Origin of the sequence: Flavonifractor sp. An4 (assembly GCF_002161755.1) — a bacterium.
Taxonomy (GTDB): Bacteria; Bacillota; Clostridia; order Oscillospirales; family Oscillospiraceae; genus Flavonifractor; species Flavonifractor avicola.
In genome coordinates, this window is record NZ_NFIL01000012.1 from 1 (window position 1) to 55,773 (window position 55,773).

At 59.8% G+C, this 55,773-nt stretch carries 59 protein-coding genes, 1 riboswitch and 1 other annotated feature (1 of these 61 only partly in view); of the genes, 41 read left to right on the top strand and 18 right to left on the bottom strand.

Annotated features, from left to right (window positions below):
* Positions 1-100: 100 nt before the first annotated feature.
* Genes B5F94_RS07050 through B5F94_RS07060 form a run of 3 tightly spaced genes read right to left on the bottom strand, consistent with a single transcriptional unit; the run spans position 101 to position 2,594 of the window.
* Entirely contained in the window at positions 101-1,966 is a 1,866-nt protein-coding gene (locus B5F94_RS07050; RefSeq protein WP_087328968.1) for a heavy metal translocating P-type ATPase, read from the bottom strand.
* Positions 1,967-1,999: 33 nt separating this feature from the next.
* Positions 2,000-2,218 (bottom strand): cation transporter, encoded by a 219-nt coding sequence (locus B5F94_RS07055; RefSeq protein ID WP_087328970.1) that lies wholly within the window; start codon positions 2,216-2,218, stop codon positions 2,000-2,002.
* A gap of 13 nt (positions 2,219-2,231) precedes the next feature.
* Positions 2,232-2,594 (bottom strand): ArsR/SmtB family transcription factor, encoded by a 363-nt coding sequence (locus B5F94_RS07060; RefSeq protein ID WP_087266504.1) that lies wholly within the window; start codon positions 2,592-2,594, stop codon positions 2,232-2,234.
* A gap of 164 nt (positions 2,595-2,758) precedes the next feature.
* Between B5F94_RS07060 and B5F94_RS07065 the strand changes: the two genes are divergently transcribed.
* Positions 2,759-3,214 (top strand): pyridoxamine 5'-phosphate oxidase family protein, encoded by a 456-nt coding sequence (locus B5F94_RS07065; RefSeq protein WP_087266502.1) that lies wholly within the window; start codon positions 2,759-2,761, stop codon positions 3,212-3,214.
* 48 nt (positions 3,215-3,262) lie between these two features.
* Here the strand turns inward: B5F94_RS07065 and B5F94_RS07070 are convergent, their stop codons facing one another.
* From B5F94_RS07070 to pyrE, 7 genes are all read right to left on the bottom strand, one after another.
* Complete coding sequence (locus B5F94_RS07070) at positions 3,263-4,207, bottom strand: 3-hydroxyacyl-CoA dehydrogenase (RefSeq protein ID WP_087328972.1); 945 nt, start codon at positions 4,205-4,207, stop codon at positions 3,263-3,265.
* A 189-nt stretch (positions 4,208-4,396) separates the two neighbouring features.
* Positions 4,397-7,222 carry an excinuclease ABC subunit UvrA gene (gene uvrA / locus B5F94_RS07075; protein WP_087328974.1) on the bottom strand — a complete coding sequence of 942 codons (2,826 nt, stop codon included), beginning with the start codon at positions 7,220-7,222 and terminating at the stop codon, positions 4,397-4,399.
* A gap of 29 nt (positions 7,223-7,251) precedes the next feature.
* A complete protein-coding gene (locus B5F94_RS07080; RefSeq protein WP_087328976.1) occupies positions 7,252-8,265 on the bottom strand; it encodes an aldo/keto reductase in 1,014 nt (337 codons plus the stop codon).
* 30 nt (positions 8,266-8,295) lie between these two features.
* Positions 8,296-9,048, bottom strand: coding sequence for a hypothetical protein (locus tag B5F94_RS07085; protein ID WP_087328978.1), 753 nt, complete (start codon positions 9,046-9,048; stop codon positions 8,296-8,298).
* A 24-nt stretch (positions 9,049-9,072) separates the two neighbouring features.
* On the bottom strand, positions 9,073-11,034 hold the full coding sequence (gene uvrB, locus B5F94_RS07090) for an excinuclease ABC subunit UvrB (protein ID WP_087328980.1): 1,962 nt from the start codon (positions 11,032-11,034) through the stop codon (positions 9,073-9,075).
* 69 nt (positions 11,035-11,103) lie between these two features.
* Positions 11,104-11,778 (bottom strand): JAB domain-containing protein, encoded by a 675-nt coding sequence (radC, locus tag B5F94_RS07095; RefSeq protein ID WP_087188023.1) that lies wholly within the window; start codon positions 11,776-11,778, stop codon positions 11,104-11,106.
* 23 nt (positions 11,779-11,801) lie between these two features.
* The gene (gene pyrE, locus B5F94_RS07100; protein WP_087328982.1) at positions 11,802-12,476 is read right to left on the bottom strand and encodes an orotate phosphoribosyltransferase; all 675 of its coding nucleotides are present in this window, start codon (positions 12,474-12,476) and stop codon (positions 11,802-11,804) included.
* Positions 12,477-12,643: 167 nt separating this feature from the next.
* Between pyrE and B5F94_RS07105 the strand changes: the two genes are divergently transcribed.
* The 3 genes from B5F94_RS07105 (at position 12,644) to B5F94_RS07115 (ending at position 15,787) form a co-directional block, all read left to right on the top strand.
* A complete protein-coding gene (locus tag B5F94_RS07105) occupies positions 12,644-13,135 on the top strand; it encodes a COG2426 family protein (RefSeq protein ID WP_343212801.1) in 492 nt (163 codons plus the stop codon).
* A gap of 46 nt (positions 13,136-13,181) precedes the next feature.
* Positions 13,182-13,517 (top strand): hypothetical protein, encoded by a 336-nt coding sequence (locus B5F94_RS07110; RefSeq protein WP_087328985.1) that lies wholly within the window; start codon positions 13,182-13,184, stop codon positions 13,515-13,517.
* Between the two features lie 62 nt (positions 13,518-13,579).
* Positions 13,580-15,787 carry an SF1B family DNA helicase RecD2 gene (locus B5F94_RS07115; RefSeq protein WP_087328987.1) on the top strand — a complete coding sequence of 736 codons (2,208 nt, stop codon included), beginning with the start codon at positions 13,580-13,582 and terminating at the stop codon, positions 15,785-15,787.
* A gap of 50 nt (positions 15,788-15,837) precedes the next feature.
* Here the strand turns inward: B5F94_RS07115 and upp are convergent, their stop codons facing one another.
* Genes upp through tsaE form a run of 3 tightly spaced genes read right to left on the bottom strand, consistent with a single transcriptional unit; the run spans position 15,838 to position 17,613 of the window.
* Entirely contained in the window at positions 15,838-16,467 is a 630-nt protein-coding gene (gene upp / locus B5F94_RS07120; RefSeq protein WP_087329068.1) for a uracil phosphoribosyltransferase, read from the bottom strand.
* Between the two features lie 10 nt (positions 16,468-16,477).
* Positions 16,478-17,188, bottom strand: coding sequence for a tRNA (adenosine(37)-N6)-threonylcarbamoyltransferase complex dimerization subunit type 1 TsaB (gene tsaB, locus B5F94_RS07125; RefSeq protein ID WP_087328989.1), 711 nt, complete (start codon positions 17,186-17,188; stop codon positions 16,478-16,480).
* Positions 17,185-17,613, bottom strand: a complete 429-nt coding sequence (gene tsaE / locus B5F94_RS07130) for a tRNA (adenosine(37)-N6)-threonylcarbamoyltransferase complex ATPase subunit type 1 TsaE (RefSeq protein WP_087328991.1) — start codon at positions 17,611-17,613, stop codon at positions 17,185-17,187. Before tsaE ends, tsaB begins: the two co-directional genes overlap by 4 nt.
* Before the next feature lie 130 nt (positions 17,614-17,743).
* On the opposite strand from tsaE, the gene B5F94_RS07135 reads away from it, so the two are divergent.
* The 31 genes from B5F94_RS07135 to B5F94_RS07285 all read left to right on the top strand — a co-directional run bounded on the left by B5F94_RS07135 (position 17,744) and on the right by B5F94_RS07285 (position 45,994).
* Positions 17,744-18,934, top strand: a complete 1,191-nt coding sequence (locus B5F94_RS07135) for an FtsW/RodA/SpoVE family cell cycle protein (RefSeq protein WP_087328993.1) — start codon at positions 17,744-17,746, stop codon at positions 18,932-18,934.
* Between the two features lie 64 nt (positions 18,935-18,998).
* Positions 18,999-20,270, top strand: a complete 1,272-nt coding sequence (locus tag B5F94_RS07140) for an EF-P 5-aminopentanol modification-associated protein YfmF (RefSeq protein WP_087328995.1) — start codon at positions 18,999-19,001, stop codon at positions 20,268-20,270.
* A gap of 4 nt (positions 20,271-20,274) precedes the next feature.
* Positions 20,275-21,555 carry an EF-P 5-aminopentanol modification-associated protein YfmH gene (locus B5F94_RS07145; protein ID WP_087328997.1) on the top strand — a complete coding sequence of 427 codons (1,281 nt, stop codon included), beginning with the start codon at positions 20,275-20,277 and terminating at the stop codon, positions 21,553-21,555.
* Positions 21,555-22,622, top strand: coding sequence for a prolipoprotein diacylglyceryl transferase (gene lgt, locus B5F94_RS07150; RefSeq protein ID WP_087328998.1), 1,068 nt, complete (start codon positions 21,555-21,557; stop codon positions 22,620-22,622). The genes B5F94_RS07145 and lgt overlap by 1 nt, the downstream gene beginning before the upstream one ends.
* 111 nt (positions 22,623-22,733) lie before the next feature.
* On the top strand, positions 22,734-23,645 hold the full coding sequence (locus B5F94_RS07155) for a stage III sporulation protein AB (RefSeq protein WP_087329000.1): 912 nt from the start codon (positions 22,734-22,736) through the stop codon (positions 23,643-23,645).
* Positions 23,624-24,154 carry a stage III sporulation protein AB gene (locus tag B5F94_RS07160; RefSeq protein ID WP_242965620.1) on the top strand — a complete coding sequence of 177 codons (531 nt, stop codon included), beginning with the start codon at positions 23,624-23,626 and terminating at the stop codon, positions 24,152-24,154. The genes B5F94_RS07155 and B5F94_RS07160 overlap by 22 nt, the downstream gene beginning before the upstream one ends.
* 13 nt (positions 24,155-24,167) lie before the next feature.
* Positions 24,168-24,362: a stage III sporulation protein AC gene (gene spoIIIAC / locus B5F94_RS07165; RefSeq protein ID WP_087188035.1), complete on the top strand. Its 195-nt coding sequence runs from the start codon at positions 24,168-24,170 to the stop codon at positions 24,360-24,362.
* 2 nt (positions 24,363-24,364) lie between these two features.
* Entirely contained in the window at positions 24,365-24,751 is a 387-nt protein-coding gene (locus B5F94_RS07170; RefSeq protein ID WP_087329004.1) for a SpoIIIAC/SpoIIIAD family protein, read from the top strand.
* Positions 24,752-24,781: 30 nt separating this feature from the next.
* The gene (locus B5F94_RS07175) at positions 24,782-25,873 is read left to right on the top strand and encodes a stage III sporulation protein AE (RefSeq protein WP_087329006.1); all 1,092 of its coding nucleotides are present in this window, start codon (positions 24,782-24,784) and stop codon (positions 25,871-25,873) included.
* Between the two features lie 4 nt (positions 25,874-25,877).
* The gene (locus tag B5F94_RS07180; RefSeq protein WP_087266461.1) at positions 25,878-26,369 is read left to right on the top strand and encodes a stage III sporulation protein AF; all 492 of its coding nucleotides are present in this window, start codon (positions 25,878-25,880) and stop codon (positions 26,367-26,369) included.
* Entirely contained in the window at positions 26,366-26,911 is a 546-nt protein-coding gene (locus B5F94_RS07185) for a stage III sporulation protein AG (RefSeq protein WP_087329008.1), read from the top strand. The genes B5F94_RS07180 and B5F94_RS07185 overlap by 4 nt, the downstream gene beginning before the upstream one ends.
* Positions 26,912-26,923: 12 nt before the next feature.
* Positions 26,924-27,508: a SpoIIIAH-like family protein gene (locus B5F94_RS07190; protein ID WP_087329010.1), complete on the top strand. Its 585-nt coding sequence runs from the start codon at positions 26,924-26,926 to the stop codon at positions 27,506-27,508.
* 87 nt (positions 27,509-27,595) lie between these two features.
* Entirely contained in the window at positions 27,596-27,976 is a 381-nt protein-coding gene (locus B5F94_RS07195; protein WP_087188041.1) for an Asp23/Gls24 family envelope stress response protein, read from the top strand.
* A 197-nt stretch (positions 27,977-28,173) separates the two neighbouring features.
* Positions 28,174-28,662 (top strand): transcription antitermination factor NusB, encoded by a 489-nt coding sequence (gene nusB / locus B5F94_RS07200; RefSeq protein ID WP_087329012.1) that lies wholly within the window; start codon positions 28,174-28,176, stop codon positions 28,660-28,662.
* Positions 28,662-29,594, top strand: coding sequence for a DNA-binding protein (locus B5F94_RS07205; protein ID WP_087329014.1), 933 nt, complete (start codon positions 28,662-28,664; stop codon positions 29,592-29,594). The genes nusB and B5F94_RS07205 overlap by 1 nt, the downstream gene beginning before the upstream one ends.
* On the top strand, positions 29,591-30,778 hold the full coding sequence (xseA, locus tag B5F94_RS07210; RefSeq protein WP_087329016.1) for an exodeoxyribonuclease VII large subunit: 1,188 nt from the start codon (positions 29,591-29,593) through the stop codon (positions 30,776-30,778). Before B5F94_RS07205 ends, xseA begins: the two co-directional genes overlap by 4 nt.
* 30 nt (positions 30,779-30,808) lie before the next feature.
* Positions 30,809-31,045: an exodeoxyribonuclease VII small subunit gene (gene xseB, locus B5F94_RS07215; protein ID WP_087329018.1), complete on the top strand. Its 237-nt coding sequence runs from the start codon at positions 30,809-30,811 to the stop codon at positions 31,043-31,045.
* The gene (locus tag B5F94_RS07220; protein WP_087329020.1) at positions 31,042-31,923 is read left to right on the top strand and encodes a polyprenyl synthetase family protein; all 882 of its coding nucleotides are present in this window, start codon (positions 31,042-31,044) and stop codon (positions 31,921-31,923) included. Before xseB ends, B5F94_RS07220 begins: the two co-directional genes overlap by 4 nt.
* Positions 31,924-31,931: 8 nt before the next feature.
* On the top strand, positions 31,932-32,393 hold the full coding sequence (locus B5F94_RS07225) for a divergent PAP2 family protein (RefSeq protein WP_087329022.1): 462 nt from the start codon (positions 31,932-31,934) through the stop codon (positions 32,391-32,393).
* Between the two features lie 56 nt (positions 32,394-32,449).
* Positions 32,450-34,294, top strand: coding sequence for a 1-deoxy-D-xylulose-5-phosphate synthase (dxs, locus tag B5F94_RS07230; RefSeq protein WP_087329024.1), 1,845 nt, complete (start codon positions 32,450-32,452; stop codon positions 34,292-34,294).
* Positions 34,281-35,102, top strand: coding sequence for a TlyA family RNA methyltransferase (locus tag B5F94_RS07235; protein WP_087266448.1), 822 nt, complete (start codon positions 34,281-34,283; stop codon positions 35,100-35,102). Before dxs ends, B5F94_RS07235 begins: the two co-directional genes overlap by 14 nt.
* Positions 35,099-35,962 (top strand): NAD(+)/NADH kinase, encoded by an 864-nt coding sequence (locus B5F94_RS07240; protein WP_087329026.1) that lies wholly within the window; start codon positions 35,099-35,101, stop codon positions 35,960-35,962. Before B5F94_RS07235 ends, B5F94_RS07240 begins: the two co-directional genes overlap by 4 nt.
* Positions 35,963-35,965: 3 nt before the next feature.
* Entirely contained in the window at positions 35,966-36,418 is a 453-nt protein-coding gene (locus B5F94_RS07245) for an arginine repressor (protein ID WP_087188051.1), read from the top strand.
* Positions 36,419-36,434: 16 nt separating this feature from the next.
* The gene (recN, locus tag B5F94_RS07250; RefSeq protein ID WP_087329028.1) at positions 36,435-38,132 is read left to right on the top strand and encodes a DNA repair protein RecN; all 1,698 of its coding nucleotides are present in this window, start codon (positions 36,435-36,437) and stop codon (positions 38,130-38,132) included.
* Between the two features lie 66 nt (positions 38,133-38,198).
* Positions 38,199-38,441, top strand: a binding site (T-box leader).
* Positions 38,442-38,813: 372 nt separating this feature from the next.
* The gene (gene tyrS, locus B5F94_RS07255; RefSeq protein ID WP_087266440.1) at positions 38,814-40,043 is read left to right on the top strand and encodes a tyrosine--tRNA ligase; all 1,230 of its coding nucleotides are present in this window, start codon (positions 38,814-38,816) and stop codon (positions 40,041-40,043) included.
* Between the two features lie 149 nt (positions 40,044-40,192).
* Entirely contained in the window at positions 40,193-41,386 is a 1,194-nt protein-coding gene (locus B5F94_RS07260; RefSeq protein ID WP_242958856.1) for an AI-2E family transporter, read from the top strand.
* A gap of 172 nt (positions 41,387-41,558) precedes the next feature.
* Positions 41,559-41,804: a DUF6061 family protein gene (locus B5F94_RS07265; protein ID WP_087329030.1), complete on the top strand. Its 246-nt coding sequence runs from the start codon at positions 41,559-41,561 to the stop codon at positions 41,802-41,804.
* Between the two features lie 229 nt (positions 41,805-42,033).
* On the top strand, positions 42,034-43,140 hold the full coding sequence (locus B5F94_RS07270; protein WP_158100263.1) for an SAP domain-containing protein: 1,107 nt from the start codon (positions 42,034-42,036) through the stop codon (positions 43,138-43,140).
* A gap of 67 nt (positions 43,141-43,207) precedes the next feature.
* Entirely contained in the window at positions 43,208-43,564 is a 357-nt protein-coding gene (mobC, locus tag B5F94_RS07275; RefSeq protein ID WP_087329034.1) for a plasmid mobilization protein, read from the top strand.
* Positions 43,565-43,877: 313 nt separating this feature from the next.
* Complete coding sequence (locus tag B5F94_RS07280; RefSeq protein ID WP_087329036.1) at positions 43,878-44,258, top strand: hypothetical protein; 381 nt, start codon at positions 43,878-43,880, stop codon at positions 44,256-44,258.
* A complete protein-coding gene (locus tag B5F94_RS07285) occupies positions 44,255-45,994 on the top strand; it encodes a recombinase family protein (protein WP_087329038.1) in 1,740 nt (579 codons plus the stop codon). Before B5F94_RS07280 ends, B5F94_RS07285 begins: the two co-directional genes overlap by 4 nt.
* A gap of 78 nt (positions 45,995-46,072) precedes the next feature.
* Here the strand turns inward: B5F94_RS07285 and dapB are convergent, their stop codons facing one another.
* The 3 genes from dapB to asd are packed head-to-tail and all read right to left on the bottom strand — an operon-like array spanning position 46,073 to position 48,849.
* Positions 46,073-46,840 (bottom strand): 4-hydroxy-tetrahydrodipicolinate reductase, encoded by a 768-nt coding sequence (gene dapB, locus B5F94_RS07290; RefSeq protein WP_087188056.1) that lies wholly within the window; start codon positions 46,838-46,840, stop codon positions 46,073-46,075.
* A 23-nt stretch (positions 46,841-46,863) separates the two neighbouring features.
* Positions 46,864-47,757, bottom strand: coding sequence for a 4-hydroxy-tetrahydrodipicolinate synthase (gene dapA, locus B5F94_RS07295; RefSeq protein ID WP_087188057.1), 894 nt, complete (start codon positions 47,755-47,757; stop codon positions 46,864-46,866).
* Between the two features lie 6 nt (positions 47,758-47,763).
* Positions 47,764-48,849, bottom strand: coding sequence for an aspartate-semialdehyde dehydrogenase (gene asd, locus B5F94_RS07300; RefSeq protein WP_087329040.1), 1,086 nt, complete (start codon positions 48,847-48,849; stop codon positions 47,764-47,766).
* Between the two features lie 152 nt (positions 48,850-49,001).
* Positions 49,002-49,174: riboswitch (Lysine riboswitch) on the bottom strand.
* Positions 49,175-49,272: 98 nt separating this feature from the next.
* Between asd and B5F94_RS07305 the strand changes: the two genes are divergently transcribed.
* Positions 49,273-50,958, top strand: coding sequence for a SpoIID/LytB domain-containing protein (locus B5F94_RS07305; protein ID WP_087329070.1), 1,686 nt, complete (start codon positions 49,273-49,275; stop codon positions 50,956-50,958).
* Entirely contained in the window at positions 50,955-51,980 is a 1,026-nt protein-coding gene (gene queA / locus B5F94_RS07310) for a tRNA preQ1(34) S-adenosylmethionine ribosyltransferase-isomerase QueA (RefSeq protein ID WP_087329072.1), read from the top strand. Before B5F94_RS07305 ends, queA begins: the two co-directional genes overlap by 4 nt.
* A gap of 41 nt (positions 51,981-52,021) precedes the next feature.
* Here the strand turns inward: queA and B5F94_RS07315 are convergent, their stop codons facing one another.
* Positions 52,022-53,095: a tetratricopeptide repeat-containing glycosyltransferase gene (locus tag B5F94_RS07315; RefSeq protein WP_087329042.1), complete on the bottom strand. Its 1,074-nt coding sequence runs from the start codon at positions 53,093-53,095 to the stop codon at positions 52,022-52,024.
* 57 nt (positions 53,096-53,152) lie between these two features.
* Positions 53,153-53,797 carry a collagen-like protein gene (locus tag B5F94_RS07320; protein WP_087329044.1) on the bottom strand — a complete coding sequence of 215 codons (645 nt, stop codon included), beginning with the start codon at positions 53,795-53,797 and terminating at the stop codon, positions 53,153-53,155.
* A 233-nt stretch (positions 53,798-54,030) separates the two neighbouring features.
* Between B5F94_RS07320 and trxA the strand changes: the two genes are divergently transcribed.
* The 4 genes in view from trxA to B5F94_RS07340 are tightly spaced (at most 16 nt apart) and all read left to right on the top strand, a layout consistent with a single transcriptional unit that may run on beyond the window.
* A complete protein-coding gene (gene trxA, locus B5F94_RS07325; RefSeq protein WP_087188739.1) occupies positions 54,031-54,345 on the top strand; it encodes a thioredoxin in 315 nt (104 codons plus the stop codon).
* A 15-nt stretch (positions 54,346-54,360) separates the two neighbouring features.
* Complete coding sequence (gene trxB, locus B5F94_RS07330) at positions 54,361-55,278, top strand: thioredoxin-disulfide reductase (RefSeq protein ID WP_087329046.1); 918 nt, start codon at positions 54,361-54,363, stop codon at positions 55,276-55,278.
* Positions 55,279-55,294: 16 nt separating this feature from the next.
* A complete protein-coding gene (locus B5F94_RS07335; RefSeq protein WP_087269533.1) occupies positions 55,295-55,729 on the top strand; it encodes an RrF2 family transcriptional regulator in 435 nt (144 codons plus the stop codon).
* Positions 55,726-55,773, top strand: the 5' portion of a protein-coding gene (locus B5F94_RS07340; protein WP_087329048.1) for a cytochrome c biogenesis protein CcdA. It continues 1,251 nt past the right edge of the window; 48 of the gene's 1,299 nt are visible here — the first part of the coding sequence; the start codon lies at positions 55,726-55,728; its stop codon lies off the right edge, out of view. Before B5F94_RS07335 ends, B5F94_RS07340 begins: the two co-directional genes overlap by 4 nt.

The window sequence follows — 55,773 nt, forward strand, 5'->3', positions numbered from 1 at the left end:
TAAAACGAAACCTGGCGTTAATTAACGCCAGGCCTCGCAAAGTTTTGAATTTCCATTCTGCCCAGGAATTATGGGACTTCGAACTCAATTCCTGTTGCACTTAGTTTGACAATTCACTCATCTTGGCGGTGCGCATGGCCCGCATGGCGTTGAGAATGGCGATAACAGAGACGCCAACATCTGCAAAGACGGCCTCCCACAGATTGGCCAGGCCCAGAGCACTGAGCACCAGCACCAGCAGTTTTACCCCCAGAGCAAACACGATGTTCTGACGGACAATAGCCAGAGTGCGGCGGGCGATGGCAATGGCCTGGGCCAGCTTGGAGGGCTTGTCATCCATGAGGACGATGTCTGCCGCCTCGATGGCAGCGTCGGAACCCAGGGCGCCCATGGCAATGCCCACATCCGCCCGGGAAAGGACGGGGGCGTCGTTGATGCCGTCTCCCACGAAGGCAAGGGCCCCCTTGGGGGATACCTCTTTCAGCAGTCCCTCTACCCGGTCTACCTTGTCAGTGGGGAGGAGCTGGGTGTGGACCTCATCCAGCCCCAGCTGGGCGGCTACCGCCTCGCCAACCTGCTTGGCATCGCCGGTGAGCATCACGGTTTTGTGCACCCCTGCCGCCTTCAGTGCGGCGATGGCCTGTTGGGCGTCCGGCTTTACCTGGTCGGAGATGACGATGTGCCCCAGATAGACCCCGTCGGCGGCCACATGGACCGTGGTGCCCACATGGTGGCAGGGGTGCCAGGTGACGCCGATCTCATCCATCAGTTTGTCGTTGCCGGCGCAGAGCACTTTGCCGTCCACCACAGCCTTGACGCCCCGGCCGGACAGCTCTTCCGCCTGAGTGACCCGGCTGCGGTCGGGCAGCTGGCCCCAGGCCTCCAGCAGAGAGCGGGAGATGGGGTGATCGGAGGAGGCCTCTGCCAGGGCGGCCAGCTCCAGTAGTTGGCTCTGGTCACAGTGATCGGGATGAATGGCAGTGACGTTAAAGACTCCTTGGGTCAGGGTGCCGGTCTTGTCAAAGACCACGATCTCCGTTTTGGCCAGCACCTCCAGGTAGTTGCCTCCTTTGACCAGAATACCGGCCCGGGAGGCCCCGCCGATGCCGCCGAAGAAGGAGAGCGGCACCGAGATCACCAGGGCGCAGGGGCAGGACACTACCAGGAAATTGAGCGCCCGCTGAATGGAATCCAGCCAGCTCACCTGGGTGAAGAGGGGAGGCAGGAGGGCCAGAGCCACGGCAGCCAGTACCACAATGGGGGTATAGTACCGGGCAAATCGGGTGATGAAGTGCTCGGCCTTGGCCTTTTTGCTGCTGGCGTTCTCCACCAGGTCCAGGATCTTGGATACGGTGGACTCCTCAAAAGCCTTGGTGACCTGAACCTTCAGCAGGCCGGACAGGTTGACACAGCCGGAGACCACATCGTCGCCGGGCTGGACCTGGCGGGGAAGGGACTCGCCGGTGAGGGCGGCGGTGTCCAGGGTGGAGGTTCCCTCCAACACCACGCCGTCCAGGGGAATCCGCTCCCCAGCCTTGATCACAATGGCGTCTCCCACAGATACTTCCTCCGGGTCCACCTGCTGCAGCTGGCCGTCCACCTCGATGTTGGCGTAGTCGGGGCGGATGTCCATCAGAGCCGCGATAGAGGTGCGGGACCGGTTGACCGCATAGCTCTGGAACCACTCTCCAACCTGATAGAACAGCATAACAAAGACGGCCTCCGGGTATTCGCCGATGGCAAGTGCGCCGATGGTGGCCAGGGCCATGAGGAAGTTCTCGTCAAATACCTGCCCGTGGGCGATGTTGCGCACCGCCCGCCACAGCACATCCCAGCCGATGACGGCGTAGGGGACCAGAAAGACCGCCAGTTCCGCCCAGCCGGACAGGGGAAGCAGTACAGCCCCAACAAACAGCACCCCGCTGGCCAGAATGCGGATGAGCATCCGCTTTTGCTTTTTGGTCATGATCCATCTCTCCTTTGCACACAGATGACAGGATCAGAACACAACGGTACAGTCGGGCTCCACCTTTTTGCAGACTTTGGCGGCCTGCTGGAGGATCTCGTCGAACCGGGCGTCGTCGGCGTCCAGGGTCAGTTTCTGGGTCATAAAGCTGACGGTGGCGCTGTTCACCCCGTCCAGCTTGCGAATGGCATCCTCCATCTTGGCGGCGCAGTTGGCGCAGTCCAGATCTCTCAGCTTGAATGACTTTCTCATCGTAAAACTCCTCTCATTCCGCAATGTGTTCCATGCCCTGGCCCAGAATGGTGCGGACATGGCCGTCCGCCAGGGAGTAAAACACGGTCTTGCCCTCCCGGCGGTATTTCACCAGTTTGCTCTGCTTCAAAGCCCGCAGCTGATGGGAGATGGCGGACTGGGTCATGCCCAGCAGCTTGGCGATGTCGCACACGCACATCTCCGACTCAAAAAGCACATACAGGATCTTGATGCGGGTAGAATCCCCAAAGATCTTAAACAGCTCTGCCAGATCGTAGAGGATCTCATCTTCCGGCATGGTGCGCTCCACTTTATCCACGATCTCCTGGTGGACGTGGCTGTAATCGCACCGTTCCACGCCGTTGCTGTCTGTCATGGCGACCATCCTTTCTAATAACATATGAGCTATTGTTCATATATTATTATATACTTGCTCGGCAGGATGTCAAGAGGGAATGGAAGTTTTTCTTGCGATGGGGCTCGGGCGGGGGTATGATGGGGGAGAGAACAGGCCCTTGGGGCCGGAAGGGACGGATAGATATGAAGCGAGATGATGGACGGGATGTGGGCCTGGAGGCCCTGGACCGGTGCGAATATATGGTGTTGGCGGTAAACGACGTTGAGGGGCTGCCCTATTGTATGCCGCTTAACGGCGTTCGGGTGGGGGAGGCGGTCTATTTTCACTCCAGGCTGGGGGGAGAAAAGCTGGACTGCCTGAGACTCCACCCCCAGGTCTGCCTGACGGCTGTAGGCCATCAGCGGGTGGTACAGGCGGCCTACGAGACGGAGTTCACCAGCGCCGTAGCCCGTGGGACCGCCCATGAGGTGACCGACCCGGAGGAGCAGAAGGCAGCTCTGCGGGCCATCTGCAAAAAATATGCCCCCGACTGCCCGGAACGGGTGGAGGAGGTCATTGAGAAGCACCTGCCCCGCACCGCGGTGTGGCGGATTGATTTGGAGCAGGTCAGTGGACGGGAACGACTTTGTAAGGAATGAAAAAAGGGGCGCCGCGAGATACGCGGCGCCCCTTTTGTGTACGAATGCTTATTTATACTTGTAGAATCCCTCACCGGCGTTGATGCCCAGCTTACCGGTGTCAATGTACTCTTCTTTCAGCCGCTTGGCCATTTTGCCGTAGGTGGTATTGGGGTCGGCGGCAGCAGGGTTGTTGGTGAGGATATTGTAGGCCGTGGTGATACCCACGATGTCCAGGATGCGGAAGGGGCCCATGGGGGCGCCGGTAGCCAGCACCCAGGTCTTGTCGATGGTCTCGAAGTCGGCGATATCCTCCGCCCACAGGCTCTGGGCTGCCATCAGGAAGGGGACCAGCATGGAGTTGAGCAGGTAGCCGTTTTTTTCCTTCTTCAGACGCAGGGGCACCATGCTGATATCCGCGGCAAACTGGGCAACTTCTTCGTAAGCGGCCGGGTCGGTGCCGGGGTGGCCCATGACCTCCGCGGTGTTCTGCTTCCAGATGTTGTTGGCAAAGTGGAGCGCCAGGTACTTCTCCGGCCGGCCGGTATACTGGGCCAGGGAAGAGGGGAGCAGGGTGGAGGTATTGGTGGCCAGGATGGTTTTTTCCGGCAGCAGAGGAGCCAGTTTCTGATAGAATTCGATCTTTTCCTGGGGAACCTCTGCCAGGGCCTCAATGACCAGGTCGGCGTCCTTCACCGCCCCGGCCAGGTCGGTGGTCAGGGTCAGGCCGGTCAAAGCTGCGTCCGCCTGGGCGATCAGCCCGTCGATCTCCTCCGGAGTGTAGGTGCGGCTGTTGTCCAGCAGACCGGGACTATAGGGGCCAGGGGTGGACTTGGCGGCAGTGAGTTCCGCCACATAGATGTCGTGAAGCCTCTGCAGCTTGGGCTGGGCCCGGCCGATGGAGGCATCGCTCCTCAGCCAGATGGTGACGTGAAAGCCTTTGTAGGCGGTCTGGTAGGCAATTTGACTGCCCAGCACGCCGCCGCCGATGAGAACCACATTCTGAATGCTCATTGCGCTGCCTCCTGTTAAAAAATTCACGTTTATATAATGAACTAAATAGTTTAGCTAATGATAGTATAATACAATAACGGTGTTTTGTCAACGCTGTTCCGCTCAAAAGGCAAAAAAACAGGCAAACTGACGCCTATAGCAGTGCGCCTGTTTTTTATTCATCACAATGGGCTGTCAGCTCTCCTGAGGTCACTCCAGCATCCGCTTCAGATACTGCCCGGTGTAGGAGGCGGGGCACTGGGCCACCGCCTCGGGGGTACCGGTCGCAACAATAGTACCGCCGCCGGAGCCGCCCTCGGGGCCCAGATCAATGACGTGGTCGGCAGTCTTGATCACGTCCAGATTGTGCTCGATGACCACCACGGTGTTGCCCGCGTCCACCAGCTTCTGAAGTACCTCGATCAGCTTATGCACGTCGGCGGTGTGAAGGCCGGTGGTGGGCTCATCCAGAATATAGATGGTCTTGCCGGTGGAGCGCTTGGCCAGCTCGGTGGCCAGCTTCACCCGCTGAGCCTCGCCGCCGGACAGCTCGGTGGAGGGCTGGCCCAGCTTTACATAGCTGAGACCAACCTCGTAGAGGGTCTGGAGCTTGTTGTACAGCCGGGGCAGATGCTCGAAGAAGGGGAGGGCCTCCTCCACCGTCATATCCAGCACCTCATAGATGTTCTTGCCTTTGTAGCGTACCTCCAGGGTTTCCCGGTTGTACCGCTTTCCCTTACATACCTCGCAGGGGACGTAGATATCGGGAAGGAAGTGCATCTCGATCTTGATAAGACCGTCGCCCTGGCAGGCCTCGCACCGTCCGCCCCGCACGTTGAAGGAGAACCGGCCGGGGCCGTAGCCTCTGGCCTTGGCGTCGGGGGTGGAGGCGAACAGGTCCCGGATGTCGTTGAAGAGGCCGGTGTAGGTGGCCGGATTGGACCGGGGGGTGCGGCCGATGGGGGACTGGTCGATGGCAATGATTTTGTCCAGATATTCCTCGCCTTCGATGGACTGGTGCTTGCCGGGGCGGGTTTTGGCCCGGTTCAGGTCGGCGGCCAGCCGCTTATAGAGGATCTCGTTGACCAGGGAGGATTTGCCGGAGCCGGACACGCCGGTGACACAGGTGAAGGTACCCAGAGGAATGGACACATCCACATTTTGCAGGTTGTTCTCCGCCGCGCCCTTGACCGTGAGGAAGTGGCCGTTACCGGTCCGCCGCTCCGCCGGAACGGGGATTTTCTTCCGGCCGGACAGGTAGTCACCGGTGATGGAGCCGGGGGTATTCATCACCTCTTCGGCGGTGCCGCAGGCCACCACCTGGCCGCCATGGACGCCTGCGCCGGGGCCAATATCCACGATATAGTCGGCCTGACGCATGGTATCCTCGTCGTGTTCCACCACAAGCAGGGTGTTGCCCAGGTCACGCAGGTGCTTGAGTGTGGCCAGCAGCTTGTCGTTGTCCCGCTGGTGCAGGCCGATGGAGGGCTCGTCCAGAATGTAGAGCACCCCCATCAGGGAGGAGCCGATCTGAGTGGCCAGGCGGATACGCTGGCTCTCACCGCCGGACAGAGTGGCGGCGGCCCGGCTCAGGGTCAGATATTGCAGGCCCACGCTCTGGAGGAAGCCCAACCGGTTCTTGATCTCCTTCAGGATGCGGTCGGCGATGAGCATTTTCTGATCGGAGAGCTCCAGGTGGTCCACAAAGTCTAGTGCTTCGGTCACGGACTTGCGGCAGAAGGTGTCGATGTTGATGCCCCCCACGGTGACAGCCAGAGCTTCCTTCCGCAGGCGCTTGCCGCCGCAGTCGGGGCAGGGGCGTTCGCCCATGCAGTCCTCCAGATCCCGGCGCATGGCGTCAGACTGGGTCTCCTTATAACGGCGTTCCAGGTTGTTGATGATGCCCTCAAAGGGCTGCATCAGAGTGCCGTGGCCGTTCTCCCGCTCATAGGTCAGCTTCAGCTTTTCCCCCCTGGTGCCGTAGAGGATGATATCCATGATCTCTGCCGGCAGGTCTTTGATAGGGGTGGTCAGCTTGAAGTTGTACTTCTTGGACAGAGCCTCAAAATACATCCGGGAGATGGAATCCCCCTTGATGTTGTTCCAGCCGGAGGCGGTGATGGCCCCCTCAAGGATGGACAGTTCTTTGTTGGGGATGATGAGGTCCGGGTCCACCTTCAGCTGAGAGCCCAGGCCGGTACAGGTGGGGCAGGCCCCAAAGGGGTTGTTGAAGGAGAACATACGGGGGGACAGCTCCTCGATGGAGATGCCGCAGTCCTCACAGGCGTAATTCTGGGAGAACATGATATCCCGGTCCTCGCCTACGATATTGATGACAACCAGGCCGCCGGCTAGGTTGGAGGCCACCTCCACCGAGTCGGTGAGCCGGCGGGCGATATCCTCTTTGATGACCAGCCGGTCCACCACGATCTCGATGTTGTGCTTCTTGTTCTTGTCCAGCTCGATCTCTTCCGTCAGGTCGTACAGGGAGCCGTCCACCCGGCAGCGGACGTAGCCCGACTTGCGGGCGTCCTCCAGCAGCTTCTGGTGGGTGCCCTTCTTACCGCGTACCACCGGGGCCATGACCTGAATGCGGGTGGCCTCGGGCAGCTCCAGCACCTGGTCAATGATCTGGTCGATGGTCTGCTGCTTAATCTCCTTGCCGCACTTGGGGCAGTGGGGGGTGCCTACCCGGGCCCACAGCAGACGGAGGTAGTCATAAATTTCGGTGACGGTGCCCACGGTGGACCGGGGGTTTTTGGAGGTGGTCTTCTGGTCAATGGAGATGGCGGGGGAGAGACCGTCGATGTAGTCCACGTCAGGCTTCTCCATCTGTCCCAGGAACATCCGGGCGTAGGAGGACAGGGACTCTACATAGCGTCGCTGTCCCTCGGCATAGATGGTGTCAAAGGCCAGAGAGGACTTGCCTGAGCCGGACAGGCCGGTGAGTACCACCAGCTTGTCACGGGGAATGTCCACATCAATGTTTTTCAAATTATTGGCGCGAGCGCCTTTGACGGAAATATGGTCGAGCATGGTTCAGGTACTCCTTTGGAAGGAAAAGATCAATAGCCGAACAGATCAGCCACCTTACCCAGCATATCACGGATGGGCAGGTTGTAGGGGCAGCGCTTCTCGCAGGCGCCGCACTGGACGCAGGAGCCGGCGTGGTACTGCATGGCGTCGTACCGGGCCTTGGCCCAGTCGGCCAGGCCGTATTTGCGGGCATAGTTGGCCATCAGGAAGCAGTTGGGGATACTGATGCCGTTGGGGCAGGGGGCGCAGTAGTTGCAGCGGCGGCAGAACTCGTTGCCAAGCTCCTTGCGGATGCGGTCGCACTCGGCCAGTTCCTCCTGGGTGAGGGGGGAGAAATGCCCGGCGGCCTCGGCGTTGCGGTCGGCCTCCTCAGGGGAACCCATGCCGGGAATGGCGATATCAATGACACCGGAAGCGGCGATGAACCGCAGGGCCAGGTTCCAGTCGTCCAGGTTGCCGCCGGCCATGGGCTTCATGGCAATGGTGCCGATATCCATCTCCTTGGCCTTCTTCAATACCTCATGGCCGTGGATCTCCACGATGTTGTAGGGGAACATGATGGTTTCGATCTTGTCGCCGTGGAGCTCGATCATCTTCTTCAACGCATCCACGTTGTGGGCGGTGACGCCCAGATGACCGATCTTGCCGGCGGCCTTGGCCTCCTTCAGTGCCTCCCAGGCACCGCCTTCGCCAAACACCTTGTCAATCTCAGCCTCGGGCAGGTTGTGGATCTGGTAGACGTCGATGTAGTCGGTGCGCAGGTTTTTCAGGCTGATGTCGATATCCTTGGCCATGGACTCCTTGTCCCGGGCCATGGACTTGGTAGCCAGGATGAACTTATCCCGGCGGCCCTCCAGGGCGGCGCCCAGATACTCTTCGGACACGGTGTAGCCTCGGGCGGTATCGATGTAGTTCATGCCGTACTGCTCCAGCTTGTCCACCACCGCCTTGGTATTGGCGGCGTCGGCACGCTGGATGGGAATGCCGCCGAAGGAAACCTGGGCGGCTTTAAGTCCAGTTTTACCAAGTGTGACGTAATTCATGACAAAAACCTCACTTTGTATGATGTTTGGTCAGTTAATGATAACGAGTCCCGCGATAAACAGGCCGAGGGAGAGAAGTGTAAATGCGATCCAGCTGAAGATACGGGAAAAAATCTCCCAGTCAGAGGGCTCGGCATACTCCGGGTTCCGGATGCGGAAGGATAGGTCCCACCGGAACAGGGTGTCGTCGAACTTGAGGAGCAGAGCGGCAATTCCAGCCGTCAAAAGCCCAAAGAACCAGTACATCAGGCTGCCCCGGTGGGCATCTGCTTTGGGCAGCTGGGAGAATCGGATGAGGGTGGACAGGCTGGGCTGGTGGGGGTCTACCACATTGCCGTCTGCGTCATGCTCAACCCCGTTGTAGGTCACATGGAAGAGGCTGCTGGACTCAGGTTTGCCGTCCTCCCGTATAAACAGAAACAGATCGTCGGCGTATCCGCCCCGAAAAAGAATGCTGTCCTCCTCCCGGATCTCTACACCGATCAGGTCCAGGTACTCCCACTCTCCGCCCGGGGCGGCAGTGGGATCTTTACGGACGGTATAAGGGCCATAGACCGTGTCCCCCCATCGGTAAGTGACGGTGTCCTTTTCTACAGTGAAGGAAGCGCTCTGGCCGTCCACTTTGGCGGAGTACACTGTGGCGCCGCGCTCGGAGTTGAGGAAGTAGAGGGCGTCCTGGTACTCCACGCCGTACCGGCGGCCAATAAAAAAATAGAGGGCGGAAAAAACAGCGGCAATGACGATCAAAACAATGGGCAGGATCTTTTTCAGCCGGTCGTACATGATAACAGCCCTCCTTGTAAGAGGTCACCCCTGGCCCCGCAGCTCGATGATACGGTCCCGGAGGATGGCGGCGTACTCGAATTCCAATCTCTTGGAAGCTTCTTTCATCTCCTTCTCCAGCTTGGCGATGGCGGCCTCCTTCTCCTTCTTGGACAGAGCCTTCTTGGAGTGGGGCAGCTCGCCTTTGTCCTCGGACAGGTCGATGACGTCCCGCACCGACTTGATGACAGTCTTGGGCACGATGCCGTGGGCCTGGTTGAAGGCGTCCTGCTTGGCACGGCGGCGCTCGGTCTCGTCCATGGCCCGGCGCATGGAGGGGGTGATGGAGTCGGCGTACATGACCACCAGACCCTGGGCGTTTCGGGCGGCACGGCCGATGGTCTGGATGAGGGAGGTCTCGGAGCGGAGGAAGCCCTCCTTGTCGGCGTCCAGAATGGCCACCAGAGAGACCTCCGGCAGGTCCAGACCTTCGCGCAGCAGGTTGATGCCCACCAGCACGTCGAAGGTGCCCAGCCGCAGGTCCCGGATGATCTCCATCCGCTCAATGGTGTCAATGTCGTGGTGCATATACCGCACCTTAATGCCGGCGTTGGTGAGATAGGCGGTGAGGTCCTCCGCCATCTTCTTGGTGAGAGTGGTGACCAGCACCCGTTCCTTGCGGGCGGTGCGGTCGTTGATCTCCCCAATGAGGTCGTCGATCTGGCCCTCCACCGGGCGCACCTCGATCTTGGGGTCCAGCAGGCCGGTGGGGCGGATGACCTGCTCCACAATCTGGCCGGAGCGTTCCCGCTCGTATTCGCCGGGGGTGGCGGACACATAGACCACCTGATTGAGGCGTTTCTGGAACTCCTCAAACTTCAGGGGCCGGTTGTCAAAGGCGCAGGGGAGACGGAAGCCGTAGTCCACCAGGGAGGTCTTTCGGGCACGGTCACCGTTGTACATGGCCCGCACCTGGGGGAGGGTCACGTGGCTCTCGTCGATGAAGAGGACAAAATCCTTGGGGAAGTAGTCCAGCAGGGTGTGGGGGGGGGACCCGGCGGGACGGCCCTCAATGACCCGGCTGTAGTTCTCGATACCGGTGCAGTAGCCCAGCTCCTGCATCATCTCCACGTCGTACATGGTGCGCTGCTTGATGCGCTGGGCCTCGATAAGCTTGCCCTCCCGCTCGAAGAAGGCCACACGCTCCTCCAATTCCTTATAGATCTCCTGGATGGCGGCGTCCATTTTCTCCTTGGGGGTGACGTAGTGGGTGGCAGGCCAGATGGGGATGGTGTTGAGCCGCCGGATGGGGGAGCCGGTGACCACGTTGATCTCGGAGATGCGGTCGATCTCATCTCCAAAAAACTCCACCCGGATGGCGGAGTCCTTCCAGTAGGCCGGGAAGATCTCTACTGTGTCTCCCCGGACCCGGAACATATTGCGCTCAAAGGCGATGTCGTTGCGCTCATAGCGGATGGCCACCAGCTTTTTCAGCAGCTCGTCCCGCTCCATCTGAGCGCCCACCCGGAGGGAGACCATCATTTTGGCGAAGTCCTCCGGCTCGCCCAGGCCGTAGATACAGGACACCGAGGACACCACGATCACGTCCCGCCGCTCCATCAGAGAGGCTGTGGCCGCCAGCCGCAGCCGGTCAATCTCCTCGTTCACCGCAGAGTCCTTTTCAATAAAGGTATCGGTATGGGGGATATAGGCCTCGGGCTGGTAGTAGTCGTAGTAGGACACGAAATACTCCACCGCGTTGTTGGGGAAGAACTCCTTGAACTCGGCGCACAGCTGGGCGGCCAGGGTCTTGTTGTGGGCCAGCACCAGGGTGGGCCGCTGGACCGCCTCGATGACCTTGGCCATGGTGAAGGTCTTGCCCGAACCGGTGACGCCCAGCAGGGTTTGCTCATCCAACCCGTTTTCGATGCCTGCCGCCAGGGCGGCAATGGCCTCGGGCTGATCGCCTGCCGGCTGATATTCGCTGACCACTTCAAATTTAGGCATACCATCACCTCTCAGACACATTGTATCAGAACATCAGTTCCATTGCAACGATGAATCGAAAGAATGTTCTTATGGCCGGTAGAAGCCGCTGTCCCGGAGGGACACCATATCGTCGTCCACGAAAATCAGGTGGTCCACCAACTCCACACCCATCCGGGCCAGGAAGGGGGCCAGACTTTCGGTGGTGGCGATATCGTCGCCGGAGGGGAAGGCGATCCCGGAGACGTGATTATGAGCCAGCACCACCGCCGCGGCATTGAGGGAGAGGGCGGCCTCGGCGATGAGCCGGGTGGTAATGTTGACGGCGTTTACATTGCCCTCGCCCAGTTTACGGATACCCAGCACCTTGCCCTTACCGTCCATGCACAGCAGGCAGAGCTGTTCGTTGCGGGCGCCGAAGAAGTAGGGCTGGAGCAGGGCAAAATAGTCTCTGGTGTTCCGGGCAATGTCGTCCATCTGGGTGCGGGCGGTGAGATAGCGGCCGGACAATTCCTTGGCGGCTTTGAACAGAACGGCGGCGTGTTCGCCCACGCCTTTGACCTTTTGCAGCTCCTCCGGTGTTGCGTCCAGTACCCCAGCCAGAGAGCCGAAATGATTCAGAAGCTCATGGGCCAGGGGATTGGTATCGCTGCGGGGATTGGCGTAGAACAGGAGCAATTCCAGCAGCTTGTGGTCGGGAAAGGAGTCCGGCCGGGCCAGAAATTCAGTTTTTAACCGCTGACGGTGGCCGTCGTGGGTGCCCATGACCGGACTCCTCCTTTATATGTTTAGGCCTTGGCGCCGTACTGAGCCAGATAGGCTTCCATTTTGCTCTTCATCTCGTCGTCAATGTAGACCTTGCCGTCGATCTCCTTATTGTGGAGGAAGGAAATGATCTCCTTGACGGTGACGATGGGGTAGACGGCGATGCCGTAGTCCTCCCGCAGCTCGTCCAGGGTAGAGCAGTCCTTGGTGCCACGCTCCATGCGGTCCACGGACACGATGAGGGCCTTCATGTTCACGTTGGCCACGTGCTTGAAGAGCTCAATGGTCTCACGCACGGCGGTACCGGCGGTAACCACGTCCTCCACGATGACCACGTCGTCTCCGTCCTGAGGCTTGTAGCCCACCAGGTCGCCGCCCTCGCCATGGTCCTTGGCTTCCTTACGGTTGAAGCAGTAGGGCAGGTCCCGCTCATAGTTGCGGTACAGGGAGGCAGCGGCGGTGACAGCCAGAGGGATGCCCTTGTAGGCGGGGCCAAACAGGCAGGTCACGCCCTCGGGCAGGTTCTCCTGGATGCAGGCGGCGTAATAGTCGCCCAGCTTGGCGGCCTGAGCGCCGGTCTTGTAGTTGCCGGTGTTGATGAAGTAGGGGGTCTTACGGCCGGACTTGGTGGTGAAGTCGCCGAAGGTGAGCACGCCGGAGCGCACCATGAAGGTGATAAATTCTTCTTTGTAGGTCATGTGAAAAACCTCTCTTCTCAAAATAGTCAAAATATTATACCACTGATGAAGGAACTGGACAAGGGCTTGCGCCGTCCAAAGAAAAGATGTCTTTAGGAAATTTTAATTGTTCTTTTTCCCGCCAATATGATACAATACAGAAACTGACGCAAGCGAGGTGTTCTCTTTTGGAATTGCTGCAATGGCTGACGTCCACCAATCTGGGCGAAATGTTTTTTACCATGCTGGTGTCCATGGTGCCTATCATTGAGCTGCGGGGCGGCGTGCCCTTCGGTACCGCTCTGGGCCTGCCTCCGGGACAGGCGCTGGTGGCCTCGATTATTGGCAATATGATCCCCATCCCCTTTATTATCGTTTATATCCGGCGGATTTTTCTATGGATGCGCCGGAAATCCCCCAAGCTCAATTCCCTGGTGGACAAGCTGGAAAAAAAGGCCCACCTGAAGGGGCAGAAGGTGACCAAATATAAATATATCGGTCTGTGGATATTTGTGGCTATCCCCCTGCCGGGCACCGGCGCCTGGACCGGCGCCCTGGCGGCCGCCTTCCTGGATATGCCTTTGCGGAAAGCGCTGCCCTCCATTTTCCTGGGTGTGGTCACCGCCGGGCTGATCATGACCTTTGCCACCGGCATTGTGGTCTCCACCGTAGGGAGCTGAGTCCCTTCTTCCGCCCCGTGCATAGGATGGGGCGGAGGTGAAGGGTTTGGACGGAATCTTACAGGCTGTATTGGCCCTGCTGGCGGCCATCGGCCTTCTGGCCCTGGGCTGGGTGCTGTTTGGATGGCTGCTTGCTCCGGCGGAAGGGGACGGCCCGGTCTACGCCGTAGTCCCGGCGGCGGGGGAGGGCGCTCATCTGGAGCAGGACGTAAAGCGGCTGCTGTGGCTGCGGGGACGGCAGAAAAAGGGGTTTACCATCGTGATCGCCGACGGCGGACTGGACCCGGCGGGAAAGGCGGTGGCTGCCGCCCTGCTCACCGGCGCCACTGGCGTGGTGGTCTGTCCTGCCGGGCGGCTGAGCGAGTACATCACAGAGAAATAGCATTCGACAAATCCGCCTGCGGATGGTATCATATTCTCCAAGCGACACAAGGAGGGGCAGCCATGCAGGAGGAGTCACAGGATTATATGCAGGGCACCGTGTCGGCTGTCATCTACCAGAATGAGGAGAACGGCTACACGGTGCTTCGTCTTGACGTCGGGGATGGTGCTCTGGTCACAGTGGTGGGCTGTATGCCGGGGGTGGCCCCTGGAGAGAGTATCTCGGTCCAGGGCAGTTGGACCCGCCACGCCTCCTACGGCGAGCAGTTCAAGGCTGAGACAGTGGAGCGGCGTCTGCCCGCCGGGGCCAAGGCCATCTTCGACTACCTGTCCTCAGGTGCGGTGCGGGGCATCGGCGCCGCCACCGCACGGCGGATGATCGAGGAGTTCGGGGAGGACGCCCTTACCGTGCTGGAGGAGCACCCGGAGCAGCTTACCCGCATCAAGGGTATCACCCGCAAGAAGGCTCTGACCATCGGGGAACACTTCCGGCTCCAGATGGGGATGCGGCGGCTGCTGGCCTTTCTGGGGGAGCATGAGGTGCCCCTCCAGCTGGCCATGCCCCTGTACCGCCGGTACGGAGACCGGGCTCTGGAGGTCATCCGGGGCAACCCCTATCTGATGGTGGACGAGGAGTTGGGGGTGGACTTCTCCACCGCCGACGCCCTGGCCCTGTCCATGGGCATGGAGGGGGACGATCCCCAGCGCATCGAGGCGGCTCTCCTGTTTGAGCTGACCTACAATCTGGACAACGGCCACGCCTTCCTGCCCCGGCGCAAGCTGCTGATGGCCACCGGCCAGCTCATCGGCGTGGAGGGGGAGAGCCTGGAGGACGCCCTGGAGACCCTGCTGGAGCGGGGCGAGGTGATCCAGGAGCCGGTGGCAGGGGAGGAGGCTGTCTACCTCCAGGCCCTGTGCGAGGCCGAGCAGTATGTGGCCTGGCGGCTCACAGAGATGTCCCGGGGTGAGCTCACCGCCCCCCACGGCCTGGATGAACTCATCGACCGTATCCAGGACGGCCAGGGCATCGTGTACGCCCCCCAGCAGCGGGAGGCGGTGGCCCTGGCGGCTACAAGCCAGGTGATGCTCCTCACCGGCGGTCCCGGTACCGGCAAGACCACCTCTCTGCGGGGTGTGCTGGCCCTCTTTGACCAACTGGGGCTGGAGACTGCCCTGGCTGCCCCCACCGGCCGGGCCGCCAAGCGGCTGGGAGAGCTGTGCAGGGCGGAAGGATACACCATCCACCGGCTGCTGGAGACCCAGTACGACCCCCGCTCCGGCAAGCTGATCTTTGCCCACGACGAGAGCGATCCCCTGAAGGCGGACGCCGTCATCGTGGACGAGACTTCCATGGTGGACATTGTGCTGATGCAGGGGTTGCTGGCCGCCCTGCGGGACGACTGCCGCCTGATCCTGGTGGGGGACCCGGATCAGCTGCCCAGCGTGGGCCCCGGCAACCTGTTTTCCGATCTCATCCGCAGCGGCGCTATCCCCATGGTGCGGCTCACCGAGATTTTCCGGCAGGCCGCCGAGAGCGCCATCGTCCGCAACGCCCACAGGGTCAACCGGGGCCAGCTGCCCGACCTGAAGGACCGGGAGCACGACTTTTTCTTCCTGCGCCGGAAGGACCCGGCCCGGGCCGCCGAGACCATCGTGGAGCTGATCCAGACCCGGCTGCCCAACAATATGGGCATTCCCGCCGACCAGATCCAGGTGCTGTCACCCACCCGCAAGCGGGTCACCGGCACTGCCTCCCTCAACCGGGCCATTCAGGAGGCGGTGAATCCCCCCACGGCCGACAAGCCGGAGAAGCGGTTCGGGGAGTATGTGTTCCGACAGGGCGATCGGGTCATGCAGGTACGCAACAACTACGATGTGATCTGGCACGACGGTTCCGACAGCGGTATGGGCATTTTTAACGGAGATATCGGCACCATTACCCGGGTGGACAACCGGGAAGGCACCCTCACCGTGGATTTTGAGGGCAGGGTGGTGGAGTACACCCAGGATATGCTGGTGGAGCTGGAGCCCGCCTATGCCATTACCATACACAAGGCCCAGGGCAGCGAGTACCGGGCGGTGATCCTGGCGGTGAGCGAGGGGGCCCCCATGCTGCTCACCCGGGGAGTGCTGTACACCGCCATCACCCGGGCCCGGGAACTGCTCATCCTGGTGGGGGATGAGGAAGTGGTGGCCACCATGACCGCCAACGATCGCCAGCAGCGGCGGTATTCCGGCCTGCGGTGGCGGCTGGTGCAGATGAAAGAATAATAAAAAAGGTCCTCTTCCCAGTGGGGAAGAGGACCTTTTTGCAATATAATTTACTTGGTGCCGAAGATGCGGTCGCCGGCATCGCCCAGACCGGGAACGATATAGCCGTGCTCGTTCAACTTCTCATCCAGAGCGGCGCAGTAGATGTCCACGTCGGGATGATCGTGATGGACCCGCTCGATTCCCTCGGGGGCGGCGATGATGTTCATCAGCTTAATGTGCTTGACCTCGTAGTTCTTGATGAACTGGATGGCAGCGGAGGCGGAGCCGCCGGTGGCCAGCATGGGATCCAGGATGATGACCTCGCGCTCGGCGATGTCGTTGGGCATCTTGCAGTAATACTCCACAGGCTCCAGAGTATCAGGGTCACGGTACAGACCGATGTGGCCCACCTTGGCGGAGGGGATCAGGGTCAGGATGCCGTCCACCATACCCAGGCCGGCCCGCAGAACGGGAACGATGGCCAGCTTCTTGCCGGCGATGGTCTTGAACTTGCCGGTGGTGATGGGGGTCTTGATCTCTACCTCCTCCATGGGCAGGTCGCGGGTGGCCTCATAGCACATGAGGGTGGCGATCTCAGAGACGACCTGACGGAAGTCCTTGACGCCGGTGGTCTCATCCCGGAGGATAGACAGCTTGTGCTGCAGGAGAGGGTGATCGAGAATGTGTACTTTTTCCATATCCATGGCGCTATTCCCCTTTGTTTTGTTCTTTTGCCAGCCGCTCCCGTTCAGCCTGGGAGAGCCGGTGATAGTTGGGTGCCAGACCCGCCGCATCGGTCAGCAGGCCCTGTCGGGCAAGCTCCAGACCGCACCGGGCCACGCCCCACGCGCTCTGGAATTGCAGATGGGGGGGCGCCAGGCGGACGTCCAGCCCCAGCCCTTTGAGGGTAGTATAGCATAAAACCGCGCCGTCTCCAACCAGTAATTGCGTTTTTCCGCTGTTTTTTAATTCCGCCCCCAGCTCCTCCAGGGAAATGGCACGGTCGGGAGTCAGGCGCTCCAGCGTTTCACCGTTACTGGCAAAGCGGGCGTTGTACACCTGATGCCGCCGGGCGTCCATGACGGCGCAGATCTCCAGCCCGGTGTGGGCCAGGTTCCAGGCCATGGATTCCAGGGTGGAGCAGGCGGCGCAGGGCTTGCTGCCTGGCCAGGCCAGGCCCTTGGCGGCGGCTACGCCGATGCGCAGGCCGGTAAAGGAGCCGGGGCCCGCCGCTACGGCGATGACGTCCACATCCTCCAGAGTAAGGCCGCACCCGGAGAGCAGGGAAGTGGTCATGGGCATCAGGGTGACCGAATGGGTCAGGCCGTTGTTCTGATAGGATTGGGCAATGAGCTTTTCATCCTCGCACAGCGCCGCCGAGCAGGCGGTGGCGGAGGATTCCAGAGCCAGTATTTTCATGGTTGGGGACCTCCCGTAATGGTGATGATGCGCTGGTCGTCGTGCTCGCCCCGGCGGATGTCCACCCGGATGGTGTCCTCCTCCAGCGCGTCGGCGATGTTTTCGCTCCACTCCACAGCACACACGCCGCCCCGGTTCAGGTAGTCCTCCCAGCCAATGTCGAAGAGCTCGTCTGAAGAGCCCAGCCGGTACATATCAAAGTGGAACAGGGGCAGACGCCCGCCCTCGTACTCATTGACAATGGTAAAGGTGGGGCTGGTCACCCGCTCCTCCACCCCCAGGCCGCGGGCAAGACCTCGGGTAAAGGCGGTCTTGCCCGCCCCCAGATCGCCGGTAAAGGCGATGATGCTCCCCGGATTCAGCCGGGCGGCCAGAGCAGCGGCTGCGGCCTCGGTCTCAGCAGGGGAGTTGGTTATAATTTCCATATAGCACCTCTTCAAAATGTGAAGATTCTGACAAGATTATAACACACCTGTTTACCAAACGCAAAAAAGATGGTAAACTAATTTGACGTACGTCCGAACCCGCGGACGAAATAGGTAAGGAGGCGAGCCGGTGTCCTGGCTGAGAGATTCCTTTCGTTCCTTCTGGCAGCAGGGCGACCGGCTGCTGCTGACCCTGTGCCTGCTGGCCAGTGGGTATGGTCTGGTGCTCATCTTCAGCGCCACCCGCTACCTGGGCGAGGCGGACGCCATGCGCTGCATGATCGTGCAGGCCGTGGCGATTGTTATGGGTGTTGTGATCTATATGCTCATGTCCTCGGTGGACATCGAGCTGTTCGTGGATAAATCCTGGAAGTGGCTGCTGCTCTTTAACGTGGTCATCAACGCGCTGGTCCGCACCCCTCTGGGTGTGGAGGTCAACGGCAACCGCAGCTGGCTTCACATTCCTGGGTTTCCCGTCAACCTTCAGCCCGCCGAGCTGGCCAAGCTGACCTTTGTGCTGCTGCTGGCCTGGCAGATGAGCCGGCTGCGGGACAAGGGCATCAGCAAGCCCTCCTCGGTGTTCCAGATCGCGGGGCACACCCTGTTTATGTTCGGGGTGGTGGCGGTGACCTCCGGCGACTTCGGCATGGGCCTGACTTATCTGATCATTTTTGTCATTATGGCCTGGTGCGCCGGGGTCAAGAAGCGCTGGTTTCTGCTGGCCGTAGTGGTATGCGTGGTGGGCGTGGTGCTGATTTGGCCCCACGTCAAGGATATGTATTATATGAAGCGGTTCACCGTGGTCATCGACCACATTTTGGGCAACCCCGATACCATTTGGGAGCAGACCCAGGGAAAAGGGTGGCAGCAGAGCCGCAGCATCCTGGCCATCGGCAGCGGCGGCCTCACCGGCATGGGTTACCTCCAGGGTATCCAGACCCAGAGTCAGTACAAGCAGTCTCTGCCCGCCCGGGAGACCGACGAGATCTTCGCCGTCTGCGGCGAGGAGTTTGGCCTGATCGGCTGTCTGCTGCTGCTGATTTTGCTGGCAGCCATCATCCTGCGGTGTGTGTGGGTGGCCCGCCGGGCCTGCTCTCCCCAGAGCGCCTTTATTGCCATGGGCTACGCCGGTATGCTGCTGGCTCAGGTGGGCGTCAATGTGGGGATGTGCCTCTATGTATTCCCGGTGGTAGGCCTGACCCTGCCCTTTATCAGCTATGGCGGCTCCTCCATCGTCACCATGTATGCCGCCATGGGCGTGGTTTCCAGCATCAAAATGCGCTCTTTGCCCAGCTGGCTGCGGGACCGCAGCAGGCTGTAGATGGATAGAGCCTGTCCAATGGGGCAGGCTATGGAGGTAAACAAGAAAGGACGGTTCTTAGCACATGAAGGTCACAAGGATCGAATTGCAGCCCGGCGTCTGGCTGACGGCGGTACAGACCAAAAAATTCAAATCCAGCGTATTGGGGGCCCAGTTTCTCACCCCGCTGACGGCGGAAAAGGCCTCTCTCAATGCCCTGGTTCCCATGGTGCTCCGCCGGGGAACGGCGGCTCATCCTGATATGGAATCTCTGTCTGCTGCCCTGGACGAGCTGTACGGCGGTTCTCTGGAGCCCATGGTGCGGAAGAAGGGCGAGACCCAGTGCGTGGGCTTTGTGGGCAGCTTTCTGGATGACGCCTACACCCTGAACAAGGAGCAGGTGCTGGAGCCGGCCGCCGCCCTGCTGGCGGAGCTGATCGGCGCCCCCTATACCCAGGACGGGGCCTTCTGCCCCGACTATACCGGCCAGGAGAAGGCCAATCTGGCCGACCGCATCAAGGCCCAGGTCAATGATAAGCGGCAGTACGCCCAGATCCGGGTGGTGGCCGAGATGTGCGCCGGGGAGAGCTTCGGCGTGGATAAGCTGGGCGGCCTGGAGGCGGTGGAGGCCATCACTCCCCAGTCGCTTTGGGCGGGCTATCAGGCCCTGCTGAAGGAGGCCCGGGTGGAACTCTACTACTGCGGCTCGGCGGACGCCCAGCGGGTACAGGCGGCCTTCGGGCCTCTGCTGGCGGTGCTGCCGGAGGGGGAGCGGGCCGGTCTGGTCCGCCCCGCCAAGGGAAAGGCGCCCAAGCAGGCCAAACGGGTAGAGGAATCCCTGGATGTGACCCAGGGCAAGCTGGCCATGGGCTTCCGTACCAACTGCGACGCCTGGGACCAGAACTATCCGGCCCTCACCCTGGTCAACGCCATCTATGGCGGCACCACTACCTCCAAGCTGTTTATGAACGTGCGGGAGAAGCTGAGCCTGTGCTACTACGCCAGCTCCGGCCTGATGAAATACAAGGACGTGATGCTGGTCTCCTCCGGCGTGGAGTTTGACAAGGTGGGCCAGGCGGAGGCCGAGATCCTCTCCCAGCTCTACAAGTGCCAGACCGGGGACTTCTCCGACGATGAGCTGGAGTGGGCCCGCCGGTCGGTGGTGAGCACCCTGCGCACCACCCTGGACACCCAGGCCCGGCTGGAGGACTACTGGCTGGGCCAGTCCGCAGCCGGTCTCACCGACGGCCCCGACGACATGGCCGCCCGGGTGGAGGCCGTTACACGGGACCAGGTGGTGGAGGCTGCCCAGGATCTGACCCTGGACACCGTATATTTCCTGAAAGGCAGGGAGTGATTCTATGGTAAGCAAGCAGTACCCCCGTCTGGGGGAGACCGTATTTCATGAGATTCTGGAGAACGGACTCCACATCTATGTGGACCGCCGCCGGGACTTCCAGAAGAGCTACGCTTTCTTTGCCACCAACTACGGCGGCATGGATATGCGCTTTTTCCAGGACGGCCGGTGGAAGGATACCCCGGCGGGGGTGGCCCACTTCCTGGAACACAAAATGTTTGATACCGAGGACGGCAACGCCCTCCAGGATCTGGCGGCCAACGGAGCCTCTCCCAACGCATTCACAAGCTCTGCCATCACCGGCTATTACTTTGAGAGCACCGAGAAGTTCTTCGACAACCTGAAGATCCTGCTCTCCTTTGTGTCCATCCCTTACTTTACCCAGGAGAGCGTGGACAAGGAGCAGGGCATCATCGGTCAGGAGATCCGCATGGTGGAGGACGACCCGGAGAACCAGGTGTTCTACGCCCTGATGGAGTGCCTGTACGATCACCATCCCATCCGGGTGCCCATTGCCGGTACCCAGGAGTCCATCTCCCACATTACCGCCGGTACCCTCTATGCCTGCCACAAGGCCTTCTATAACCCGGCTAACATGGTGCTCACCGTGGCGGGCGACGTGGACCCGGAGCAGGTGTGCGCCATTGCCAAGGAGATCCTGCCCAAGGATTCTCTGGGCCAGATGGAGCGGGACTACGGCGGGGAGGAGGCCCCCAACGCCGCGGCCTCCGAAAAGGAACTGACCATGGAGGTGTCCACCCCCATCTTCATGCTGGGCTTCAAGTGCGATCCCGCCCAGAAGGGCGAAGAGTGGATGCGTCGGGAGCTGGCGGGCGAGCTGGCCTGCGAGGCTCTGCTGGGCAACTCCACACCCCTGTACGCCAAGCTGTACAGCCAGGGGCTCATCAACAAGAATTTCAGCTACGGCTTTGAGCTCTATCCCGGCTGCGCCATGATGGTGGCCGGCGGCGAGAGCCGGGACCCCAAGAAGGTGCGGGACGCGGTGCTGGCCGAAGGGGAGCGTCTGGCTCGGGAAGGCATTGACCCCGGCCTGTTCCAGCGGCTGAAGAAGGGGGTCTACGGCGCCAAGGTCCGGGGCCTCAACTCCTTTGAGTTTACCTGCATCTCCATGGCCCAGTCCCACTTTACCGGGGTGGACTACTTCAAGTTCCCGGAGATTTTCGACTCCATCGACCAGGCCTGCGTGGAGGACTGCATCCACAGCTGGGTGACCGCTGAGCGGTGCGGTCTGGCCGTGGTGCGCCCGGGGGAGGGTGAGGCGTAATGGGTACCGTATCCTTTCCCGGCCTGGGGCTGGAGCTGACCATGAACCCCATTGCCTTCCGGGTCTTTGGATGGCCCGTCCACTGGTACGGCATGATCATCGCCGCCGGCTTCCTGCTGGCGGTGGTGTATTGCTCCCGGAAGGCGCCTCAGTTCGGTATCCGCCAGGACGATATCATCGATATGCTCTTTTTTGCCGTGCCCCTGTCCATCATCGGGGCCCGGCTGTACTACATCATTTTCTACCTGGATCTGTACCGCAGACCGGACGGCTCCCTGGACTTTGGGGCCATGGTAAGCATCTGGGACGGCGGCCTGGCCATCTACGGCGGCGTCATTGCCGCGGTCATTACCCTGCTGGTGTTCTGCAAGGTGCGGAAGATCAAATTCCTGGCCTTTGCCGACCTGGGCGCCTACGGAATGCTCATCGGCCAGCTGGTAGGCCGGTGGGGCAACTTTGTCAACATCGAGGCCTACGGCGGTCCTACCGATCTGCCCTGGCGCATGGGTATCTACGAGTATGTGAACGGATCTCTGCAATATGTGGAGGTCCATCCCACCTTCCTCTACGAGTCCCTGTGGAACCTGGTGGGGCTGGTGCTGCTCATCATCATTGCCAAGAAGTGGCGGAAATTCGACGGCCAGAACTTCCTGTGCTATTTCGCCTGGTACGGGGTGGGCCGGGGCTTTATTGAAGGCCTGCGTACCGACAGCCTGTACTTCTTCAACACCTCCATCCGGGTGTCCCAGGTGTTCGGCTTCGCCACTGCCGCCGTCGCCATCGTGGCGCTGATTTACCTGCTGGCCTTCCGCAAGCATGACCCGGCCAAGCTGTGGGTCAACCAGATGAAGGCCCATCCCAGGCTGGTGGCTCTGGTCTACCCTGAGGGACAGGGCGGAAAGTGGCTGGCCAGCCAGAAAAAGCGCCTGGAGCAGGATTTTGCCAAGATCGAGGAGTATGCGCTCCCCGCGGGCGCAACCGCCGAGGACAAGGCGGAGATGATCTCCGCCCTGAAGGCACGGACCGACCTGAAAGAGGTTCTGGTGATGGAAGAAAAGAAGAAATAAGTACGTTTTGCTTTAGCGCCTGCCGCGTTTGCGGCAGGCGCTTTTTTGTGGTCATAAAGGGGGACGGGCCCTCATAGGTATGTTGCAGACACCAAAGAAGGATGTGACGCTATGCGGGAACAAGGGGATGTAACGCGGTATTTACAGGCGGCGGCCCTACTGCCGCTCCACCTGCGGCGGCAGGCGGAGGGGGTGGACAAGGCCACTCAGGCCGTGGCGGAAGAGCTGCGGCTGCGGGCGGGCAGGCCCATGACTGTGGTGTGCCCCACGGGGGAGCGGCCCCTGTCCGGTGGTGAGCCGGTGAGCCCGGCGGATCTGAGCCTGGTGGTGGAGATCGCCACCCGCGCATCCGCTCACACTGCCATGGAGCGGATGCGAAGCGGCTTTTTTACCGTACCGGGAGGACACCGCATCGGTATCTGCGGCAGCGCGGTGGTAAAGGAAGGGGCGGTGTTCAACCTGCGGCAGCTGTCCTCGTTGGCCATCCGTATTGCCCGGCAGGTGCCGGGAGCCGCCGCCTCTGTGGCGGACAGGCTATGGGAGGGGAATCGCTTTCAGAGCACCCTTATCTTATCTCCGCCGGGGGGCGGCAAAACCACCCTGCTTCGGGAACTGATCCGCCAGCTGTCCGACGGAGAAGGCCGCCCACCCCTGCGGGTAGGGGTGGCCGATGAGCGGGGGGAACTGGCGGCCATGTACAACGGTCTGCCCCAGTTTGACGTGGGGCGGCAGACCGATGTAATGGATGGATGCCCCAAGGCGGATGGCCTGATGATGCTGCTGCGGGGGATGAATCCCCAGGTGCTGGCCGCCGACGAGATCACCGCGCCCCAGGACTGCGCTGCCCTGCTGCTGGCAGCCAACTGCGGCGTGCGCCTTCTCTGTACCGCCCACGCCGCCGACCTGGAGGACCTGAAGACCCGGCCTCTGTACCGGCCTCTGCTGGAAAATCGCTGCTTTCAGAAGCTGGCGGTGCTCACCCGGGGGCCGGAGGGGCGGAGTTGTCAGGTGTACCAGCTGTGATCCGGCTGATGGGCGCCCTGCTGACGGTAGGAGGCGGGGCTTTTCTGGGCTTTGACGCTCACCGGCGGCTGAAGCGGCGGGCCATGGTGCTGCGGCAGCTGGCCGGGGCGCTGGAGCAGATGGATCGGGAGATCTCCTTCCGCCTTACGCCCATGCCCCAGCTAATGGAGGAGTTGGCCGCCGATTATCCGTCGCCGGTTGGGGAGCTGTTCGCCAACTGCCGGAAGGGCATGGAGGAACTGGGGGAACGTTCCCTGGCGGAGATCTGGCGGCAGGCTCTGGAGGACACTCCGTTGGATCTGGAGGGCCGGGCCGCCGGGATTCTGGACGAGCTGGGGGAGGTACTGGGCCGGTTTGAGGAGTCCGGCCTGCGCTCTGCTCTGGCCCGGGCAGGAGCGGAATTGACCCGGGAGGCGGAACTTGCCCGGGAGGACGGGGAAAAGCGGGGCAGGATGTATCAGGTGCTGGGTTTGACCTGCGGCGGGCTGTTGGTCATCCTGCTGCTGTGAAGGAGTTAAAGACATGGATGTGGATCTGATCTTTAAAATCGCCGCCATCGGAATTCTGGTGTCGGTGCTCAATCAGGTGCTCTCACGGTCAGGCCGGGACGAGCAGGCCACCATGACCACCCTGGCGGGGCTGGTGGTGGTGCTTATGATGGTGGTCCAGCAGATCAGCGGGCTGTTTGATCTGGTCAAGGACCTGTTCGGTCTGTAGCCATGGAGACCATGCTGAAGGTGGGGACGGTGGCCGTCCTGGGTGCCCTGTGTGCCGTGATGGTGAAGGGCACCGCCCGGCAGCTGGCTCTGGTGCTCTCCATTGCCGCCGCCGCTGTGGTGCTGGGTCTTGCCCTGGGGGCAGTGGAGGACGTAGTGGCCATGGCGGAGGAGCTGCAGGATATGGCGGGGCTGTCCCCTGCGGTGGTGGCCCCCGTCATCAAAACGGTGGGCATTGCCATCCTCACCCACATTGCCGCCCAGGTGTGCAAGGACGCGGGGGAGGGAGGCATTGCCGCTGTTACCGAGACGGCCGGCTCCGCCATGGCCCTGTGCACCGCACTGCCCCTGCTGCGGGCGGTACTGGACACGGTGGCCCAGCTGCTGTGAGAAGTTGGTACAAAAGAGGAGGGAAGGACCATGATACGGCGTTTGTCGGTGCTGGTGGTACTGCTGACGGTGCTGACGGGGACGGCCTGGGCCAGTCAGAGCGTGATGGACGCCCAGTCTGCCACCCTGGACCTGGAGGAGCTGGAGAACGCCGGTGCGGAGTGGATGCCCGATGCCGATCTGTCCGCCGGGCTGGACCTGGACGGCAGCATCGATCAGATCCTGGACACCGGCAGCGCGGAGCTGGGGGGCGTGATCCGCAAGGCTTTGCGCAGCGGGGCCTTACTGCTGGCGGTGGTGCTCTTCTGCTCTCTTGCCGAGGGCATGGGGGCGGGCCAGGGCCCGGTAAACGGGGTGGCTCTGGTAGGAGCCCTGGCAGTGACCGCCATTGCGACGGCCGACGCCAACTCCCTTATCGGCATGGGTCGGGAGGCCATCGAGCACATGGACAGCTTCTCCAAGCTGCTGCTGCCGGCGGTGACGGCGGCGGCCTCCGCCGCCGGGTCCCCGAGCGGGGCGGTGGCCCGGCAGCTGGCCACCATGCTCTTTTCCGACCTGCTCATTACCCTGATCAATCGGGTGCTGTTGCCCCTGGTTTATACTTACATCGCGGCCTGTGTGGCCTGGGCTGCGGTGGGCAACGATGGCCTCAAGCGGATGGCGGCTACCCTCAAGTGGGCGGTGACCACGGTGCTCACCGGTACCCTCATTCTCTTTGTCACCTATCTCACTATCAGCGGGGTCATCGCGGGCACCACCGACGCCCTGACAGTGAAGGCTGCCAAGTTCACCATGTCCAGCATGGTGCCGGTGGTAGGCGGCATCCTGTCCGATGCGGCGGAGACCGTGCTGGCAGGGGCGGGAGTGCTGAAAAATACGGTGGGTGTGTTCGGTATGCTGGTGGTCATCGGCATCTGCCTGGTGCCTTTCCTCCAGTTGGGTTTCCACTATCTGACCTATAAGGTGTCCTCCGCGCTCAGCGCCGCCCTGTCGGGCAGCCGGGTGGCCGCCCTCATCGACCAGATCGGCGGGGCCTTTGGACTGATCCTGGGGATGACCGGGGCCTGCGCCCTGCTGCTGCTCATCTCCATGATCTCCGCCGTGTCGCTGGCAGGGGGGTGAGACCATGGTAGAATTTTTGGGAAAATGGCTGATGGGGGTGACCTGCGCCGCCATGATCCTGGCCCTGGCGGAGGGCCTGTCCCCGGCAGGGGGGCCCAAACGGGCGGCCCGGCTGGCGGGTGGGCTGCTTCTGCTGCTGGCAGTGGTAAAGCCCTTGATAAGCCTGGACGGTTCGGCCCTTACCCGGGCCATGACGGAATACCGCCTGGACGCGGAATACTCTGCTCAGGCGCTGGAGGAGGAGAATAAAACCCTGATGATGGACATCATAGAAGCCCAGTCCGCCGCATATATTCAGGACAAGGCGGCAGCGTTGGGCATCACCTGCACGGTGCAGGTGGAGGCCGACGAGGCGGCGGAATACCCCATCCCAAAGGTGGTCACCATCACCGGGGAGCTGTCCCGGGAGGAGCGGGAGGCCCTCACCGAGCAGATTGAGGCCGACTTTGCCATCCCGGCAGACCGGCAGTATTACGAAAGCGGGGGAGCGGAATGAACCGGCATCAACCGGAAAAGGGCAACGGGCTGGCCCTGTACAAGGGGCGGCTCATGGAGCTGTTCCAGCGGTATAAATACGCGCTGCTGGTGGTGGCGGTGGGAGTGATCATGATGGCTTTGCCCGCCCTGAGCGGAAGTGGGGAGACCACCCAGACCCGGCAGCAGAGTGTCCAGGAGGTGGAATTTGGAACGGAGGAGCTGGAGGGACGGCTGGAGGAGGCCCTGTCTCAGATGGACGGGGTAGGGCAGGCAGAGGTGGTGCTCACTCTGCGGTCCGGACCGGGCCAGGTACTGGCCCAGGATACCCAGAACTCGGTGCGGGAGGAGGGAAGCGAGTCCTCCCAGTCCACGGTGGTGCTCTCCAAGGGCTCCGGCTATGAGGAACCGGTGATCCTCCAACAGCTTTCGCCCCAATATCAGGGGGCGCTTGTGGTATGCTCCGGCGGGGACGACCCCGCAGTACGCCTGAAGGTGGTGGAGGCGGTATCCGCCCTCACCGGGCTGGGGGCCAATCAGATCGCAGTATCAAAAGGAAAGTGAGGCAGTAACAGTATGAACGTATGGAAACGAAACGCGGTGGTGGCCGCAGTGGTGCTCTTTGTGTGCGGCGCGGTGTACCTCAACTGGTCCTATCAGAAAGGGCAGAGCGAGGAAGCGGGCAAGACCCTTGGTGAGGCGGAGCTGGTGTCCATGCAGAGCGCCGATCCGCTGCTCAAAGCAAGCCCCGCCCCCTCGGCGGACTCCTCCGCCTCGCCGGCGCCCACCGCCGCGGACAAGAACAGCGGCTACTTTGACACCGCCCGGCTCAACCGCCAGCAGGCCCGGGACAGCGCCCTGTCCATCCTCCAGGAGGCCGCCGCCGACACCAACGCCACCGAGACCATGAAGGCGGAGACCGGCCAGGCCATCCAGACTCTGGCTGACTACACCGTGTCCGAGGCCCAGATCGAAAATCTGGTCACCGCCAAGGGATACGCCGACTGCGTGGCCTTCATCAGCGACGGCAGCGTCAGCGTGGTGGTGTCCGCCACCGAGGAGGGGCTCACCGACGCCGATGTGGCCCGCATCACCGAGATCGTCACCGAAGAGACCGGCCTGGAGGCCAGCGCCATCACCATCATCGAAGCCCAGCCCTGAGCCTCAGGGTCCCCGCCAAAAATCAGTTGTATTTTTTCTGATTTGTGGTAAAATGGTCCCATAGTACACAAAAGGAGCGTGACCGGTATGGGCGATGGAAAGGAATATATCTCCCGGCCTGACGAACTGGGTAACATCCATATCTCCGAGGATGTGCTGGCTGTGATCGCGGCGGCCGCCGCCACGGAAGTGGAGGGCGTGGGCAGTCTGTCCACCAATCTGAGCAGCGATATCGCGGAGCTGCTGGGCGCAAAGAAGAATCTGTCCAAGGGCATCCGCATTACTATGGTGGGGGAGAGCGTCCGGGTAGACGTGTCCCTGCTGGTCAAATACGGCTATACCATCGTTGACGTGGCCAAAGAGGTGCAGAGCGCCGTCTTTAACGCCATTGAAAATACCAGTGGCCTGACCGTGGAACACGTCAATGTCCATGTGGCCGGCATCGTATTTGAAAAGGAACACAAGTAAATCAAGCCAGACCAAGGGCCTGTTGCAGAGCAAGCAACAGGCCCTTTTGTGTGTTTTGGCCGGTCTGACCCAGGAAAAGGGGCTGGAATCTGGAGCCTAATTTTGAAATATCTCTTTCCTTTTTGCATACAGTTGATGTATAATCATAATAACTGTGAATATCACCGGCTTATCATGCCGGAATGGAGGAACCCATCATGACCAGAACCGCCGCCCGAGAGATCGCCGTCCACCTGACCTTTGAACTGGGCTTCACCGGGCAGACCGCCCGGGAGCTGCTGGACGAGGCCCTCAACCGCAAGACCTTCGCACTCATTGGGGAGGAGGAACCCCTGTATGCCGAATTCCCCAACGAAACCCAACGGGCCTATATTACCCGTCTGGTGGAGGGCGTATACGACCACGCCCCCGAGCTGGACGAGTATATCTCCAAATACGCCATCGGCTGGAAGTTTTCCCGTATGAACCGGGTGGCCGTGGCCATTATGCGTGTGGCGATGTATGAGATCCTGTATATGCAGGACATCCCCAATGCCGCCGCCATCAACGAGGCCCTGGAGCTGGTGAAGCACTATGAGGAACCCGAGGTGGTCTCCTTCGTCAACGGTATTCTGGGCTCTTTCGTCCGGGGGGAGCACATCCCTGACCCGGTAGGCCTGAAGGAGCAGCCGGAGGCGGAGGGCTGATGCGTACTCTGGGCATCGACACCAGCAACTACACCACTTCCGCCGCCGTCTTTGACGGCGAGGGGGGCGAGAACGCCGGACGCCTGCTGGAGGTGCGCCCCGGCGAGCTGGGCCTGCGGCAGAGCGACGCCCTGTTCCAGCACGTCAAGGCCCTGCCTGACCGCTTTGCCCAGCTGAGAGAGGGCGGCTGGCTGGACGGCATCGTTGCCGTGGGTGCTTCCACCCGCCCCCGGGCGGTGGAAGGGTCCTATATGCCCTGCTTCCTGGCGGGGGAGAGCCAAGGCCGTACCCTGGCCGCCGCGTTGAACGTACCTTTCTTTGCCTGTTCTCACCAGCAGGGCCATATTGCCGCCGCCGCCTGGTCGGCGGGCCGGATGGATCTGCTGGACAGGCCTATGCTGGCCTGGCACCTGTCCGGCGGCACCACCGAACTGCTCCATGTGGAGCCGGAGGGAGTCAATGTGAAAGCCACTCTGCTGGGTGGCACCAGCGACATCTCCGCCGGACAGCTCATTGACCGCACCGGCGTGCTGCTGGGCCTGCCATTCCCGGCGGGCAAGGCAGTGGACCAGCTGGCTCAGGCGGGGCAGGCCAAGAAATTTACTGTGAAGCTAAATGACTTTACGTTTTCACTCTCCGGTATGGAGAATAAGGTGAAGGCTATGGCGGAGCAGGGGGCGGAGAAGGCAGATATCGCCCGCTTTGCTCTGCTGACGGTGGCCGACGTGGTGCGACGCACCACCCTGGCCGCCCTGAAGCAGTATCCCGGCCTGCCGGTGCTGTGCTCCGGCGGCGTGGCTTCCAACTCCCTGCTGCGGCAGGTGATGGAGCCTCTGGGAGCGGTGTTTGCCCAGCCACGGTTCTCCACCGACAACGCCATGGGTACCGCCATTCTCACCTGGCGGGCTGTAAAGGCAGGCGAGTTGACATGAGCCATATCTACACGGTTTCTCAGGTCAACCAGTATATCAAATCCCTGCTGGACCGGGACCGGGAGCTGACGGCTCTGTATGTCCGGGGAGAGATCTCCAACTACAAGGCCTATCCCTCGGGCCACCATTATTTTTCCCTGAAGGACGGGGAGGGGGCCATCCGCTGCGTCATGTTCAAGCGGGAGGCCATGTCCCTCCGGTTCCGGCCGGAAAACGGCATGAAGGTCATCGCCTTCGGCCGGGTGGCGGTTTTTCCCCGGGATGGACAGTACCAGCTGTACTGCACCTCCCTGACCCCGGAGGGAGTGGGGGACCTGCATCTGGCCTTTGAACAGCTCAAGCAGAAGCTGTATGCGGAGGGACTTTTTGATCCCTCCCACAAAAAGCCCATCCCCAAATTCCCCAAGCGCATCGCTCTCATCACCTCCTCCGCCGGCGCGGCAGTGCGGGATATGCTGCGTATCCTGGGGGCCCGGTGGCCCATGGCGGAGGTCTTTCTTCTGCCGGTGCGGGTCCAGGGGGCGGAGGCCCCCGGGGAGATCTGCGCCGCCATTGCCTGGGCCAACCGGCATCAGGTGGCCGACCTTATCATCACTGGCCGGGGCGGCGGGTCTATGGAGGATCTGTGGGCCTTCAATGATGAAAACGTGGCCCGCACCATCTATCACTCGGCCATTCCGGTGATCTCTGCGGTGGGGCATGAACCTGACGTGACCATTGCCGACTTTGTGGCTGACCTGCGGGCGGCCACCCCCTCCAACGCCGCCGAACTGGCAGTGCCCGACCAGAACGAGGTAGCGGTGTGGCTGCGGCAGATGGAGGGGCGGTTGGCCCAGGCCATGGGCCGCAAGCTGGAGTCTGCCCGGAAGGATCTGGACCGGGCGGCCCGGTGCCGGGCCCTCCAGGACCCCATGAACTATGTGGACGACAAGCGGATGGTGCTGGACTACCAGCGGGAGAAGCTGGCGGCAGGACTGAACGCCGCTCTCAACCGGGAGCGGCAGCGCTTTGGACAGCTGGCCTCCAAGCTGGATGCCCTCAGCCCCCTGAAGGTACTGGGCCGGGGCTACGCCATTCCCCGAAAGGCGGACGGCGGTGTGGTCCGGTCTGTGGCCGATGTGGCCCCCGGCGACCCTTTGAAGCTGCGGGTGGCCGATGGCGAGATATCCTGTCAAGTGGTTTAACTTGACTGCTTTTGGAAAGGACTTAAGGACATGGCGGAAGAAAAACTGACCTTTGAGCAGGCTATGGGCCGGCTGGAGGAGATCGTAAAGCGGCTGGAGCGGGGAGACGCCCCATTGGAGGAGTCTCTGTCCCTCTTTGAGGAGGGGACCCGGCTGCTGGGCGGCTGTTCCGCCCAACTGGACAGTGCCGAACAGAAGGTGCGCAAGCTGCTGGCAGGGCCGGATGGTCAGCCGGCAGAGGAGCCGTTTGAGGAGGGACAGGTATGACGGAACAGGAGAGACTGGACGGCCACAGGGCTCAGGCGGAGGAATGGCTGCGCCACTGCTTCCAGGGCCGGGCGCCCCGTGGGGATCTCTACGACGCCATGTACTACAGTCTGCTGGCAGGCGGCAAGCGGATCCGGCCGGTGCTGCTGCTGGAGAGCTGCCGGTTGTGCGGCGGCGATCCGGGGAAAGCGCTGCCTTTTGCCGGGGCCATTGAGATGATCCATACTTATTCGCTGATCCACGACGATCTGCCCTGCATGGACGACGACGACCTGCGCCGGGGCCGGCCCACCAACCACAAGGTATATGGCGAGGCTACCGCGGTACTGGCGGGAGATGCGCTGCTGACCGCGGCCTTTGAGTGGATGCTGGACCCGTCTGTGACCCTGCCGCCGGAGCGGACGCTGGAGGCGGCCAGGGTGCTGGCCCAGGCCGCCGGCGCCCAGGGCATGGTGGGCGGTCAGGTACTGGATATGGCGGGGGAGGGCCACGCCATGGGCCTTACCGAGGTGGAGGAATTGCAGCGTCTCAAGACCGGGGCGCTTATCCGTGCCGCCGCCGAGATGGGGTGTGTGCTGGCCGGCGGCAGTGAGGAGCAGCGGAAGGCCGTGTGCCGCTATGCGGAGCGGATCGGACTTGCCTTCCAGATCCAGGACGACATCCTGGATGTGGTAGGTGACGAGGCCACTCTGGGCAAGCCGGTGGGCTCCGACGCCAAGAGCGAGAAAAACACCTTCGTGACCCTGAAAGGGCTGGAGGAGTGCCGCCATCTGGTGGAGAAACTGACCGAGGAGGCCGTGGAAGCCCTGTCCATCTTTGGGGATGAGGGCGACAGCCTGTGCTGGCTGGCCCGCTCCCTGGCAAGCCGTGAGAAGTGAGGCGCATCATGGGAAACGTAGTAAACTTTTTCACCGGCAATCTGATCCTCAACCTGGCGATCCTGGCCTGGGCCATTGCCCAGGGGTTGAAGATCATCATTACCTTCTGCACAAAAAAGAAGCTGGACTGGCACTATCTGGTAGCCAGCGGCGGGATGCCCAGCTCCCACTCCGCCTTCGTATGCGCCTGCGCTTCGTCGGTGGGCTATATGTATGGCTGGGGGTCGCCCATGTTCGGCATTGCGGCGGTGCTGGCCATCGTGGTCATGTATGACGCCGCCAACGTCCGCAAGGCGGCGGGGGAACAGGCCAAGATCCTCAACTATATCATGGACCACTGGACCGAAATGAAGCCGGCCCTCTTCGGCAAGGAACTGAAGGAACTGCTGGGCCACACGCCCTTCCAGGTCCTGATGGGCGGCGTGCTGGGCGTTGCAGTGGGCTTGTTCGGCGCCTGGCAGTGGAGTTGACAGCCCCACTGATTTGTTGATTTGATCCTTCACCGGGAGGTGTTACCATTCTTAGTCTGGAGCAATGTTCCAACGATCTCAGCGCCCTGACCGACAGTGAGGCATCTGCGCTCTGCGGTCTGCTGCGGGCCCGCATCCTGGATGTGGTCTCCCGCACCGGCGGCCATCTGGCCTCCAGTCTGGGGGCGGTAGAGCTGATCGTTGCCATTCATCGCGTATTTGATACCGGCCGGGACCGGCTGGTGTTTGACGTGGGCCACCAGTGTTATGCCCACAAGATCCTTACCGGCCGCAACGCCGCCATGGAGACTCTGCGCTCCTTTGGAGGGCTGGCCGGTTATCCCAAACCCACCGAGAGCGACACCGACGCATTCATCGCAGGTCATGCCTCTAACTCGGTGTCGGTGGCCCTTGGAATGGCAAGGGTAAGAACTTTACAGCATAAAGACTACAGTGTGTTGGCCCTGATTGGTGACGGCGCTCTCACCGGCGGCCTGGCCTATGAGGGACTGTCTGACGCAGGGGACAGCAAGGAGCCCCTTATCGTCATTCTCAACGACAACGGGATGTCCATCACCAAGAGCGTGGGCGGCGTGGCCGACCATCTGGCCCGCCAGCGGCTCAAGCCTCAGTATCTCCGCTTCAAGCGGGGCTACCGAAAGGTGATGGGGGCAACTGCTCTGGGGCGTGGGATCTACAAAGTGACCCATAAGGTCAAGACCGCCATCAAGGAGACCCTGCTGCCTTGCAGTCTCTTTGAGGATATGGGCTTTACCTACCTGGGGCCGGTGGACGGCCATGATGTGAAGCGGCTGACCCGGCTGCTCAAGTATGCCCGGGACCTGAAAGGCCCTGTGCTGCTCCATGTCAGAACTGTAAAGGGAAAGGGCTACACACCAGCGGAGCGCAACCCCGATCAATTCCATGGTGTGGGCCGCTTCTGCGTGGAGACCGGCGAGGTGCTGAAGGGCGGCGGTACCAATTTCTCCGCTGTCTTTGGACAGACCCTTTGCAAGATGGCGGAGGAGGACCCCAGGCTGTGTGCCATTACCGCCGCCATGCAGGGAGGAACAGGACTCAACACCTTTGCCGCCCGATTCCCGGACCGGTTCTTTGATGTGGGCATTGCCGAAGGCCATGCGGTGGCAATGTCCGCCGGTATGGCCAAGCAGGGCATGATCCCGGTTTTTGCGGTATATTCCTCCTTCCTTCAGCGGGCCTATGATATGCTGATCCATGATGTGGCCCTTCAGGGCCTTCATGTGGTCTTTGCCATTGATCGGGCCGGGCTGGTGGGAGAGGACGGTGAGACCCACCACGGTGTCTTTGACCCTGCCTTTCTGGATACGGTGCCCGGCATGACAGTGCTGTGCCCCTCCAGCTATGCTGAGCTGGAGTTGATGCTTCGATATGCCATCTATGAGGTAAAGGGGCCGGTGGCGGTCCGCTATCCCCGGGGTGGCCAGGGGGACTATCAGGAGGATTCCGGATTGGTCAGCACCGCAGTGCTGCGTGCTGGCAAGGATATTACCTTGACAGGATACGGTATCACAGTCAATGCGCTGCTGGACTGTGCCCGGCGGCTGGAGGCCGACGGTATCCAGGCCCAGGTACTCAAGCTCAATAGCATCACGCCCCTGGACTGGGCGCCGGTGGCAGCCTCGGCGGCGGAAACCGGGCGGCTGCTGGTGGCAGAGGAAGCTGCCCCAGGCAACTGTGTGGGGCAGCGGCTGGCTGCAAAGCTGCTGGAGCGGGGTGTTGCTGCAAAGGTGGCCATGGTCAACACCGGGCCCGGCTTTGTCACCCACGGGCCTGTGTCCCAACTGAGAACCCTGTGCGGCCTGGATGGGGCATCCCTGTATAAAACGGCGTTGGAGGTCTGCGGACATGGCAATTGTTAAAAAAAGACTGGACGTGCTGTTGGTGGAGCGGGGGCTGGCGGAGAGCCGTCAGCGGGCCCAGGCCATCATTATGAGCGGTCAGGTCTATGTAAAAGAGCAGAAGGTGGACAAGGCCGGAGCCCAGATCCCCGAGGATGCGCCTGTAGAGGTGCGGGGCCAGACCCTGGCCTATGTGAGCCGGGGCGGCCTGAAGCTGGAAAAGGCAATGAAAACCTTTGAGGGTATTCACCTGGACGGGGCGGTGTGCGGCGATATCGGCGCCTCCACTGGCGGCTTTACCGACTGTATGCTCCAAAATGGAGCGGTCAAAGTGTACGCCGTGGATGTGGGCTACGGTCAGCTGGCCTGGTCCCTCCGCAGCGATGAGCGGGTGGTGTGCCTGGAGCGCACCAATGCCCGCTATCTGACCCATGAGCAGATCCCCGACGAGCTGGACTTTGCCAGCGTGGACGTGTCCTTCATCTCTCTGAAGCTGATTCTGCCCGCCCTCCGGGGGCTGCTCAAGCCGGACGGCCAGGCGGTGTGCCTGGTGAAGCCTCAGTTTGAGGCCGGCCGGGAAAAGGTGGGTAAGAAGGGCGTGGTGCGGGACCCCGCCGTCCACCTGGAAGTGATCCAGCAATTTCTCAAGAATGCCGCTGATGCGGATTTTACTGTAAAGGATATGACCTTTTCACCAATCAGAGGACCCGAGGGCAACATTGAGTACCTGGGACACCTGCTGGCCGGGGGAGGCGGAGCCTCCTGGACCGGCGATCCGGCAGCCCTGGTAGAGGCATCCCACGCGGCCCTGGAAGGAGCCGGACAATGAAAGTAGTGTTGAGCCCCAACCCCTATCGGGACCGGGGATTGAAGGCCGCCCAGGCGGCGGAGAAGATTCTGAAAGCCGCCGGGGTGGAGACCGCCATCTGCCTGCCCTTTGCGGTGGAGGGGGGAAACATCGAATTTCCCAAGCACATCCAGTTCAAGCGGACCGAGGAGGAGCTGAAGGACGCGGATATCCTGGTGTGTTTTGGCGGAGACGGTACCATCCTCCATGCGGCCAAGGACGCCAACCAGCACCATGTGCCCATTCTGGGCGTCAACCTGGGCAGCGTGGGCTTTATGGCGGAGCTGGAACTGGGGGAACTGTCCATGCTCTCCAAGCTGCCCGCCGGAAAGTATGCTGTAGAGGACCGCATGATGCTGGATGTGACGGTGCGGCGGGACGGCAAGGTGATTTATTCTGACATCGCCCTCAACGACGCCGCCCTCACCAAGGGAGCGGTGGCACGGGTGGTGGACCTGGAGGTGCTGGGGGATAAGACCACCATTACCAAGATGTCTGCCGACGGTGTGGTCATTAGTACCCCCACCGGATCTACCGCATATTCCATGTCGGCGGGCGGCCCTATCGTGGAGCCCACGGCGGAAAACATCATCGTTACGCCCATCTGTCCTCACGCCCTGTCTGCCCGGTCCTTTGTGCTGGGCCATGAGCGGACGGTGTCCATCAAGCTGGGCCGGATGGCCCGCAAGACCGCCTTTTTGTCGGTGGATGGAGGGAAAGCCTTCAAACTCAATGGCGGCGATGTGGTGGAGACCAAGATGTCCAAATCCAAAACCAGACTGGTTCGGGTGACCGGCCGGACATTCTATGAGATTTTGAATCATAAATTGGGAGGTGCGTAAGCCATGAAAGCGAAACGGCAGCAGGAGATTTTGCGGATCATTGCGGAGCAGGATATTGATACCCAGGATCAGCTTCTGACAGAGCTGCGGGCCAGGGGGGTGCAGTCCACCCAGGCCACCATTTCCCGGGACATCAAGGAACTCCACCTCATTAAGGAACTGACCGGATACGGGACCTATCGTTACGCCGTTTCGGAGCGGAAGGCCTCCCTGAATATCGCGGGACGGCTGCGTACCATCTTCAAGGAGGGTGTTACCTCCTTTGATGTGGCTCAGAATATCGTGGTTTTGAAAACCATGCCCGGTCTGGCCTCTGCGGCCTGCGCCGCCATTGACGGCATGGATATTTCCAGCCTGGTGGGCAGCCTGGCGGGAGACGATACCGCCATCCTTATTATGCGCACCAATGAGGACGCTGCCTCCTTCTGCAATGAGATCCATGCCATGCTGAAATAGATGGACAGGTGATACCATGCTCTCTCTGCTTCACATTGAAAATATTGCGGTGATCCAGACGGCGGACATCCAGTTTGACAAGGGCTTTAACGTCCTCACCGGCGAGACCGGCGCGGGCAAGTCCATTGTGGTGGATGCCATCGGGGCCATCATCGGGGAGCGCACCAGCCGGGATCTGATCCGTACCGGGGCAAAGTCCTCCCTGGTCAACGCGGTGTTTACCGGCCTGCCAGAGCTGGACTGGTTCCGGGAGAACGGCGTAGGCCCCGACGAGGAGGGCAATCTGCTCATCCAGCGGGAGATCCAGCCCGACGGGAAGAACATCTGCCGCATCAATGGCCGGCTCATCACCGTCTCCCAGCTGCGGCAGCTGGGCCGCTTACTGCTCAATATCCACGGCCAGCACGACGGCCAGCAGCTGCTGGACGAGCGGTGTCACCTGGATTATCTGGATGGCTTTGGCGCCACCGGGGAAGAACTGGCGGCCTACCGGATCTGTTATGACAAACTGGCCGCCATCCGCCGGGAGATCTCATCCCTCCGGATGGACGAGGCGGAGAAGGCCCGGCGCATTGACAGCCTGGAATTTCAGATCGGCGAACTGGAGCGGGCTGAACTGCGGAGCGGGGAAGAGGAGGAGCTGACGGAGCGGCGGGATTTGCTGCGCAATGCCGGTAAGCTGATGGAGAGCGTGGAAGGGGCTCATCTGGCCCTGTCCGGTGATGATGAACGGGAAGGAGCCGCCGCCCTGCTGGGGGAGGCGGAGCAGTCCCTTCATGCCGCCGGCCGCATCAGCACCCAGGCCGCCGAGCTGTTGGAAAAGCTGGTGGAACTCCGCTGCGCCGCCGACGACATTGCCGAGCAGATCCGGGATCTGCGGGACGCCTTTGACTTTGAACCGGGGGAGCTGGACCAGATCGAGAGCCGGTTGGACGTACTCCACCGGCTGAAGAAGAAGTACGGCGATTCGGTGGACGAGATGCTGGACTATCTGGACCGCTGCAAAAAGGAACTGGACGAGATCCAGTTCTCCACTGATACCATTGCCCGGCTGGAGAAGGAGCAGTCCAAAGCCCTGGCCGACGCCAGAAAGGCGGCGGAGACCCTCAGCCAGAGTAGAAAGAAGGCGGCCAAGGCGCTGGAACAGCGGATTCAGAGTGAATTGGCCCAGCTGGATATGCCCAAGGTCCGGTTCCAGGTGGAGTTTGGACCCAAGCCGGGGGAGTTCGCTATGGATGACACCGGCATGGACGAGGTGCAGTTCCTTATGTCCGCCAATGTAGGCGAGGACCTGAAGCCCATCCAGAAGATTGCCTCCGGCGGTGAGCTGGCCCGCATCATGCTGGCCCTGAAAAATGTGCTGGCGGAAAACGATCAGGTGGGCACCATGGTCTTTGACGAGGTGGATACCGGTGTATCCGGCCGGGCGGCCCAGAAGGTGGCGGAAAAGCTGGCCGATGTGGCCCACGCCAAGCAGGTACTGTGTGTTACCCATCTGCCTCAGCTGGCCGCCATGGCCGACGTCCACTTCTCCGTGGAGAAGGGGGAGCGGGGCGGCCGGACCTATACCCAGGTGGAGCGTCTGACCCGCCAGCGCCGGTGCGAGGAGCTGGCCCGGCTTACCTCCGGTGAGCACATCACGGACGCCACCCTTGGCGCCGCCGGGGAACTGCTGGACAGTGCGGAGGCCTACAAGAAACTGCACAAAAGCTAGATTTTGTTGAGTACCCCTTTTCTGCTTGACAAACGGAACAAGAGCGATTATAATCCTCATCAATATGACACTGCGATGACAGGGAGAAGTACCAACCCCCGTCCCGCCCAGAGAACCCCCGGTTTGGTGAGAGGGGGAGGGGACAGGCTGGGAAATACACTCTGGAGCAGCCGCCTGAACAGGGGAGACCCCCAGTAGGGCCGTGTCGGGTGCGCCCGTTATCGCGCCGCCGTGTGTTGGCACGGCATGAGGCCGTTTTTGTGAGAAAACGGAGAACCAGAGGTGGTACCGCGTTTTTACGCCCTCTGTCCGAACGGACAGAGGGCTTTTTGCATGAAAGGGGGATTTTGTGGATCGGAATGTCTGTACCCGCTGCGGCGGGGAGATGGCTTGCATTGGACAGCATTTTCTGAAAAAAGGTGTGCCGGGCTGGCATTTGAGAGGGAATCTAGAGCGGAACGGGATGGAAGATTTAATGCCTGTGGAGCTATGGTGTTGCCAGAGCTGCCAACACCTAGATTTTTATCTGTCGGGAAGCATCTCTCAGGATGAGGGATCGGGCATTGCTCAGGTCCCCTGCCCCCACTGCGGAATCCTCCACGACATGGACGACGCCAAGTGTCCCCACTGTGGAAAGCGGTTATACTGATAACGACACCATTGAGATAAAGGAGAATGAACATGACTTGTTACGAAGAACTGAAGGCCCGTGGCCTCATTGCCCAGGTCACCAACGAGGAGGAGATCTCCAAGATGATCAACGAGGGCAAGGCCGTCTTTTACATCGGCTTTGACCCTACCGCCGACTCCCTCCATGTGGGTCACTTCATGGCTCTGTGCCTGATGAAGCGGCTCCAGATGGCGGGCAACCGTCCTATCGCCCTCATCGGCGGCGGCACCGGCTACATCGGTGACCCCTCCGGCCGTACCGATATGCGCAACATGATGACCCCGGAGACCATCCAGCACAACTGTGACTGCTTTAAGAAGCAGATGGAGCGTTTCATCGAGTTCGGCGAGGGCAAGGCCCAGATGGTGAACAACGCCGAGTGGCTCCTCAAGCTCAACTACATTGAGCTGCTCCGTGAGGTGGGCGCCTGCTTCTCCGTCAACAATATGCTGCGGGCTGAGTGCTACAAGCAGCGCATGGAGAAGGGCCTCTCCTTCCTGGAGTTCAACTACATGATCATGCAGTCCTACGACTTCTACCATCTGTTCCAGCACTACGGCTGCAATATGCAGTTCGGCGGCGACGACCAGTGGTCCAATATGCTGGGCGGCACCGAGCTGATCCGCCGCAAGCTGGGCAAGGACGCCCACGCCATGACCATCACCCTGCTGCTCAACTCCGAGGGCAAGAAGATGGGCAAGACCGCCAAGGGCGCCGTGTGGCTGGACCCCAACAAGACCAGCCCCTATGAGTTCTACCAGTACTGGCGCAACGTGGGCGACGGCGATGTGCTCAAGTGCCTGCGGATGCTCACCTTCCTGCCTCTGGAGCAGATCGACGAGATGGACAAGTGGGAGGGCAGCCAGCTCAACACCGCCAAGGAGATCCTGGCCTTTGAGCTGACCAAGCTGGTCCACGGCGAGGAGGAGGCCCAAAAGGCCCAGGATGCTGCCAAGGCCCTGTTTGTGGGCGGCGGCGATATGAGCAACGTGCCCTCCACCGCCCTGGAGGCTGGTGCGCTCACCGACGGCGCCATCGGTATTCTGGATCTGATGCTGGCCTGTAAGCTGGCGCCCTCCAAGAAGGAGGCCCGCCGCCTCATCGAGCAGGGCGGCGTGGAGCTGGACGGCCAGAAGGTAACGGACGTATACACTGCCGTGACTGCCGAGCAGCTCTCCGGCGACGGTGTCATGATCAAGAAGGGCAAGAAGGTCTTCCACCGGGCCTCTCTGCAGGGCTGAGTGTTCAGGGGCTGCCGTCAGTGGGGCAGCCCCTTTCTTAATTTTACCTGACTTTGGTTGCAGGCGACAAACAGGCATGATACAATAAACCTGTTGGAAGGCTTACCGCCCCGGCAATGTGTGTGGCGGCTGCAAAGGAGGAAGGCACTGTGCCGGAAAAAGAGGACCCGAAGAACAAGAAGAAATGGTACATCCTGGATGGCAGCCATGTGCAGCTGCTCATTGTGCTCATCGTTGCCATCCTGTTCTATGTGGGATTGAACCATTTCAGCGTAGTAACTGTCCGAATCAACCAGTTTATGGGGGTGTTGTCCCCGTTTATCGTGGGCTTTGCCATTGCCTATCTGCTCAATACCCCCATGTGCTTTTTTGAGCGAAAACTCTTTCCCAACCACCGGTTTAAGCGTGCGTTGTCCATTTTGCTGGTCTATGTGCTGGCCTTTGCGGTGGTGGCCATTCTGCTGGGGCTCATCGTGCCTCAGGTGGTACAGAGCGTCAAGGACCTGGCGGGCAATATGCAGACCTACCTGACCAGCCTGGATCAGCTGGTGCAGGATCTGACCGAGCAATTTGATCTGGATGCCGACGCCATCAACGATATGTTCGGTAACTTCCAAAACATGATCAGCAACATGACCGCAAAAGCGGCGGAGGCCCTGCCCCAGCTGCTGGATGTGGGCTTTGCCATCGGCAGCGGCGTGATTGCGGGTATCACCGCCCTGATCTCCTCTATCTATATGCTGGCGGGGAAGGACCGGCTGGTACCCCAGCTGAAAAAGCTCCTCTACGCCACCGTGTCCAAGCGCCGGTCCGACTGGCTGCTGGGGGTATGCGGTCAGGCCAACCGGGTGTTCGTGGGCTTTATCAACGGCAAGATCATCGATTCCGCCATCATCGGCGTGCTCTGTTTCATCCTGTGCGCCATTTTCCGGATCCCGTACCCCATGCTGGTCAGCGTCACCGTGGGCGTCACCAATGTGATCCCCTTCTTTGGCCCCATCATCGGCGCCATTCCCTGTCTGTTTATTCTGGTGATCGTGGACCCCTGGGCCGCCCTGCGGTTCTTTGCCCTGGTCATCGGATTGCAGCAGTTTGACGGCAACATCCTGGGGCCCAAGATCCTGGGTGACAGCACCGGCCTGTCCGCCATCTGGGTGCTTATCTCCATTGTCACCTGCGGCGGCCTGTTCGGGTTCCCCGGCATGATCCTGGGCGTGCCTACCTTCGCTGTGCTCTATGCTTTGGTGCGGGAGTGGGTCAACAAGCGTCTCAAGGCAAAAAAAATCGACGGCAACGGCAAGCCCCTGGAGGAGCAGCCCCAAACGCCGCCGGACAAAGAATGAAAAAAGACCGCCCATTAGATGGGTGCTCGTAAGACAGTAATTCTAAAAAATTACTATTTTACGGCATCTGTCTGACAGGGTTGGAAACAACAACGAAAAGAACGATGTCGAGTCGCACGACCGGCATCGTTCTTTTTTGCAATAAAATATTAGAATTACGGAGGTATTTACCATGAAACACCTGTTATCTTGTGAATTTAACCTTGATACTGCTTGTGTAGAGCTTTGCTTTTCAGACGGCAGCATGATTTCTATTGATACGATCGCTGTGGAAAGTGAGGTAGTGAATAATATGTATCAACAGTCGGAACTCGACTATCTGATCTACAATGACCCTGCTGCATACGCTGATTTAATCCTTAACGGCGATCCTGCCGTCTACCTCAAGACAGTTACGGAATATCAACGCCTTGATTGATTGTTGCTAACGAGCAAGAGCTGCCCTACCATTCAGCGGGGCAGCTCTTGTTTGACTATAGCGGTGTCCATAAAAAGTTACGCTTTACTCTGGTGAACTTGAAAACTAATCTTGAAAAATATGGTGTCTTCTTGTATAATAATGTGTGTACACACAAAGGTAGAGTTAAGTAGACAGACGAAGACGGAAATTATAACATAGCCGACTTATGATTATCGAGGAGAATAGTATGGGATTGTTTGATTTATTCAAGAAAAAAGAAAAGGCTGCTCAAGCAACACAGACCAAAAAACAGGAAGGCACAATACCCCAAACGAAAAAGGGAGATTACCAACCAGAAGAATATTACACGGATGTTGTAGCAGAAGGTACTGCCTTCGAAAAGAGAGTTATATCCTTTGAAGAACGAAAGAAAACAGCAATCCCCTCTGCCAGAGGACTCTATCCGGCAGAAATTCTGCTGTTGGAGTACTGTTCTAAAGGTGCTTATCCTGGCCCCAAAAACGGATATCCAGGATTCTGGTGGTTCGAATATGGTATCCGTAATGTGGATGTAGTCCTTAAAAATTTGGAAGAACGTGGCTATATTGCGTTTGCTTCTGCCAAAGAATCCGTAAATGATTTAACAGTTTCTCAGCTGAAAGAACTGCTTATGGAGCATGGAGAGTCTACCACTGGAAAGAAAGCGGAGTTGGTAGCTCGTGTATCTGACACAATATCTGAAGAAACGCTACTTTCAGCAGGTGTTCGGCCAAAGTACAGATTGACCGAAACTGGAGCACAGGAATTAAGTGAAAACGCATATGTTCCCTATATGCATAAAGCTCCTAATAAAACAACCGAAGATACTCGATTTGGATTGACATTTAATGTTTGGAGTATTAATAAACTTCTTGGTACTGGTGATAAGTCTAATTGGAAAAAAATAGTAGATGAGCAAGAACACAAAATAAACAAAGAAATAGCAGACAGAAATGATGCTTTTATGAAGGATTTGAAAAAGATTGATCCGGAGGGATACAGGGTATTAAAAACTCAAGATCAACAGATTGAGGCTGTCCAAAAAGCAAAAGAAAAATTCAATGAAGATAGAGATATAGATACATATATTGCTTTTTGGGAAACCCTTTGGAAAAACGGTGGACTAAAATTCGAGGGTGTAGGCTGGCACTTTGAATTGCCGGATTTATATATTAAATCTAAGAGGTATGATGATGCTCTTGCCTTTGTGACAAAGCTAAAGAAACAGAAGCCGACTTATGCACATAAAGCAGATGCCTATATTAAAAAAATTGAAGAATTAAAGGCGAAACAAATGGCAAAGAAAAAGAATTGAGCAACTAATCACTACTCTTTCATAGCATCTAAATTAATTCGTAAATTTATATGTAAGGTATCATCTTATGACTGAAAAACGAAAACCACCAATCCGTCAACGCCCGATACAGGTCAAGTTTTTTGTAGACGAAAAAGAGCTTGACCTGATAAAACAGAAAATGGCACAGATGGGAACGGACAACATGAGTGCCTATCTCCGCAAAATGGCAATCGATGGGTATGTTGTAAATTTGGATATGCCCGAACTCCGTGAGTTGACTTCCAAAATGAAACGGATATCCAACAGCGAAAACCAGATTGCCAAACAGCTCAACACATCGGGTAACATCTACGAAGCTGACATCGAAGAAATCAAAAAGAATCAGGAAGAAATTTACGAAGGCATTAAAAAAATCCTGCTTTCTCTTTCCCATCTGGAATGATGTCAGCTCCGCAGGAGCGTAGCCGATTTTGAAAAAATCGTCAAAGGGTTTGGGATGCTTCCCAACAAGCTTTTGCAAAAGTCGGCTTCGCTGAAATTTGCAAAACGCACGATGTGTGTACACACGTGCACTGCTTGCAAAGTTTGTTTTGACCTTTTGTAGGCAAATGGAAGATTTTCGTTTTCCACAAAATCGGCAACGCTGTATTTTGTAAAACATCGCAGTATGTAGCTACACCCACTGTGCTTACTATCCCAACAATACTTTGAATAAAACGAATCGAAGTGAATGAAAGAAAAGGAGGTTCGACCGGATGGATGAGAAACGAAAAGAGGAAGAAGCTCGTGAGCTTACTCCCGAAGAAATAGACGATATGATTCTTGAGGAACAGATTGTGAGTGGAGAGTATGACGAGGAAGTTTCCGAATACTACTTCTCCAATCCCGACCCGTACGCCAAGGTCGAGCCTCGCCCCGATGATGCACCAAAGCGTGACATCAAGTTTGATGAAAACGGTAACATTGTTGTAAAAAATCTGTCTGCCTTTTGGCTGCCCGAAGTGACAATTGTGGATGAAGTCGGCGGCGCAGAATACACAGTTACAGGTAGCTATGAGGGCACGGAAACTCTTGATAAAAAGCTCAAACGCATTATTGCCGATCATGAATCTGATATCACGGAGGATGGCGAATGAATAGCGACACCTCTCTTGATATAAATACCAATTCCAATCCTGTACAGACAGTTGCCCAACAGAAGGAGGATAACGAAATGTTAAGGGCAACCGACAAAATCACAGCACTTTATTGCAGATTGTCCGTAGAGGACACCAAGGATGAGAAGAAAAACGGCAAAGAGGATTTGTCAAATTCTATCCAAAATCAAAAGGCCATGTTGCTTCAATACGCACGAGATCACCGCTTCCCCCACCCGACATTTTTTATCGATGACGGCTACAGCGGTGTGACCTATGATCGTCCTGGTTTTCAGAAAATGCTTGATGAAATTGAAGCCGGTCATGTGGGTGCGGTCATTACAAAAGATCTATCAAGGCTTGGGCGAAACTCCGCTTTGACGGGATTGTATATCAATTATACTTTTCCTCAGAACGATGTCCGCTACATCGCTATCAACGACCACTTTGACAGCATCAACCCCAACAGCACCGACAGCGACATTGCCGGTATCAAAAACTGGTTCAACGAGTTTTTCGCTAAGGATACAAGCCGAAAGATTCGTGCAGTGCAAAAAGCAAAGGGTGAGCGTGGCGAAAGATTGACCGTCCATGTGCCGTATGGCTACATGAAAAATCCTGAAAATCCAAAGGAATGGATGATTGACGAGGAAGCTGCACAGGTGGTTAAGAAGATTTTCACGCTCTGCATGAATGGGCGTGGACCGAGCCAAATTGCAGACCAGCTTGAAAAGGACAAGATACTCACACCTACCGCATACAAAAACAAGCAAGGCGTGAAAACACCGCACACCGAGCCGGAGAACCCTTACCGCTGGCACGAAAGCACCATTGTCAATATTCTTGAACGAAAAGAGTACATTGGCGCAACGGTCAATTTCAAGACCTACACCAATTCCATTTGGGACAAAAAGCAACGGGAAAATCCCGAAGAAAATCGAGTGATTTTCTACAACACCCATCCTGCCATTATCGAGCAGGAAGTCTTTGACAAGGTGCAGGAGATTCGTCAGCAGCGACACAGGCGAACGGCAACAGGCAAGAGCAGTCCTTTTTCGGGATTGGTGTTCTGTGCTGATTGCAAGCAGAAGCTCTACTATTCCACCACCAAATACTTTGAAAAGCGACAGGACTTTTTTACCTGTTCCACTCATCGAGCCAACAAGGACAAGTGCAGCGGACACTACATTCGTGCCGTAGTTCTGGAGGATTTGGTCTGGAATCACATGAAAGAGGTTATCTCGTATGTAACCCGATATGAAGCACATTTCAGGGTGGAAATGGAGCAAAAACTCCGTCTGCAAAGCGAGGAAACCATAAGGGTATATAAGAAGCGTCTGGCACAGGCAGAAAAGCGTATAGGAGAACTTGACCGCCTGTTTATCAAAATCTACGAGGACAACGCCAAGGGCAAACTGAACGATGATCGCTTTGCCATGATGAGCAAGACCTACGAGGATGAGCAGGCGCAACTCAAAGTTGAAATCGTAAATCTGCAAAAAGAGATTGAAGTACAGGAACGACAGATAGAAGACCTTGAACAGTTTATTCAGCGGGCACGCAGATACACCGACCTCACAGAACTTACGCCATATGCTCTCAGAGAGCTTGTAAAGGCGGTTTATGTGGAGGCGCCGGACAAGTCCAGCGGTAAACGCAAACAGAGGGTACATATCGAATATGACCTTATTGGCTATATTCCCGTGGATGAACTGATAAAAGCGGAACAGGCATGACCGAAATCATGCCTGTTCCAAGAAATTCACATATTACTGTTTTACGACCACCGAGCATTGGGCGGTCTTTTTTTGCTGTTAGGAAAGGGTGGCCTGGACCAGATCGGTCATGGAGTAGAGACCAGGGGTCTCCACACCGGCAAGAAATCGGGCCGCCCGGATGGCGCCGGAGGCAAAGACCTCTCGGCTCATGGCGGAGTGGCTCAGGGTGATGACCTCATTCTCACCGGCAAAGATCACGTCGTGATCTCCCACGATGCCGCCGCCGCGGACAGAGCAGATGCCGATCTCCTCCTTGTCTCTGGCCTTGCGGACGCTGTGGCGGTCGCACACATAGTCGGGCTGGTAGGGAAGAGCGGATGCCGCCGCGTCGGCCAGCATGAGGGCGGTGCCGCTGGGGGCGTCCACCTTTTTATTATGGTGTTTTTCCACGATCTCAATATCGTAGTCCGTCCCCAGAGCCGCGGTGGCCTGGCGTACCAGGGCCAGCAGCACATTGACTCCCAGGGACATATTGGCGGAGCGGAACACGGGGATGACCCGCGCCGCCTGGTCGATGGCGGCCAGCTGCTCCTCCGAGTAGCCGGTGGTGGCCAGCACTGCCGGGATGTTCCGCTGCAAACAGAAGTCCAGCAGAGCGGGCAGGGCAGCAGGGGAGGAGAAGTCGATGAGAGCGTCAGCCTGCCCCTGGAACTCAGCGGGGGAGGAGAACACGGGGAAGTCCCGGTCGCCAGTCCCCAGCAGGTCAAATCCGGCGGCGATTTCCAGGTCGGGCTGGGCGGCGCACAGGTGCTCCACTGCCCGGCCCATCCGGCCGTTGCAGCCGGAGAGGATCAAACGAAGCATTTCCAACATCCTTTCCCAGTGGCTCAGGCGGAGAGCAGTCCCACCTTGACCATAGACTGACGGAGGGTCTCCAGCGGTCCGTCGCTCATATCGCACAGAGGCAGGCGGAGGGAGCCGATGTCGTAGCCCGCCAGATTCATGGCAGCCTTGATGGGAATGGGGTTGACCTCCAGGAAGAGGGCGTCGATAAAGTCCATGTAGCCCAGCTGAAGGGCGGCGGCCTGGTCAAACTTGCCCTCCAGGCACAGGTGGGTCATCTGGATCATGACCTCGGGGGCGATGTTGGCCACCACCGAGATCACGCCCTTGGCGCCCAGGCTCATCATGGGGACCACCTGGTCGTCGTTGCCAGACCAGACATAGAAGTCGTCACCGCAGATGGCCAGGGTGTGAGCCAGCAGAGAGAAGTTGCCGCTGGCCTCCTTGACGCCGTTGATGTTGGGGTGCTGGGAGAGCACCTTGTAGGTCTCGGCGGTGAAGGAAACGCCGGTGCGGGAGGGCACATTATAGAGGATAATGGGCAGATCCACCCGGTCGGCAATGTATTCGTAGTGCTTGATGAGGCCGGTCTGGGACGCCTTGTTGTAGTAGGGGGTGACGTGCAGCAGGGCGTCGGCACCGGAGTCCTGGGCGTGCTGGGACAGGTAGACGGCTGCGGAAGTATCGTTGCTGCCCGCGCCGGCAATGACCTTGACCCGGCCGTTCACCCGCTTGACACAGTATTCCACGGCGGCAATGTGCTCCCGGATGGTCAGGGTGGAACATTCGCCGGTGGTGCCGCAGACGCAGATGGCGTCCAGGCCCCGCTCGATCTGCTCGTCGATGATTTTTCCGAACTGATCGTAGTTGATGGCGCCGCTGTGGTCAAACGGGGTGATGATGGCGGAACAGGCTCCGGTAAAAACAGGCTCTCTCATATAGGGTTACCTCCTTGAAATGTAACCCTCCGCGCACAGAAGTTCGGCAAGAAGGACTGCGCCGCCCGCGGCGCCGCGAAGGGTATTGTGGGACAGGCAGACGAACTTATAGTCGTACTGCGTGTCGGGACGCAGACGGCCAATGCAGACCGCCATGCCGCCCTCGGTCATCCGGTCCAGCCGGGTCTGAGGACGGTCAGGCTCCTCAAAGTAGTGCAGGAACTGCTTGGGAGCGGAGGGCAGGGCCAGCTCCTGGGCACGGCCCTTGTAATTTGCCCAGATCTCTTTGATCTCCTCCATAGAGGGTTTGTTCTCAAAGCGTGCGAACACAGCGGCCATGTGGCCGTTGGACGCGGGCACCCGCAGACACTGGGCGGTGATGGCGGGGGACTGGGCGTTGACGATGACCCCGTTCTCCACCTTGCCCCACAGCTTCAGGGGCTCCTGCTCGCTCTTCTCCTCCTCGCCGCCGATGTAGGGGATCACATTGTCCACCATCTCAGGCCAGGTGTCGAAGGTTTTGCCCGCGCCGGAAATAGCCTGATAGGTGCAGACCAGCACCTGGTTCAGGCCGAAGCCGCGCAGGGAGTGCAGGGCGGGAACATAGCTCTGGAGGGAGCAGTTGGACTTAACGGCAATGAACCCGCGCTCCACCCCCAGTCGCTTTCGCTGGGCCTCGATGACTTTGATATGCTCGGGATTAATCTCCGGCACCACCATGGGCACGTCGGGCGTCCAGCGGTGAGCGGAGTTGTTGGAGACCACGGGGCACTCGTGCTTGGCGTAAGCCTCCTCCAGAGCCTGGATCTCTTCCTTCTTCATATCCACGGCGGAAAAGACAAAATCCACCTGGGAGGCAATGGCCTCGATATCGGCCTCCGCGTTCATGACCACCATCTTTTTGGCCTCTTCGGGCATGGGATTCTCCAGAGCCCAGCGGGAGCCGATGGCTTCCTCATAGGTCTTGCCGGCGGAGCGGCTGCTGGCCGCAATGACAGTGAGCTGGAACCAGGGGTGATTCTCCAGCAGGGAAACAAAACGCTGGCCCACCATACCGGTGCCGCCGATGACGCCTACTTTGTATTTTTCCATGACCATACCTCCGTTGCTCAAAGTTTATTCCAACACCGGCCTGTCTCAGACCGGAAACTCATAGCGAAAAGAAAAAGAAAATCAGCAGTTTACAGAACTGCTGATTTTGTACTATAATGACAGGGACAGTGCGTCCCCGACCATACCAGACAAAAGCAGACAGCACTCCGCCGCGTGTGCGGCGACAGTCGAACGGATCTTATCCGGGCGACCAGGCAAACGCACCACCGGGAGCGTCCCTTCGGCGGCCTCCCCTTTCACGCGGTTCACCGGGCCCGGCACCCTCACCACGCTACTCTTGAAGAGCCGCGCCTCTATCCTGCAAATGTAATTTCGCTATTTAGTTTGCAAAATTGTACCACAAGTTCTGGCAAAGTGTCAACGAAAGCGAGATGGGATTTCCGCCAAATGAAAACGGGAAAGATGAAAAAAATTGTGCAGATTGCAGCCCTGGCCCTGGCCATTGCCCTTCCACTGAGCCAGGCGCCGGCCTCCGCCGCCTCGGTGGCGGTGGATCCCACCATCAAAGTGGGTATCTTTTACGGCTCCAACGCCCTGCCTGGCGCCAACCTGCTCAACGATGTGGGCAGCGGGTACCGGCTGGGCTATTATGACGACAACCGGGTGTTTCAGCAGCTGGCCGCCACCAGTGAGACCGCCATCTCGGTGGTCAAAACCCAGAATGTCTACTACGGCAAGGTGGGGACATGGAGCGGCTATTACGACACCATTACCTCCAATATCGCCGTGGGCTGCTGGCATTTGAAGCTGCCCGGCAGCTACAGCTCCTACGACGAGGCTGCCGCTGCGGCCTCCGCCTATTCCGGCGGCTTCGTGGCCTGGATCGACGGGACGTGGCAGGCAAGAGTGGGGGCCTACCTGGACAAGGAATCCGCCCAGGCCGCCCAGACCAGCCTTGGCCTTGGGGACGCCGAGGTGGTTGGTACCTCCAGCGCCGGGGTGTCGGTGGTCAAGACGGGCGCCAGTCAGATCCTCTTCCAGTTTGACAGCGCCTCCAAGTGCCTGGGCATCAAGCCCGGCCTGGACGACAGCGTCAAGACCGAGACCATTTTCCGGGGCTGTACCTATTACGGCGGCTTCCAGTATCAGCGGGTGAGCGGAGGTAACCTGACGGTGAGCAATGTCATTGGCCTGGAGGATTATGTACAGGGGGTCATCGTGCGGGAGATGAGCTCCTCCTGGCCCCTGGAGGCCCTGAAGGCCCAGGCGGTGAGCGCCCGCACCTACGCTTACCGCAATTACACCGCCAGCAAGCACAAGAGTCAGGGCTTCGACATCTGCAACTCCACCTGCTGTCAGGTGTACTACGGTATGGACGAGGTGACGGCCAACAGCAGCAAGGCGGTGGAGGAGACTTATGGTGAATACGCCTGGTACAACGGCTCCCTCATTGAGGCGGTATACTCCTCCCACGACGGCGGCGCCACCGAGAGCGCCGTCAATGTGTGGGGGAGCAACGTGGCCTACCTCATCGGCAAGTACGACCCCTACGAGGCGTCGGTGGCCAGCAAGGTTCCCAACTACAACTGGACGGTGACCTACACCGCCCAGGAGCTCACCGACCTGCTCAATTCCAAGGGCTATACCAACTCGGGCATCGTGGACTTCAAGGTCACCAAGACCAGCCCCACCGGCAATGCCATTGAGATCACCTTCACCGACTCCTCCGGCAAGAGCTGGAGCAAGATCCGGGACGACTGCCGCACCTTCCTGGGGCTGCGGTCCATCCATTACACCGTGTCCAGCTCCGCCGGCAGCGGCTCGTCCGGCGGGGGAGGGAGCTACACGGTGAACGGAAATGGTACCCTCGGCAGCCTGGACGGGGCCTATGCCATCGACGGCATCGGTTCCACCTCCAAGCTGAGCGGCGATGTGTACATCATTGACGGCAGCGGCCAGGTAAGTAAGGCCACGGCCTCCGGCGGCAGCGGCGGGGACAGCTCCACCGTGTTCACCATCACCGGTTCCGGCTGGGGCCACAACGTAGGCATGAGCCAGTGGGGCGCTTATGCCATGGCCCAGCAGGGCTATACTTATCAGGATATCCTGACCTTCTACTATACTGGAATAGAGGTGCGCAAGCCATAAAGACGTCTGATTTTGACTTTTACCTGCCGGAGGAGCTGATCGCTCAGACTCCTCTGGAGAAGCGGGACTCCTCCCGGCTGCTGGTGCTGGACAAGCACACCGGCGAAACGAAACATATGCACTTTTTCGATCTGCCCACTCTGCTGAGACCGGGAGACTGCCTGGTACTCAACGACTCCCGGGTGCTGCCCGCCCGGCTCATCGGCCACCGGGAGCCCTGTGGGGGCGCGGTGGAGGTGCTGCTGCTCATCGACCGGGGCAATAAGACCTGGGAGTGCCTGGTGCGGCCGGGCCGCAAGATGAAACCTGGTACCCGGGTGTCCTTCGGCGAGGGCCAGCTCACCGCCGAGGTCACCGAGGTGCTGGAGGGGGGCAACCGGCTGGTCCGCTTCGACTACGAGGGTATTTTCCTGGAAAAGCTGGAGCAGCTGGGCAAGATGCCTCTGCCTCCTTACATTAAGGCCGAGCTTAACGACCCGGAGCGGTATCAGACCGTCTACTCCCGGGAGGTGGGCTCCGCCGCCGCCCCCACCGCCGGTCTCCACTTCACCAAGGAACTGCTCAAGCGGGTGGAGGACATGGGGGTGCGTCTGGCCTATGTGACCCTCCATGTGGGCCTGGGCACCTTCCGCCCGGTGAAGGAGGAGGATATCCTGGACCACGAGATGCACTCGGAGTACTGCATGATCTCTGCCGAGACTGCCGAGACCATCAACCGGACCAGAGCCGAGGGAGGCCGGGTAATCTGCGTGGGCACCACCTCCTGCCGCACCATTGAGAGCTGGGCGGCAGAGGACGGAACCCTGAAGGAGAGCGCCGGGTGGACCAATATCTTCATCTATCCGGGCTACAAATTCAAGGTGCTGGACTGCCTCATCACCAACTTCCATCTGCCGGAATCCACCCTCATCATGCTGGTGTCCGCCCTGGCGGGCCGGGAGCACATCCTGGCCGCCTACAAGGAGGCGGTGGAGCAGAAATACCGCTTCTTCTCCTTCGGAGACGCCATGTTTATCTGCTGAAACAACCAAAAGGCCTGCCGTAGTAAAACGGCAGGCCTTTTTTACATCCTGCTCAGTACCTCCACGTTGCCTGCCAGACGGGGATCGGTAGGGGAGAGGACCAGGGCCTTTTGCGCTTCCTCCCGAGCGGGGCCGATGCGCCCGGTGCGGAAATAGGCCTGACACCGCAGGTCATGGGGGAGCGGCCCCCAGGACTCGGCTTCACAGATGTAGGTATCGGGCCGGACGGTGATGGCCAAAGCGACACCGGTAAAATACAGCACCCCGTCCCAGTTCTCCTGCTGGTAGCAAAGGGTGGCCAGATCCATCCAGGGCTCCCGCAAATGGGGGGCCTCAGCGGCGGCACGGAAAAACCAGCTTCTTGCTTGGGCGGGGTCCCCCTTTTGTATGTAGGACTTGGCAATGTACCGCATGGAGGCTGCCCGCTCATCCTTCCAGGTGGCGGTGGGCATGGACAGGTGCCGCTTGAGGGTGACAATGCAGTCATCCCACCGGCTATGGAAAAAGTACTCCCGGCCCAGGTAGTGGGCGTTGCGGTCGTCTTCCGGTTCCTCCTGTACCGATAGTTCCAGCAGGGGGAGGTACTGGCCCCGGGATTTGGAGGGATCAGGGTGGTGGTCCAGCTGCACCCCCAGCGCTGTTACCATGGGGCCGGGCTGACCGGGCCCCTCCCAGCGCAGGATCTCATGAACCGGATGGACCCACCGGTAACCGTGGCGGCGGTGGATCTTCTCGTACCAGAACACCACGCCCTCGGCTCCATCGGGCCGGAAGGACCAGGTGTAGCGGTACCGGGCCTGACCTGTGCCGGGCGTCCAGGCCGACTCCAGAGCAGCCCGCCAGCCGGGATGGAACACCTCGTCCAGGTCGGTACATACGCAGATATCGGCGTCCTCATCCACCAGGTCCAGAGAGCGGTTGCGGGCAGTGTCAAACCGCCAGGGAGAAATGGTCTCCACGGTGACAACGGCTCCTCGGGCCTCCAAACGGGCCACGGTGTCGTCGGTGGAGCCGGTGTCCAGCACCACCACCTGATCGGCCTCCGACATGGAGTCCATCCAACGGTCCACAAACTGGGCCTCATTCTTGCAGATGGCGTAGACTACAATTTTCATAAGTGCCTTCTCCTTTCACAGAAGGAGAGGGGGGCAGACTGCCCCCCTCCCGCAGGATCAGGTTTCCATCAGGCCAGCGGCCTTCAGATTCTGGATAATCTGGTTGATGGCGTTGACAGCGTCGGTCAGGCTGGCACTGGTTTGCAGGGTGGTGACCGCGGCGGCGGCGTTGGTCTCACCGGCAGGGCCGGTAGGCCCGGTAGGACCGGTGGGTCCGGTAGGTCCGGTTGCACCGTCAGTGCCTGCGGCACCGGTAGGACCAGTGGGTCCGGTAGGTCCAGTTGCACCGACAGTACCCGCGGTACCGGCAGGGCCGGTGGGGCCAGTAGGACCGGTAGCGCCATCGGGGCCAGGGATACCCTGAGGTCCGGTAGGACCGGTAGCGCCGTCAGGTCCGGGAATACCCTGGGGGCCAGTGGGGCCGGTCACACCTGCCGCGCCGGTGGGTCCGGTGGGTCCGGGGGTGGCAGGTCCGGTAGGCCCGGTGGGTCCAGTAGGGCCGGTAGCACCGGCGGCGCCGGAACCGGCAGGCCCGGTAGGCCCGGTAGCACCAGTGGGACCGGTAGCCCCGGTAGGTCCGGTGGGACCAGGCACGGGGCAGGGAGGGGGACAGGGCGGCGGGCAGCAGCCTGGCGGACAGCAGCAGGCCCCACCTTCCTGTTTCCGTTTCCACTCCCGATCAGAGGGAAGATAGTGGTTCATATTGTACTCCTTTATCCGCTTGGCTTGTGGCTGTGCCACATGACAGCCTATGCGTTTGCCTGACGGGAGGTGCGCCGCTGGAACGCCCAGCAAAAAAGTAGGAAAAGGGGTTGACAAGACTAACTGTAACTGGTATAGTTACAGTATAGAAGTGAAACAAATAAAGTTACAGTTAAAAGCATATCATACAGTCAGGCGATTGCCTGCTATTCGGAACAGAAAGGACGATGGATATGACTCCCATTACCATTACCAAAGCCAATTTTGAAGAAGTAGTGCTTCATTCCGACAAGCCGGTGCTGGTGGACTTCTGGGCCCCCTGGTGCGGCTACTGCCGCCGGATCAGCCCGGTGCTGGACCAGATCGCCCAGCAGTTTGACGGCCAGCTGGTGGTAGGCAAGATCAACATTGACGAGGAGCCGGAGCTGGAGGAGCAGTTTGAGGTGGAGGTCATTCCCACCCTGTTCCTCTTCAAGAACGGGGAGACGGGGGAGCCCATTGTGAACCCCGGTTCCAAGGCTCAGATCATCGACTGGATGGGACTGTAAAAGGAGGCGGACGGCATGGCGCAGTATGAAATCCTCATCGTAGGGGGCGGCCCCGCCGGTTATACGGCGGCCCTGTATGCCGCCCGCAGCGGCCGCAAGACGGCGGTGGTAGAGAAGTTGTCTGCCGGCGGCCAGATGGCCACCACCTCAGTGATCGACAACTACCCCGGCTTCCCCGATGGGGTGGACGGCTTCGAGCTGGGGGAGAAGATGGAGCAGCAGGCCCGGAAGTACGGGGCGGAAACCGTATACGCCGAGGTCACCGGGGCTGACTTAACTGCTGTTCCCAAGGTGCTCCACACCAGCGAGGGGGACCTGACCGCCGACGCGGTAATCCTGGCCACCGGAGCCTACCCCCGGGAGCTGGGCCTCCCCGGCGAGAGCGAGGTGCGGGGGAGAGGGGTCGCCTACTGCGCCGCCTGCGACGGAATGATGTACCGGGGCAAGGTGGTTGCAGTAAACGGCGGTGGCAACACCGCTGTGGAGGACGCCCTCTACCTGTCCAAGCTGTGCAAGAAGGTCTATCTCATCCACCGGCGGGACAGCCTGCGGGCTTCGGCGGTGTACCACAAGGCCCTGGAGGAGGCCGGGGTGGAAATCCTCTGGAACACCCGTGTGACAGACCTGCGCAAGGAAAAACGCCTGACAGGTATCGAGCTGGAAAATGTGGTCACCGGCGAGAAAAGCGAGCTGGCCTGCGACGGCCTCTTTGTGGCGGTGGGCCGGGTGCCCGATACCGCCCTCTTTGCCGGACAGGTGGAGACCGATCAGGCGGGTTATCTGGTGGCAGACGAGAGCTGCCGCACCAGCGTGTCCGGTGTGTTTGCTGCCGGGGACGTGCGTACCAAGGCTCTGCGGCAGGTCATCACCGCTGCTGCCGACGGCGCCAACGCCGCCCACTGGGCGGAGGACTATCTGCTGAAACGCGTGTAAAGGAGAATCCCATTCCATGAACGGCCTGTTCTGTGTGGCGGTCCACGCCCTGATCTATCTGGATAAGCGGGGATGTCTGCTCTCCAGCGAAGAGCTGGCGGCCAACATCTGCACCAACCCGGCCCGGGTCCGCAAGGTGATGGCCAAGCTGAAAAAGGCGGGGCTGGTGACCACCCGCACCGGCACCGATGGCGGCTATCAGCTGGTGGCTGATCCGGAGAAGGTGACCCTGGACACGGTGGCCGACGCCCTGGAGGTGCGGTTCGTGGAGCCCGCCTGGCACAGCGGCGGAGGCGTGGACTGCGGCTGTATGGTGGCCTCCGGCATGGCCGGGGTGATGGACCACCTGTTTGATGATCTGGACCGGCGCTGCAAGGCGCGGCTGGCCCAGCTCCGCCTCTCCGACCTGGAGGGGCAGCTGGAATCCATACAAAAAGGAGAACCCCTATGAATTTGCAGCTTGAGACCGGCGTACCGGTGCTCACCGTCTTTATC

Coding starts and splice junctions, on each gene's coding strand:
- B5F94_RS07140 (WP_087328995.1), top strand. CDS start 18,999: ATGAAGGTCACAAGGATCGAATTGCAGCCCGGCGTCTGGCTGACGGCG.
- B5F94_RS07285 (WP_087329038.1), top strand. CDS start 44,255: ATGAATAGCGACACCTCTCTTGATATAAATACCAATTCCAATCCTGTA.
- B5F94_RS07170 (WP_087329004.1), top strand. CDS start 24,365: ATGGAGACCATGCTGAAGGTGGGGACGGTGGCCGTCCTGGGTGCCCTG.
- B5F94_RS07195 (WP_087188041.1), top strand. CDS start 27,596: ATGGGCGATGGAAAGGAATATATCTCCCGGCCTGACGAACTGGGTAAC.
- B5F94_RS07175 (WP_087329006.1), top strand. CDS start 24,782: ATGATACGGCGTTTGTCGGTGCTGGTGGTACTGCTGACGGTGCTGACG.
- tsaE (WP_087328991.1), bottom strand. CDS start 17,613: ATGGAAATTATAACCAACTCCCCTGCTGAGACCGAGGCCGCAGCCGCT.
- tsaB (WP_087328989.1), bottom strand. CDS start 17,188: ATGAAAATACTGGCTCTGGAATCCTCCGCCACCGCCTGCTCGGCGGCG.
- nusB (WP_087329012.1), top strand. CDS start 28,174: ATGACCAGAACCGCCGCCCGAGAGATCGCCGTCCACCTGACCTTTGAA.
- upp (WP_087329068.1), bottom strand. CDS start 16,467: ATGGAAAAAGTACACATTCTCGATCACCCTCTCCTGCAGCACAAGCTG.
- radC (WP_087188023.1), bottom strand. CDS start 11,778: ATGGGCACCCACGACGGCCACCGTCAGCGGTTAAAAACTGAATTTCTG.
- lgt (WP_087328998.1), top strand. CDS start 21,555: ATGGGTACCGTATCCTTTCCCGGCCTGGGGCTGGAGCTGACCATGAAC.
- B5F94_RS07115 (WP_087328987.1), top strand. CDS start 13,580: ATGCAGGAGGAGTCACAGGATTATATGCAGGGCACCGTGTCGGCTGTC.
- B5F94_RS07335 (WP_087269533.1), top strand. CDS start 55,295: ATGAACGGCCTGTTCTGTGTGGCGGTCCACGCCCTGATCTATCTGGAT.
- B5F94_RS07280 (WP_087329036.1), top strand. CDS start 43,878: ATGGATGAGAAACGAAAAGAGGAAGAAGCTCGTGAGCTTACTCCCGAA.
- B5F94_RS07305 (WP_087329070.1), top strand. CDS start 49,273: ATGAAAAAAATTGTGCAGATTGCAGCCCTGGCCCTGGCCATTGCCCTT.
- dapA (WP_087188057.1), bottom strand. CDS start 47,757: ATGAGAGAGCCTGTTTTTACCGGAGCCTGTTCCGCCATCATCACCCCG.
- spoIIIAC (WP_087188035.1), top strand. CDS start 24,168: ATGGATGTGGATCTGATCTTTAAAATCGCCGCCATCGGAATTCTGGTG.
- B5F94_RS07190 (WP_087329010.1), top strand. CDS start 26,924: ATGAACGTATGGAAACGAAACGCGGTGGTGGCCGCAGTGGTGCTCTTT.
- B5F94_RS07070 (WP_087328972.1), bottom strand. CDS start 4,207: ATGAGCATTCAGAATGTGGTTCTCATCGGCGGCGGCGTGCTGGGCAGT.
- B5F94_RS07270 (WP_158100263.1), top strand. CDS start 42,034: ATGGGATTGTTTGATTTATTCAAGAAAAAAGAAAAGGCTGCTCAAGCA.
- B5F94_RS07145 (WP_087328997.1), top strand. CDS start 20,275: ATGGTAAGCAAGCAGTACCCCCGTCTGGGGGAGACCGTATTTCATGAG.
- B5F94_RS07235 (WP_087266448.1), top strand. CDS start 34,281: ATGGCAATTGTTAAAAAAAGACTGGACGTGCTGTTGGTGGAGCGGGGG.
- trxB (WP_087329046.1), top strand. CDS start 54,361: ATGGCGCAGTATGAAATCCTCATCGTAGGGGGCGGCCCCGCCGGTTAT.
- B5F94_RS07220 (WP_087329020.1), top strand. CDS start 31,042: ATGACGGAACAGGAGAGACTGGACGGCCACAGGGCTCAGGCGGAGGAA.
- tyrS (WP_087266440.1), top strand. CDS start 38,814: ATGACTTGTTACGAAGAACTGAAGGCCCGTGGCCTCATTGCCCAGGTC.
- B5F94_RS07240 (WP_087329026.1), top strand. CDS start 35,099: ATGAAAGTAGTGTTGAGCCCCAACCCCTATCGGGACCGGGGATTGAAG.
- B5F94_RS07205 (WP_087329014.1), top strand. CDS start 28,662: ATGCGTACTCTGGGCATCGACACCAGCAACTACACCACTTCCGCCGCC.
- xseA (WP_087329016.1), top strand. CDS start 29,591: ATGAGCCATATCTACACGGTTTCTCAGGTCAACCAGTATATCAAATCC.
- B5F94_RS07060 (WP_087266504.1), bottom strand. CDS start 2,594: ATGACAGACAGCAACGGCGTGGAACGGTGCGATTACAGCCACGTCCAC.
- recN (WP_087329028.1), top strand. CDS start 36,435: ATGCTCTCTCTGCTTCACATTGAAAATATTGCGGTGATCCAGACGGCG.
- asd (WP_087329040.1), bottom strand. CDS start 48,849: ATGGAAAAATACAAAGTAGGCGTCATCGGCGGCACCGGTATGGTGGGC.
- B5F94_RS07315 (WP_087329042.1), bottom strand. CDS start 53,095: ATGAAAATTGTAGTCTACGCCATCTGCAAGAATGAGGCCCAGTTTGTG.
- B5F94_RS07245 (WP_087188051.1), top strand. CDS start 35,966: ATGAAAGCGAAACGGCAGCAGGAGATTTTGCGGATCATTGCGGAGCAG.
- uvrB (WP_087328980.1), bottom strand. CDS start 11,034: ATGCCTAAATTTGAAGTGGTCAGCGAATATCAGCCGGCAGGCGATCAG.
- B5F94_RS07085 (WP_087328978.1), bottom strand. CDS start 9,048: ATGTACGACCGGCTGAAAAAGATCCTGCCCATTGTTTTGATCGTCATT.
- B5F94_RS07155 (WP_087329000.1), top strand. CDS start 22,734: ATGCGGGAACAAGGGGATGTAACGCGGTATTTACAGGCGGCGGCCCTA.
- xseB (WP_087329018.1), top strand. CDS start 30,809: ATGGCGGAAGAAAAACTGACCTTTGAGCAGGCTATGGGCCGGCTGGAG.
- trxA (WP_087188739.1), top strand. CDS start 54,031: ATGACTCCCATTACCATTACCAAAGCCAATTTTGAAGAAGTAGTGCTT.
- B5F94_RS07080 (WP_087328976.1), bottom strand. CDS start 8,265: ATGAATTACGTCACACTTGGTAAAACTGGACTTAAAGCCGCCCAGGTT.
- B5F94_RS07050 (WP_087328968.1), bottom strand. CDS start 1,966: ATGACCAAAAAGCAAAAGCGGATGCTCATCCGCATTCTGGCCAGCGGG.
- B5F94_RS07055 (WP_087328970.1), bottom strand. CDS start 2,218: ATGAGAAAGTCATTCAAGCTGAGAGATCTGGACTGCGCCAACTGCGCC.
- B5F94_RS07265 (WP_087329030.1), top strand. CDS start 41,559: ATGAAACACCTGTTATCTTGTGAATTTAACCTTGATACTGCTTGTGTA.
- uvrA (WP_087328974.1), bottom strand. CDS start 7,222: ATGCTCGACCATATTTCCGTCAAAGGCGCTCGCGCCAATAATTTGAAA.
- pyrE (WP_087328982.1), bottom strand. CDS start 12,476: ATGACCTACAAAGAAGAATTTATCACCTTCATGGTGCGCTCCGGCGTG.
- B5F94_RS07185 (WP_087329008.1), top strand. CDS start 26,366: ATGAACCGGCATCAACCGGAAAAGGGCAACGGGCTGGCCCTGTACAAG.
- mobC (WP_087329034.1), top strand. CDS start 43,208: ATGACTGAAAAACGAAAACCACCAATCCGTCAACGCCCGATACAGGTC.
- dapB (WP_087188056.1), bottom strand. CDS start 46,840: ATGCTTCGTTTGATCCTCTCCGGCTGCAACGGCCGGATGGGCCGGGCA.
- B5F94_RS07180 (WP_087266461.1), top strand. CDS start 25,878: ATGGTAGAATTTTTGGGAAAATGGCTGATGGGGGTGACCTGCGCCGCC.
- B5F94_RS07225 (WP_087329022.1), top strand. CDS start 31,932: ATGGGAAACGTAGTAAACTTTTTCACCGGCAATCTGATCCTCAACCTG.
- B5F94_RS07065 (WP_087266502.1), top strand. CDS start 2,759: ATGAAGCGAGATGATGGACGGGATGTGGGCCTGGAGGCCCTGGACCGG.
- B5F94_RS07320 (WP_087329044.1), bottom strand. CDS start 53,797: ATGAACCACTATCTTCCCTCTGATCGGGAGTGGAAACGGAAACAGGAA.